Origin of the sequence: Avibacterium paragallinarum, assembly GCF_011765605.1 — a bacterium.
Classification (GTDB): domain Bacteria; phylum Pseudomonadota; class Gammaproteobacteria; order Enterobacterales; family Pasteurellaceae; genus Avibacterium; species Avibacterium paragallinarum.
This window is the reverse complement of record NZ_CP050316.1, coordinates 57,672-111,876: the sequence shown is the minus strand read 5'-3', so window position 1 is coordinate 111,876 and position 54,205 is coordinate 57,672. Positions and strand designations below refer to the sequence as shown.

Here is a 54,205-nt window from a genome sequence, read left to right as displayed (position 1 = left end):
GGTGCAAGAAATCGAAAACGACCAACGCCCAAGGCATTATAGCGATGATGATTTAAGACGGATTAAGCGGATTTTTGAGCGGAAAGCGAAGTGGTTAGTAAAGCGAGGTAAGCAATGGAATTAGTTTTTAACGATATTAAAAAAGTCTGCACACAATGGGGGTACTGGGCAACGCCTAGATTAGGCACGGAATATCCTTGCCTTTCGGTGAGCATTCCCACGCCGATTGATGAGAGCAAAAGACGAGTTGATCCCATTAGTGAGTCGTTAGCTGAGGAAATCGAGCGTTGCGTGCTAGTGATGCGTAAAGCAACACCTGAGCTTTACGATTTATTTATGGCAACTTATGCTTACCGTTTGCCGCTTTATAATGAGTACGATCGCAATCGTGCGTTAGTGAGAATGGGGATTTTGGAAAGGTTTGGGATTAAGAAAACACGTTATTTTGAGCAGATGAAAATCGCTGAAACTGCATTGAAATTGATGTTGAGTAAAAACAAATGCCTTTTCTTAGCGTGATGTATAAAAAATGCTTGTTTTGTTCGAACTAAAAGTGTATAGTCTTATCTATAGTGCGGTTTCGCACGTTTAAAACGCACGAATGAATTTTAACAGCCCTAGAATACAATCTAGGGCTTTTTTGTGGGTTTATTTTTCACTATAAATTGCTCTGCATTTGGTCAATCCTAAAAGGAGATAACTATGTCATTTGAATTGCGTAAACAGCTTGCAGATTTAAAGGCAGAATGTAATGCGTTATTTGAACAACGTTTGAGTGTGTTGCGAGATAAAAAAGAAAACGCAATTTCGTTAATGGTAGATGAAGCAGTTTCTTTTTTACAAGAGCAAGGTTTTACCGTAATAAATAATATTCCAAGCACGATTGAAGCTAACTATAAAGGCTCAATGAATATACGTATTCAATTTTCTGATCCAGCAGATAGCTTTATTGGTGCAGATATTACTATTGATGTCGATTACTTAAATCAATCCTATGGCTTTAGTGTTAATTTAAAACGAGCATATTTTAATGCGATTCAAACGGGTGATTTATCCGCGGAGATTATGCAGTATCAAGCGATGATAAAACGTTTAGCCGAGTTAGGGTGGACAGATATTGATGGCTCATTTGAAATTGTGTTGATTAAGCAAGATTTAAACAAACTCACGTTTTCATCAATGGAAGAGGTGTTGGCGTTTGTGTTAGAGATGTAACAAAATAGAGTGAGCAAACTTTTAACAGCCCTGATCGGAAACGGTCGGGGCTTTTTATTTGAAACTTAGAAGCTCAATATTGGAGGAATGATGAAAGCTGAAAGCGGTTTTATTCAACCTTTTACTTTTTTAGGTATAGAGCTTTGGATAGATGAAAACGATAGATTAATGCTTTCCGTTCCTAACTCTTGCCAGAAAAAGGAACTAGAAGAGGTTTTATTACCTATTCGTAATCAGTCAGGTGAATTAATAGCAAATCTTGTGTTTAAGAAACAGATTTCTGCAAGGACTCAAACGCTATTTTCAGCAGAGGGATTGCTTGATCCGCATTCTCAAATCCAAGATCTACCAATTTCGTTATTACCCGCTCTAGGGCTTTTCCGCTCAACCCTTTTAAAATGTTGAGTAGTGATGATTTTTCCTCTTTAGGAAGAGAAGATGATTCTATTTTGGTTGATAAAATAGATTTAATTGTATCCTCATGGAATTTTATTGTAATAGTGCCAAGAATTGCAGAAAGTCCGCCATCGTCAAGTAAAAAATCCGCACCTTTGTTTGTTAATCTTGCACTATAAAAATTTTCAATAGATGTTCCACCTAGTGCATATTTTATAGAAAAACCGTCAACAAGTTGGTGTTCTTGTAAATAAAATAAGTTGGCGACAATATAATCATAAGGGTATTCATTAAAACCAGTATATTCTCTTTTATTTTTAATGTAATGAACTAAGTTTTCTCCATTTGGATGAGGATATGTTTCAGCAAGTTTTAATAATATTTCCTTTTGTATAGTTCTATCGAGTTTCATTTTAAACCTCTGCTATTTTATTGTGTGGAAACTTTATCTTAGCAGAACTTATAGCCCACTGTAACAGGTGGGCTTTTTATTGCCTCAAAAAGGAGGCGGAGTGATGAAAATGCCAAACAACGATCCGAATATATGGCTTATTTTAGGGGCATATATTCATCAAAATTACAATGCCATTGTGGGTTTCACGATGGCGTTTTTTATGTCTTTGCTACGCGCTGCCTTTTTGCGTCAGAAAACGAGTTTTCGCCAGCGGATATTGGATGGGGCAATTTGTGGTGCTTTAACCTTATCAAGTATGTCGCTGTTAAATCATCTTGGTTTTTCAGAGGGGCTAGCTACCTTTATCGGGGGAATGCTCGGGTTTATTGGTGCGGAGAAAATCCGTGAATATTTAATGCTGGTGTTAAAAAAACGGGTAGAAAAAGATGTTTAAATTTAGCCAACGTAGTGAAAAGCATTTACAAGGTGTTCACGGTGATTTGGTTAAGGTCGTGCGAAAAGCCCTTGAATATAGCACCGTTGATTTTGCGGTGATTGAAGGGGTAAGAACAAAAGCACGCCAAGCCCAACTCTTTAAGCAAGGGGCAACTAAAACAATGAATAGCCGTCATTTAACCGGTCACGCGGTGGATTTAGCCCCGCTGGTTGAAGGAAAAATCCCTTGGTCAGAACGGGATAAATTTAAGGAAATTGCGAAGGCAATGTTTCGAGCGGCCAAAGAATTAAATGTCACCATTCGCTGGGGTGGAGATTGGAACGGTAATGGGAAAAGTGAAGATGAACGTTTTTATGATGGCCCGCATTTTGAATTACATCGTGCCGTTTATCCGTAAATATTCCTCGCTGTTGTGGTTATGCGTGATTTTGGGCTTGTGTGGTTGGGTTTGGTATCAGTCGCAGAGGATAAGTAGCTTGAGAGCCAAAAATCAAATGCAAGCTCAAACCATACAGCAACTGAACCATAATCTCGCAGAAAGAACAAAACAGCTCGAAGATGAACGAAAAACGACACAAAAACAGACCGCACTTGAACAAGTACAGCGAGAAAAAGCCGATGAAGATATTCGCGTTATTTATAAAAGGATTAAAGGGCAGGATTGTAGCCGCGAGCCTTTGCCTGATGATGTTATTAAGCGGTTGCAGCACAAAAATTAAAACAGAGTATCACCTACCACCGAGCATTTATTTAATCCCTTGTCAGCAAACCGCATTTAACGGCTCAACGTATGGTGATGCGATTATTTATTTGCGAGTGGTGCAGAAAGAACGTGAGATTTGTGCGGGGCGGTTAAGTGGGGTGATTGAGTGGAGTAAATCAAATGGGAATGCTTTATAAGTCGAAAAAGAAATTGATTGAGGAAGGCTTCACGCATTATGGATGGCTTTGGGGTATTCCTGTTTATGTCAAAGATATTGATAGTGAAGCCCCCATTATTGGGGCGGCTAATTTTATTCCTGAATGGGTTTTAACTGTCGCAGATCAAATCGGCTTTTTTATTGAGGGACTGCTGAATATCCACAACCCTGAATATGTGCCAATGTTTAAAATTCGTATTACTGGAGAAATTAAATAAGGATTAACCTATGCCAAAGAAAGACGGGGTTAAGTCCACGTCTAAAGGGCGTGGGTTGACACCAAAACAAGAAAAATTCTGTCAGCTCTATATTGAGCTTGGGAATGCAAGTGAAGCGTATCGGCAGAGTTATGATTGTTCTAAAATGAAATCAAGTGCAATCAACTCAAATGCAAAAAAATTATTAAAGGACACTCCGATCGCACTCCGTATTGAAGCATTACAAGATAAACATAAACAACGCCATAATTTAACGGTTGATGGGATTATTAATGATCTGCAAGAATATCTCGCTATATGTACAGGTAAGAAGCCATTAACCATTACTACTGTAATTAAAAACGCCCAAGAGGGAACAACGCAAGCGGTAGATGACCGATGTTTTGTGTTTGAACCAACTGGGGCTAATAAGGCGTTTGAATTACTTGGCAAGCATTTAGGAATGTTCAGCCAAAAAGTAGATTTAACCTCAAGCGATGGCTCTATGGCATTAGGCTCATTAAGGGATTTATTTTCAGATGACGCAGAAGCTGATTAGTAAATTTTTGCCTTTTATTGAGCCTCATCGCTACAAAGTGGCTTATGGTGGGCGTGGTAGTGGTAAGTCTTGGACGATAGCGAGGCTGTTAATTGAAATTGCCCGCCGATCATCAAGCCGTTTTTTGTGTGCAAGGGAATTACAGAACTCGATTAGTGATTCGGTGATTCAGTTACTTGCCGACACAATCGAACGCTATGGCTATCAATCTGAATTTGATGTGCAGAAAAACAAAATCTACAACCTTAAAACGGGGGCGATTTTCCTGTTTTACGGCATCAAAAATAACCCAACTAAAATTAAATCCCTTGAGGGGATCGATATTTGCTGGGTGGAAGAAGCCGAAAATGTGTCAAAAGAGAGTTGGGAAATTTTAATCCCAACTATTCGGAAAGAATATTCTGAAATTTGGGTTTCCTTTAACCCGAAAAATATTCTTGATGATACTTATCAACGCTTTGTTGTTTCGCCGCCAAGCGATATTGTCCTGATTAAAGTTAATTTCACAGATAATCCCTTTTTCCCCGAAACCTTGCGATTAGAAATGGAAGATTGCAAGGCGAAAGATTATGAGCTTTATCGGCATATTTGGGAGGGGGAACCCGTTGCAGATAGCGATAAAGTGATCATTAAGCCCGTGTGGATTGAGGCTGCCATTGATGCACATAAACAATTAGGCTTTGAACCGTTGGGTAAAAAAGTGACTGGCTTTGATGTGGCTGATGAGGGAGAAGACGCTAACGCAAATTGTTTGGTTTACGGTGCGGTGGTAATGGATTGCTTTTCTTGGAAAGGGGGCGATGTGATAAGCAGTGCAGATCGTACTGCTGATGAAGCCATTAAATTTGCCGCAGATGAAATTATTTTTGACTCAATTGGTGTTGGGGCAGGTGTTAAAGCACATTATAACCGCACTTTACAACAAGGTAAATTACAAGCGATAGGCTTTAATGCCAGTGGTGCGGTGGAATATCCAGAACGAGAATATAGCTTAGGTAAAAAAAATAAAGATATGTTTGCCAATCTCAAAGCTCAGTCTTGGTGGGCGGTAAGAGATCGTTTTTATAAAACCTATCGAGCAATTAAGTTCGGTGATCACTATCCATCAGAAGAATTAATTAGCCTATCAAGTGAGATAAGTGAATTGGATTATTTGGTCGCTGAGCTTTCTCGACCTCGCGTGGATTATGACAATAACGGTCGTGTGAAAGTGGAGAGTAAAAAAGAAATGAAAAAACGAGGCATTCCTTCACCTAATCTTGCAGATAGCTTGGTTATGGCGGTGAGTGGTTTAGCTCGGAATAACATAGCAATTTGGGACGCACTATGACAACAAGTATAAATGATAGTTTAACCTCAATGTCAATGGCGTTGGGGCGACGACAAGAGCAGGCAACTTATCAGCCCTCTGTAAAATTAACAGATAATCAAAAAGAGCTTGATACGCTATGGGCGGAAAATTGGATTGCCCAAAAAGTCTGCTTAAAAAGAGCGGAGCATATGACGCGTAAATGGCGGGAGATTAAATCGAATGATTTAGCTGCCAAACAGCTTAATGGCTTTTACGATCTAGAACGTCGCTTAAAATTGCAAGAAATCACAAAAGAGGCTTGTATTACAACAAGCCTTTACGGTGGGTGCGGTGTACTCATTTTAACGAATGCGAGCGTGCAATCTCCATTAAACTCAAATCAAGTCATTGAACGTTTATTAGTGATTAAGCCAAATTTAATACAAGGAAAAGGCAATAAAAACACAGATATCCTTTCTGCTAATTTTGGCAAATATAATTACTATATCCTCAACGGTCAAATTGAGGTGCATCATTCCCGTTTATATTTAATGCAGGGAGCGTATCGCAGTGAAAGTGATAATTCGTTGTTTGGTTTTTCTGATTTAGAGGGTATTTACCCTACGCTTAAACGCTTTGATATGCTCAGTATTAATATTGGTGAGTTGGTCACTGAGAGCAAGACGGATATTTTTAAAATATCCGGGCTTAACGTTAAGCTTGCGTCAGGTGGGGCGGAAAGCATCACTGAAGCAATGAGCCATATACAAAATATTAAATCGATTACAAACTGCTTATTGATTGACGGTGAAAGTGAGTATGAACAAAAAGAGCTAACCTTTACGGGATTAAAAGAGTTATTAGTGGAGTTTCGCAATGCCGTAGCGGGTGCCGCTGATATGCCTGTGACGATATTATTCGGACAATCCGTAAGCGGTTTAGCCAGTGGTGATGAAGATATTCAAAACTTCCACGAAAGCATTCACGCATTGCAAGAAAGCCGACTACGACCATTATTTGAACGGCTTGACCCATTATTAGCCCAAATGGTGATAGGGTTTCAGCCGAAAGATTGGTGGTTTGAGTTTCCGAGCCTTCAAGAAATCAGTTTTGAGCAAAAAATGAATGCCTTAACAAGCTTTGCCAATGCAATGAATATCTTTATTCAAAATGGCGTATTGAGTGAAGTGCAGGTGGCGAATGAACTCAATGAAAATGGGTTATTTGCCAATATCTCAGCAGAAGATATTGCGTTACTTGAGGAGCAACAAGATGTTGATGAATTTACCCGAGCTTCTTCGCAACAACAAGCTGATCAAACTGAAGCGATACAAGCCGATCAAGAACAGTAGGCGGGCAGAAATCTGGTATAAGCGGGAATTGTTACTGTTCGTGAAGCAGTTGCGAGATGAAATTGAAAGTGCGGTGGAAAATAACCGCACTTTTTTTTCGTCGCAATTTCACGATGCTGCTAATGATGATCGCACTGCATTACTCGACAAGCTCAATCGCTTAGGGGAAAAAAAGATTGATGAAATGGCAAGCCGTATCGCAGGTGGCTTTACTCAACGAGCGAAAGCTCAGCACGATAACGATTTTAGCCAACGCCTACAGCAAGCCACAGGGCTTGATTTAAAAAGCTATATTCAAAGCAACCCTACAGTGAACGATAAGGTAAACCAGCTTGCTCAAGCCAATGTACAACTGATTAAATCCATTCATAACCAATATTTGGATAAAGTGCAAACTGTAGTACATCAATCCGTATTAAATGGCAAATTAAACCGTGATCTACTTAAATCACTCAAAGAGATTGGCAATATCACCGAAAAAAGAGCCAAACTGATCGCAAGAGATCAATCAAGCAAATTTAACGGAGCGATTGACCAAGCACAGCAGGAGGCGTTAGGGATTACCCACTATATCTGGTCAACCTCCGGTGATGAGCGAGTGCGAGAAAGCCACGCGGAAAACGAGGGGAAAATTTTTAGCTGGGCGAGTCCACCACCGACAGGACATCCGACGCACGAGGTAAACTGCCGTTGTGTTGCTTTACCTTATTTCGGCAAAGATAGCGAAAAACTTGTGGTAGGACTCACACAACAGTTTGAAGAAGATCGGTTATTAAAAGGCTTAATCGGAGCAACCGCATTTAATTTTGTTGCTGAGCATTTGACTAAAATCGTGCCGAATATTGCGGCGTATCGCTTATCCCGTAGTGAGGCAATGTCAGTCATAGCTTATACGGGGGCAATCCACCGACCATTAAATAAAGCGTTAAGGACAGGAACAGCCAGTGCCGAGCAGTTAGTATTAGCAAAAACCTTAGATAACGCACTGAAGAAGATACCCGTACATAATAAAACCACGTATCGCAATATTGAATTGTCGAAGAAAGAGCTTAAAGCCTTTCTAGCCCGCTACCAACAAGGGGCGATTGTGGAGGAATATCAATTTACAAGCACGTCTAAAACAGAGCAAAATATAGGCTTTTCGGGAAATGTGAAATTTATCATTCACGGCAAAACAGGGCGAGATATTGAACAAATCTCTTTATATCCTCACGAAAGAGAGGTATTATTCCAAACTAAGAAAAGGTTTTATGTGAGAAACGTGCAACAGAAAGGTTGGTTTAAGAAAACTTATCTCGTTGAACTTATTGAGGAATAAATATGAGATTAACGTTAGAACAGCAAAAAGAGTTGGCTAAATTTGAAGGTTATTCCGATTTTGATGCTTGGCTAGAAATGGACAAGAAAAGGGCAGAAAAAACAGAGCGTGAACTTGCCGAAGCAGAAGCCTATAAACCCACAAAAGCGGAGATAGCCCGTAAGATTAATGATTTACGGACTAATCCTTTTGCCATTGAATATTATCGCCGTATTTCGATGAATGATGATTTGACTGTGGAGCAAGTTATCAAACGCTTAGAAAAAACCAAAACAAGCGATTAGGAAAAATTAAACCAAAACAGGCCGCACTTTTTAGTGCGGTTTTTTTATGCCTAAAAAAGGAGTGGCTATGCGATTTAATGATAAAGCACAGACCGCACGCACCTTTACTAAAGACGGTTATTTAGTCGTGCCGGCTACCTTGTCTAAGGTGGGGATTTTTGATTATTTAGATAGTGAGTTGAATGTAGGTAATCAAAAAGCGGTGAAAAAGGTTGCCCGAACGGAAGGCTCGTTATTCGGGAATGAAACCATAAAAAGTTTTGAGGGCGTGCCTATTACGGTGGGCCACCCTAAGGAAAATGTAAATGCGAAAAACTGGAAAGCCCTTTCTGTTGGGGTAGTTCGCAATGTCGTGCGTGATCAAGATACGCTAAAAGGGGAGGCGTGGATTTATGATGAGGAAACCATTCGCCTTATTCAAGATCACGGCATTCAAGAGCTTTCTTGTGGGTATGACTGTAAATTGACGCAAACTCAAGTCAATGGGGCTGATTATGAGATGTCGCCGATGATCGGCAACCACGTGGCGATTGTGGCTAGAGGTCGCTGCGGGGGAACGGTTAAGCTAGCCGATGAGGAGAATGCGATGAGCAAAAAAGTGAAACTTCTTGACTCTATCTTAGGCGTTTTTGGTATCAGCCTTTCTGATGAGCAGAAAAAGCAAATTGAAGAAGAGGATGATGAGCAAACCAGTGAAATGCCTAAGAAAAAAAGCGGAGAGAATCAACCTGAAAAACCCGCAGAACAGTCTGCTAAAAAAGAAAAAAACGCCGCTTCTGATGAGGAAAAAGAAAAGGAGAAACGAAACGTGAAAGATGAAGCACTAGTAAAAGAGAATGCGGAATTGAAAGCTAAAATTCAAAAACTTGAAGATGAGGCTAAGGCGAGTGTAACTGCTCAGAAACGTTCCGCTGTGTTGGCTGATGCAAAAATGATTTCCGCTGATTTGAGTTTTGCTGATAGTGATACGGTTAGACAAATTCAAGAAAAAGTGATTGTTCATAGTGGTATTGCTCCCGCTGAAACCTTAACCGCCCTTTCTGATGAGGCGATTGAGGGGATGTATCAAGCGGCAAAAAATATCAGTAAGAAATTGCAAGATCACCAGTTAGGCTCGGCATTTTTAAACGATAGCAAGCCTCAATCGGTGGGCATTGATTTTAATAAACTCTATGGAGGACAACAATAATGGCATATGCAAATAGCACTACTCGTACATTTGCGGGGGAAGTGGGTAAAGGCGGATTAGCCAGTGCGAAAACCACTTCAGAACAATTTAAAGGCAAAAGTCCTATTCAGGCGGGCTTGTTTGTTGCCATTGACGCGACAGGAGGCGTTAAGCCATTAAGTGCGCTAACAGATGTGATTGCGGGGGTGATTGTGCGATCGCTAATTAAAGATGATTTTCAGCCCAATGATTTGGTCGATGTGATGCATATTACGCAAGGGGACAGTGTTTGGGTTACCGTTGGTAAGGGCGTTAGCGTTGTGCGTGGCGATAAGGTCTATGTAAGAGCGGTGAAAAATGGCGATAAAGAGGTTGGCACGATTGATAAAGCTGAAGATAGCGGTAAAACCATTGCCACCGATTTTGTGGTCATCAATGCCACGGAACATTTAGCAGAAATTACACGTTTATAGGAGTAAATTAAAATGGCATTATCTTATTTAACTAGTGCATTAACGCAAGTGCGTGGGCAAATGACACAAACGAAATACCCTGAAATTGTGTTTCCTCAATTTGTTCACGTCGATCAAAATGGTGGCGTGGGGATAACGGAAAAAATCCACTTTGGTGCAGATATTTCAGGGGATTTAGATAGTGGTTTAGTTGGCGATAACACCACGACCTTTGATCAAGTTTCTGTCACCTTTAATCACGCACGTACGCCGATTGTAGATTGGATCAAAACCGTGCAATATAATCAGATTGAGCTAGAGCGTGCTAAATTGTTTAATGTGGCGGTAGATACGCAAAAAATTATGGCATTAAACAAAAATGCTCAACAAACCTTGCAGAAAGTGGCGTTTTTGGGACACGGGCGTGATACTCGCTTAAAAGGGCTGTTAAATGCTTCTGGTGTGGAGGTTTATTCACCGACAGTTAAAAAAGCGGTGAAAACGATGAGCTTTGAGGAGGCGGTTACCTTCTTCAAAGAGATTTTCTTGCGTGGAATGGAAAAAACACACCGTATTGATACGCCGAATGTCTTTGCCATTGACGGTATGGACTTGGCTCATCTTGCGTTACTTACCCGTGATAAAACCGATATTACCGCTCTTGAATATTTGACAAAAAATTTAAGTGCGGCTGCGGGGAAAACGGTATCAATTAAAGCGTTACCGTCTAATTTTGGTACACAAGTGACGACGGGTAAAACACGGGCGATTGCTTATATTAACGATCCAAATTATGTGGTGTTTGATGTGCCGATGTCGCCGAGTGTATTAGGGGCGAAAGAAAAAGGCTTGGTCACTTATGAAACAGGATTACGTATGGCTTTTGGTGGCGTAACCTTCCTCGAGCCTGATTCTGCATTATACATTGACTATTAGGAGGCAAAATGCCAACCATTGAAGCCTTTAAGGGGCGTTATCCTGAATTTGAGCGAGCCGATGATAATACCATCGGCTTTTTTATTGAGGATGCAAAACAAGAGATTGACGAAAGGCAATGGCGTCATCTGTATTGTCGCGGTGTGTTGGCATTAACGGCTCATTTTATCGCAATGCGTAAAAGGGTGAGTGAAAATGCGGGAGGACCAATTGCGTTATTGGCTAGTGAAAGTGTGGGCGAATTATCGGCAAGTTATGCTATACCGCCTAACGGCGGTGAGGCTTACCATTTAACCGCTTATGGACAGGAGTATCTTCGATTACGCAATCTTGTTGGCATAGGGGTGATGGTGGTATGAGTGTGGAATGGAATGGGGAAAATGCGATCCAAGAACTGGCAACAAAACTGGAACAGTTAGCTAAACGTGATATTGCTGTGGGTATTCCCGCTGAGGATAACGCGGTGTTGGAAGAGGGGTTTAATCTTGCGACTTTAGCGGCTGTTTTAGAGTTTGGTTCAGCGGATAAACGCATTCCAGCACGTCCTTTTTTAACGCAAACGCTGAAAGAAAATACCGCAAAATACACCGCACTTTATCGTGAGGGCATTAACAACGGAGAGGACGCACACCATTTGTTAAGTAAAATCGCTCAAATTGCCCAAGCTGATGTTCAGAAAAACATTGAACAGGGTGATTGGGCGAAAAATGCACCTTCAACGATAAAACGCAAGAAATCAAGTAAACCCTTAATTGATACGGGGCGTTTAGGGCAATCAATTAAAGGAGTGGTGAGATGATTAACCAATCAGGGCGATTTCGCTCAAGTCTTTTTCGTAAAACGGTAACCGTTTTTATTGCTAACGAAGATGAAACGGATTTCACAGAAGAAATGAGGGTGGCGATTGTTATTCCCGCAAGTGCTAACGATCTTCAACGACTTCCTGAGGGGGAGCGTTATTTACCCACATTGAAAATTTTTACGCAAGAACCGCTTAAATGCGGGGATTTAGTGCTATTTCGTCATTTCAAATACCGTATTACAAGTGCGACAGACTGGGGGGACTATGGTTACTACCACTATTTCGCAACTCGACTTAGTGCAACTACGCAAGGCCATTCAACAGGCTTTACAATTACCTGAACACAGTGTGATAAGTGGTTATCTACCAAAAGGTCAGCGTTACCCCTGTGCTTTTGTTACGGTTGATTTACTCTCAACGGAGGAAATCGGGCAGAGCAGGCGAGCATTTAATGGTAAGACTGAGCGGATCACCACGAGCTGTTTATCAACAATTAGCCTTTCAGCCTATGGGACAGGGGCGATCACGCTTGTCAATAAATTACGCAGTGTACTGCAAAGCTCAGCAATGATTGACGTATTCAACGCAATGCACTGTGCGATCATTGATTATTCTGCTGTACGCAATCTTACGGCAACGCTCGGTGGCGGCTATGAAGAACGCGGGCAGATGGATCTCACCTTATCTCATCAAATTATTATCGAAACACCACTTGAAGCAATCGCACAAGTTGATGTCGCAACCAATCAGCAATTAACCAAAAATATAAGGAGATAAGCTATGGCATTATCGATTTCGAATATTGTCAATGTACAACTTAATACCGTGCCAAAATCTGCTTCACGTAAAGATTTTGGCGTAGTGGTATTATTTACCCCGAGGCGGGGAATGTGTTTACAGATATGAAAACCCGCTATCTATACGTTAATAGCCAACGTGAGGTGGAGCTTGCCTTTGGGACGGAAAGCGAAACGGCAAAAGCGGCATTGCCTTTTTTTGCCCAAAGCCCACGAGCAAAACAATTAATTATTGGACGCTGGCAGAAAAACGCAAAAACCATTGAGGCGACCAAAAATGAATTGCGGGGTGCCACCCTTAACCATACGCTAGAAGCCTTTAAGAAAATTACCAACGGCTGTTTTGCCTTTACGCAAGGCAGTACGATTCAAAAAGTAACGGGGTTAAATTTTAGTGAATGTGCGGATTTTGCCGCGATTGCGAGCAAAATTCAGGAAAAACTCACCGCACTTAAAATTCAAGTGAGCTACGATCAAACGGGTAACCGTTTTATTTTTAGTGCGAAAACGGCAGGTGAGGATAAGACAACGTTACTTCATTATGTTTTTGCCGATAGTAGCGATGGCGATTATATCGGAGCAATGCTTAAGCTGGAAAACGGACAAGCTAGTCAGATTATCGGTAAAAATCAGATAAGTTTCAATGCGGAAACGATCGGTGAAGCCTTATTTAATTTTGCGGAGGTCAATAATAATTTCTATGGTTTCTTATTCGCCGCACAATTAACCGATGAACAGGTAGAAACCGCAGCAAAATACGCACAAGCCAATACAAAATTATTTGGGGCAAATGTGATCCGCTCTGAACAGTTAGAATTTACTACAGGCAATATTTATAAAAAATTATTTGATGCCGGCTTAGATCATACGCTGGCGATTTACGATAAAGATGATATGTACGCCGCGTCTTCCGCAATGGCTCGCCTCCTTGCGATGAATTTTGCCGCGAATAATTCAACCATCACACTCAAATTTAAACAGCAGCCCACCATTACCGCAGATGATGTCACCTTAACTGAAGCGAATAAAGCGAAACGATTAGGGATCAACTTTTATACCTATTATGACGATGTAGCAATGTTAGCTGAGGGAACCGTTATTGGCGGTAAATTTGCGGATGAAATTGTGATCTTAGATTGGTTTACTGATGCCGTACAAAAAGAAGTGTTTGCACGGTTATATAAATCCCCAACCAAAATTCCACTTACCGATAAAGGGCAGGCAATTTTAATTTCAGCGGTGGAAAAAGTTTGCCAAGAGGGGATTAATAACGGGGCGTTTGCACCCGGTCAATGGACTGGCGACAGCTTTGGAAATCTCAATACGAACGATTATCTCGAAAAAGGCTATTATGTTTGGGCCGCTCCAATGGATACGCTTTCTGATAGCGATCGAGAGCAACGCAAAGCTACGCCAATTCAAACGGCGGTGAAGCTAGCGGGGGCAATCCATCAATCTGATGTCATTATTAACTATAACCGATAAGGAGGCTTTATGGCGGTTTTTGATCCAAAACAAGTGATTGTTTTGTTAGACGGCAGAGAAATTAGTGATTGGGCAGACGGTGCTGATGTGATTAGTGCGGTGCAAAATCAAGATGCGGGGAGCTGGACAATTGGAGCAAATGGCACAGGGGTTTTTGTGGCAAATCCTGATGCGTCAGGCAAACTTACCCTAAAAATTAAGCAACATTCTGAGGACAATGCGTATTTAAGTAAATTATTTAACCAACAAAAATCCGCGATTAAAACCTTTAGCCCGATGACCCTATCTATTCGAGATTTACTTAATGATGATGTGGTGACCGCAACGAAAGGCTATTTCACCACCCCAACCGGTTTTACGCGTGGGGCGGGGCATAACGCTCAAACTTGGGTGATTGAATTTGAAAAAATGACGCTTAATCTTGAGAAAGGAGTATAACAATGCAAGAGTTTGTTTTTCAATTAGATGAGGTTGAATACCGAATGACACCGGCTAATGCAATGGGGGCGTGGTCGGCACTTAAAAACGCATTGAAATTAGCACAAGGTATTCAGCTTGGCGAAGATACCACAAAAATCGGTGAATCGGTATTAGGGGCATTATTAGCTCATTTAGGTTCACCTGAGATCAAGGCAATTGAAGAGATTGTACTTAATCATACCGTTGCCAATCTACACGGTCAGCAATATCGTTTATCTCATCAGCTCGATAAACATTTTAATCAATATCGAGGGCATTTATTCCCCGTTTTGATAAACGGGACGAGATATCAATTTGCGGATTTTTTTATCGGTGGGGGTGGATTGCTGAAAGATATGCTACCCTCAATCAATCCACTAAACGACATCAAACCTGCCAATCCTTAGTTGATTGGTTTATTTTTACCCCGATTGTGAAAAACCTTTGCACCCTAAACGATTTAAGAACGGTCTATAGCTTAGGCGATTTGCTCGATTTTCATTCGGTGGTCGTAGAAATGTTGGAGGCTGAGCAAAATGCTACTGAGTGAGTTATTAGTGAAAATTGCCGTAGAGGCTGATACAGGAAAACTAAAAAAATTTGATAGTACACTCAAAGCCGTTGGGAAAGCCGCAGGGGTTGTCGGGGCGGCAATCGGGGCAATGGCAGTGGGGATCGGCGTTTTTTTAGATAAAAATTTGACCGCACTTGATGAAATCGCTCAGCTTTCACGTGTGACGGGAGAATCAGCGAAACAAATTCAACTACTCGGCAAAGTCGCTGAAGTCAATGGCTCATCCGCAGAGGCAGCTCAAGCCTCCATTGCGGGGCTTTCTCGCACGATCGGTGAAGCAGCAAATGGTGTCGGCTTAGGTGCGAAAGCCTTCGAGCATTATGGATTGAGTGCGAAAAAAGCCAATGGCGATGTGAAAACCGCTTCTGAAATGATGGAAGAGATTCGCCAAAAAATGAAAGGGTTGAGCGAACAACAGCAAATTGCGATGTTAGCTAAACTCGGTATTGATGCCTCAATGATTCAGACACTGCGATTAAGCAATGAGCAAATGGAAGCAGCATTGCAAAATGCGGAAGCTCTTTCGTTAGGTACGGCTGAAAATGCGGATGAGGCAGCCGCGTTTAAAGATGCTATGACGGAGTTCTGGCAAATCATTAAAGGGGTGAGTGAGTTTGTTTCGCTTCGTCTATCCCCCGTCGTGCGAGAGCTTATTGCGATATTTAAGCAATGGTTTATTACCAACAATCAGCTCATTAAAGGCACCTTGACGAAATTTGTCGATAAACTGAGTAAAGTCATTCGCTTTATAAGCGGCTTTATCAACGCGTTAGATCGGGTTATTTCGGCAACTATCGGCTGGAAAAATGTCATTTATCTTGTCGGGGCGGCCGTCGCCTGGTTAAATCGGAAATTGCTCATTACCTTAGCAACAAACCCAATGCTACTCGCCGTTACCGCAATTTGTGCCGCTTTAGTGGGGTTGATCGCCTTAATCGACGATCTTATTGTGTATATGCAAGGTGGCGAAAGCTATTTTGGCAAAGCCTGGGAGCCTGTGATTAAGGTTATCGCAAAAATTCAACAAAAACTTGAGGAGCTACAGCCGATATTTGCACTGATGAAGGCTTGGGTGGAAGAAAGCATTCATTATGTTATTGAGCTATTTTCAGGGCTTTGGGATTATCTGAGTGGGCTTTGGGATTTCCTACAAGGGATATTTAGCGGTGATGGCGATCTGATTGCACAAGGCTTTACTAAAATGATAAGCGGGGCGATCAAGGTGGCTAAAAATTTCTTTAACCTTATGGTTCATTTAGTCAAAGCGAGTATAACAATGCTCGGATCGGTACTATCGGGCTTATGGCAGATTATCACCTCGCCGTTTCGCCTCGCGTTCAAATGGGTAAAAGCGAAATGGAATCAATTTACCCAATGGTTTAGTATGTCTTCCCTCTCAGAGATTTTTAACACTGTGATTGAGATTATCACCTTTCCGTTTAAAGCCGGATTTACGTTCGTCAAAACCCTTTGGGATCTGTTTACCGGCAAAGAAATTAGCGTAGAAAATGTGAAAGAGAATTTTGCTCAAGTCACTGATTTTATCAAAAAGCCTTTTGAGGCGGCGTTTAATTGGGTAACGGAAAAATACGATACTTACATTAAGCCGATTGTTGAAGGGGTAAAGGGATTTTTCTCTTCTGACAAAGAAGGCGGAGGGTGGTTCAGTGGCTGGTTTGGCGGTGATAAGGCGGAGAAAAACGATCTCAATCCGACCGCACTTCCTGCCGCAGGGGCGGTTGCGAATAACGCGGATAACAGCGTAAAAAATAGCAACAACAAGGTAACGACGAACATTACCTTGCAAAGCTCAGGAAACCCTCAACAAGACGCAAAATTGATCGCTAATGAAGTCAATCGCACAATTCAAAATGGACAATCTAGCTTCGCAATGTGAAGTTAGAAATCAAGTTGTTCAGGGTTGATCCCTAATGCGTTAGCGATTTTATTTCTTGTTGTAGGACGTAAATATTTTGCCTTTTCGTGTTGAGAATAAGCGGCTTGAGTGATTCCTAATCTTTTCGCAATCTCTATTTGAGTTAAACCGAGATATTCACGCCAAGCACGTAAGGCTGAATAATTTCTATCCAAAGCGAGATCGACAACCTCACTAGGTATGGCATCAGATAAATCAATATCTCTTTGGCTAAGTTTTTGCTGTGCAATATATTGAGGGTAAGGGATAACGACAAAGGCGGGTACGCCACTATGGTCATTGATGATTTGTATATTAGTATGTGTTGTCATCGCGTTTTTTCACCTCTTCGATAGAAACGATTTGAATATCATTATTTGAACCAAAATTAAAAAATACTCTATATCGCCCTACTCTAAGTCGGTAATCATATTGATGATTTACTAATGCCTTTACGTTACTGCAGTTCGGGAAATTGACTAGCGTTTTACATTTTTCACGAATGATTGATTGATCCGCAATTTTCCTTAATTGTTTAACGGCTTTAGGGCGATAAATGAGTTTATTCATGATAATGATAGGGTTAGTTATGTAATATAAGTATTATATTAGTTATTTATAAAAAAAGGCAATAATTATGTTAGATTTTGTGCAAATTTCTAACCGTGCGATCGGTAATATAAAATTGGATGCGACAACAGAAGAGAGCCATCAATCGGAATTATCCATTACGGAAAATCCGATTGAGTCTGGAGCAAGCATTGCGGATCACAGCGTATTGCAACCTAAACAAATCACGATTGTAGGGGTAATGGTCGATCACGATCAGCAAAGTTTAGGATTGTCTGAATTGGGGCTTCCTCACATTCGGGGAGCAACAGATTTTCTTAACCAATTGCCTTTACCTGTTCCTTTTGCTATGCAAACCGCACAAACTTTGAGTAAAGCAACGCGACTACTTAGTCAAGGGTTAGGAATGGCTGCTCAGGCTCAGCAAGTTTTCGGGCAAGTCAGAGCCTTAGCCCCTTTTTTACCGGATTTTGGGTTAGGTAATCTGCTTGATAGTTCACCGAATAGCAGCAGAGTAAAAAAATGCTATGCGGATTTAATCGCCTGTCAAAAGTCAGGTGAAACCATTGATATTCAAACGGGCTTACACCTTTACCAAAATATGCTATTACAATCAGTTAGCGTAAAACAAACGGCGGACGGTTCGGCTAAATTTACCCTGACTGCCCGCGAGATTTTTATTGTCGAAACAAAATCAATAAAGGGAGTAATGGGGAATAAAAAAAGTGGGCGGGCAAGTGTGCAATCTGCGAGTAAAGTCAATCAAGGAATCACTCAACCTAAAGCGGCTGAAAAGATAAAATCTTGGCTGAATAATTTGCGGAGTTAAACGATGTGGTATCAACTTCCAATTACAAACGCCCCTTATCAAGAGCAAGTATTTGATTTTAACGGGGTGAAAATTAAACTGACATTACGTTATAACAGTATTGGGCAATGCTGGGTGATGGACGTAAGCGAGCCGATCAACCAACGCACAATCTGTGAAGGGATGGCACTCGCTATTGGTGTGCCATTATTGCACCGCACATCACAACCCTATCAGTTTTGGCTAATGGAGTTAAGCAAAACACATTTAGATCCAACTACTGTTGAGGATTTAGCCAATCGTTGTCAGCTATTTATCAGATTATAAATCAATTCCCTGATGTGAACGCAGATAGGGCGTACACACAAATAAAATCAGCGATTGAGCGTATATCTGAACGTTGGGTAAAGACGGAAGATGAAAGGCACGTTACTAAATTTAGATGGGTGTCGTCTCAAACGTATTTCAAGAAAGAGGGGCGATTTAAAATAGCCTTAACTAATGAAATTATGCCTTATTTAACGCAGTTGAAAGGGCAATTTACGCAATATCAGTTAAATCATATCTCTGGCTTTTCCAGTGTTCACGCAATTCGCTTGTATGAGTTATTTACGCAGTATAAGCGATTGGGTGATCGCTATATTTCAGTGGAAGATTTGAAAAAGTGGTTACAGTTGGAAGATAAATATGAACGCTATAACAATCTTAATCAGTGGGTTTTACTTCCTGCTTTGTCTGAGATTAACGAAAAATCAGATCTCTTTGCTAAGTATGAGCCAATAAAAAAAGGGCGAAAAATTGTTGGCATTGAATTTAGCATTACATACGAAAAAACCGTAAAAAAACGCCCAAAATTCCCACATAAAAACAAGTACGGCAAGTTTGTGAAGTTAGATCGTATCGATCCTAAAATGAGTTCAGCTAAATACGGCAATTACGCAAGAGATTGCCTGAAAATCCTTGAAGATTTCTATTCAAATATTGAAGACGTACCGAATGAAGATTTGCTTTACTACTGGATTTTTTTTGCGGTAAACCAAAGCCACAAATCAAAATTAGGCAGTAAAAACACCTTCGCTGATGAGCTTAGACAGCGTGGCTATAAGATTGCTGGTTGTGAACTGGTTAAACTTGAAAAGTAAGGTGATCGGGCATACAATGGAATTAGGTCGGGGGCAGGTTGCAACCCTACCCCCTTCCTAGCCGTTAGGCTAATCTATTTAACAAGTAAACTAGCAAATTAAGCATTGCGAGTGCTTTTAAGCTAGCCGTAACAGCTAGTAAAACTAGCGTTACTATCAGGAATAATTCTGATACTTTCACATAAATCACCTCCTTAGCACTACAAGGCTAAGCGGCTAGGCTCACACTATTAGCGGTAGTGCGAGCCGCCGCCGCCATAGTGCGAGAATGATTTTAGCATAAAACCGCCTAAAAGGGCGGTTTTTGTTTTATGTAAACCCTTGTCGAGCGGGCAACTTGTTGCACGTTTGACAAGGGTTGAACAACCGAAGCCGTAGGCGTAGGGCGTTAGCTACAAGCTAAGTCAGCGACCAATACATACTGCCGTAATTTCTTCTCGGTTATGTCCCAGCTCACTGCTTACCTGCAATCTACTCTCCAAATTACGCTGTTTTTCTCCATCAGAGAGTTTTCTAGAGGTTTTTCCACCGTTCTTAGGGGAAGAGTTTCGTATCGTCTCTGTGCGTATGCGTGGCGCAAACCGTGATTTTTTAACTCCCCCACTTTTGCGGTTTGGTATTCGTAAGTTCGCATTTGTTGTTCATAATTTTTATGAGTGGGTATCAATGATTTTGTGCCACGTTGCCGGCAAAAAGTGTGTATTTCATCGAGCAAATTCCGTTGAGATTGTGATGTAACGGGGATTGTTCGTTCTCTACCACCTTTACACCAACTTCCTTTCAAGCAAATTTTAGTTCCTCGAACAGCAAATTTAGGCTGAAATTTAATCGCCTCCTCTCGTCTTAGTCCAAATTCTTGTTGAAGTAGAAGAGAGTATCTCACAAAATCATCCGTTAATGCGTCTAAACACGCCATAGAGAGGTTTTTGTTATCTACGTACTTTCGATTTTCAATGGTATAGCTCGAATTAGAGCGTTCTACGATACGAGGGTTTCCGATCCGTTCAGCAAGCCATCGTAAATGGCTCATTCTGTTTTTGATTGTACCGGTTGAGAGGTTGGGGTCAGATCAAAAACAATTCAAGTAAGAATGCTTGATGAATATGTGACTTGTTTATTTTTTGACAAGGAGGGAGAAACTATAGTAATTTGACGTTATGGAGTTAGTTAAAAAATTAAGGATATGTATGAAAAAGAAAACATTACTTTTATTTATATTAAATCCAATACTATGTTATTCAAGTGAATATAATTTTATTACCTTAAATGATGAATTTGATAGCTATGGAAAATTTACATTATTGACATCATCCTCATTCTATTTAAGAAATAGTCATGAGTTTTTGAGAAGAAATATATTTGACATAGAAAGTTATAATAACTCTTACGGAAGTGAGAAGTATCAAGTTTTATCATTTGAACAAGGGGTTAGGTATGGTTTAACAAATAAGATTAACATACTTGGAAATATTAGTGGTTCATATAGTAAATACTCATTTTTATCTAGTGAAGAAATAGGTAAGGAAAAATCATTTAATAAATTAAGGTTTGACACAATAAATATTGGATTATCCACTAAATTAAATGATTCTGAATCAGGCTGGAATAAATCTATATATTTTTCAGTAGACGCCATAAGCAAGAGAGCAAATTTATTCAAAAACTTTTATTTTGACTATATAATAGACAAAACAATAGATCCTATAGTTTTATCTTTAAAAACAGGTGTAAAATATTTCTCAAAAATAAAAAGCAGTAATCTTGATTTTAAACCATCAAATGAAATAAGTATAAAGCCTAGAGTGGATTTTTTAGTTAACCAAAAAATATCCTTAAGTTTATCTACAGAGATTCAATTAAGAAGCAGTGAAAAATATAATGGAAAAGTAACAAATGTATCTGGAATAGAAAACTTCTTATCAATGGGGATTTCGTATAATTTAGATTTGAAAAATCGTTTATATTTTGAAACTTCTTTTAATACGACGGGGAACTCAGGTGCTACAATTTACCTTAACCTTGAGAAGGATTTGTGATATAATACTCCTATTATGTATATCAGATTCTCTTCTAGCCAAAGAAATAAGCTCATACAATGAGCTTAAAAATTTTAATGTTATTAGGCAAACAAAAACCAATTCATGTGGAGCAGCGGCTCTTGCTACGATGCTTAAATATAAATTCCATCTTAGCGAAATTAATGAAGATGTCATTTTATCCAAGATGAAAAATAAAAATGAAGAAGCCTCCTTTTTTGAACTTGCAAAAATTTCAAAAACATTCAACATCAACGCTATTGGAATATCCTTAACATTAAAGGAGTTATTGAATATAAAGCAACCAGTAATTGCGTATGTAAATAACAATTTGAACAACGATCATTTTGTCATCATTAATGGTATTATTAACAAAGAATTATTAATATCAGATCCAGCGATTGGTAATTATTCATTAAGAGCATCAGATTTTGAAAAAATATGGATGTTAAGGGATGGTGAAAAAGGAGATATTTTATACTTATATAGTGAAAAAAAAGATTACTTAGAGTTTATTGATAATATTGAAAAAAAACATAGAATCTTCCTAAGGAATTAAATATGTATATATATGAAATATATAGAAAAAATAAAAATAAATTTTTTCTTGATTATTTATTTCCAATAAAATTTAATAACCCAATATCAATCTTTTTTGGTGAGAATGGAATAGGTAAATCGACTATAATGGAATCTCTAGCCGTACACCTTGGATGCCCAGCAGAAGGAGGTTCAAAAAATTTTAATTTTTCAACTGAAAATACACACATCCAAGTACCTGATATCGTGGTAAAAAAAGGAACTAGATTTCCTAAGGATGTATTTTTCTATAGAGCAGAAACTTTCTATACCTTTATGAGCGAGATGAAAAGGTTAGATACCCCAGAATCAGGAGGGGAGAAGATAAAATATTACTATGGGGGAGTTGAATTGCATAAGTTATCTCATGGCGAATCAATGAATGCACTATATACAAATAGATTTCATAAAAATGGTCTGTACATATTAGATGAACCCGAGGCATCCTTATCTCTCAACAATCAGCTTAAATTTATTGAAAAAATCGTAACCCTAAGTAGAGATGGGGCTCAATTCATCATTGCAACCCATTCACCTATTATCATGCAAACCCCTAGTTCAGAGTTACTAGAAGTAACAAAAAACGGCGTAAAAATAGTTAACTTTAGAGATACAAACGTGTACTATATGTATCGTAAAATTATGCAAGATAATTCTCACACCTATCTAAGCAGTATACTAAATCTATGAATAATCAATTAAGAGGAGTAACAGTAATGAAGAAATTTTTTATTTTATTAATAGCAATTATTTTTTCATCAGCTTCGTTAGCGAGTAGCAGTGAACTACAATCCTTATTCAAGTCATCTCAAAATAACAGTGCTACTGTGTTATCTCAGAAAGAGATGTCTGAGGTTAAAGGTGGGGCTAGATCACCCGTGTATACCTGCTCAGTGTGCGGAGCGAAACATGGAGGGGTATATTCTCCTAATGTATGCTATAACTGCTACAATAAAGGATTTAGAATAAACGGTATTAGACGTCCATAAATTTTATGGGAGTAATTGGTCCCCATGAAGGAAAAGAGCTAGATTTAATGTTAAGAGGTTTAAAAAATTTAGCTCTTTTTTATACTGATTATAATATTCCAGATGGGTTTATTCCATATCTGGAGAGTGGTTTTTTTAAAGTAAAAAAAATTAGAATAAATATTTCTAATAAAAATTTTTTTTATTACTATATAATATATAAACAAAAGCATAAAAGAAAAGCAAAAAAACTATCGCTGTTACTAGAAAAGAGTAAAAACTGCTTTAATTCAAATTATGAAAGAAAAATAGGAAAGCTATTAGGTTATAGTAAAGATGATATTGAATTTTATATAGAAACTTGTATATATAACACTATTAATTTAATACCTTGAAGAAGTGATACCTGTAGCGAAAGAGCTTTACTCCATAAAATAAAAATCCCCGTGATTATTAGCGTTTATCGGTAATAATCACGGGGATTAAGCAAAGGAACGAAGCGACTGCGGTAGCTTGCCTTGCTATCGTCCAAGATAAACAGCTGTAATTTCTTCTCGATTATGTCCCAGCTCACTGCTTACCTGCAACCTACTCTCCAAATTACGCTGTTTTTCTCCATCAGAGAGTTTTCTAGAGGTTTTTCCACCGTTCTTAGGGGAAGATAAGCCTGAAAGAGTTTCGTATCGTCTCTGTGCGTATGCGTGGCGCAAACCGTGATTTTTTAACTCCCCCACTTTTGCAGTTTGGTATTCGTAAGTTCGCATTTGTTGTTCATAATTTTTATGAGTGGGTATCAATGATTTTGTGCCACGTTGCCGGCAAAAAGTGTGTATTTCATCGAGCAAATCTCGTTGAGATTGTGATGTGATGGGGATTGTTCGTTCTCTGCCGCCTTTGCACCAACTTCCTTTCAGACAGATTTCAGTGTTTCGATCAGCGAATTTAGGTTGAAATTTAATCGCCTCTTCCCGCCTTAGCCCAAATTCTTGTTGAAGCAGAAGAGAGTATCTCACAAAATCATCCGTTAATGCGTCTAAACGCTCCATAGAGAGGTTTTTAGCTTTATTGGTATGTTATCTACGTACTTTCGATTTTTAATGGCATAGCTCGAATTAGAGCGTTCTACGATACGAGGGTTTCCGATCCGTTCAGCGAGCCATCGTAAATGGCTCATTCTGTTTTTTATTGTACCGATTGAGAGATTGGGATCAGATTTCCATTTCTCGACTAAAAATCTGATGTGTTTACCTTTTAACTGTTTAACGTCTCGGATGCCATATCCTGCGTCAGAAATTGCTTGCATTGCTGATTTAAGCGATTTATGACGTTCAGCAGCCGTACCAAAGCTCCCGTCTTTGTTGTGTTTACACAAGACGGAAACCGAATAGACCAGATCGCGCATAGTGCTCTCCGATAAATGTTGTTAAGTGTTAGTTTGATACCGATTAGAGCGTAGGTAACCGATAAAATGCGCTGAAATACAGCGTAACAAGACAGGGCGTATCTTATCTTGTGTAGTTTTGAATGTTACAAGCATGTTTAAGTCATTTTTATTGAGGCAAAGTATGAAACAGTTCGGACGGCAATGGAAACTTGATTTAATCAGCGACAGTGAGATCCTCTCAATCACCCAACTGCGAGTGGCTTTTTCTATCGATAAGACCATAAGCGAAAAACCTAACCCAGCCCAGATTCAAATATGGAATCTAAACCGTAATCATATCAATCAATTGTTAAGCCAACAGTTTAAAAAGGTGAGGTTATCGGTGGGGTATCAGCGAATTAGTCAGATTTATCAAGGGGATATTACTAAGGCAAAAATCAAGCGTGAAGGACTTGATTTTATTTTAGAGCTTGAATGTGCAGATGGGCATCAAGCCTACACGCAAGGGCGTTCAAATATCACGTTAAATTCAGGGGCAACGGATGAACAAATCCTCGCGGAAGTGCAAAAAAATATGCCCGCACTTGAGGCGGGGACGCAAGATGTCGTCAATAAACGTCAATTACCCCGTGCAAGAGTATTAAATGGTGATAGCCGAGAGATCCTTAATCGTATCGCTAAAAATAATAAAGCAAACTGGTCAATTCAAGATGGCAAGTTGCTTTTTCTTCCTTATGACAAGGTGCTTAATGATGAGGCGGTATTATTAAACCAAGCAACGGGGATGATAGGTACGCCAGAACAAACCGATGATGGTTTGGAGCTGACTTGTTTACTTAATCCCGCATTGCAAATTGGCGGACTTGTCAAGGTGCAGTCTATTATCGAATATTTCAATGGTGAGTACAAAATTGTCAAACTCTCGCATAATGGCGACGGTCTAGGTGGGGATTGGCTAAGCAAAATGACCGTAGTTGGCGGCAAGTTTAATAAAGTGAAAGGGGAAAGTAAAAAATGACTGATTTCCAATATCAAACCGCAACACCTGAAAGTGCGACAGATATTCAAATTCAAAACACCTTACGACAATTACATACGGCATTGCCCGCCAAAGTTATACATTTTCATCCGACCAAGCAAACGGTGAGCCTTGCGGTGCAAATTAAGCAGGTGTTAGTTGATGGGAAAAGTATTGCTATTCCTCCTTTAATGGACGTACCGATCTGCTATCCACGCGGGGGAGGCTTTGCCATAACATTTCCGTTGCGTGCAGGTGATGAAGGGATCGCTATTTTTAGTGAACGTTGTATTGATGGCTGGTGGCAATCAGGTAACGCCAGCGAGCCGTTAGATCACCGTTTTCACGATCTCTCTGACGCGATGTTTATTCCAGGTATTTGTTCGCAACCGCAATGTGTTAAAAATTTTTTTGCGGCAGGGTTATCGCTTCAAACATTGAGTGGTAACACCTTTATCCGTATGGTAGAGGGAAGCATTACCATTAAGGGCGATATTACGCACAATGGTAATACACAGCAGATAGGCAACACCACAACAACAGGAACGCTGACGGGACAAACTGATGTGATTGCAGGCGGGGTATCAGGCAAATCTCACACCCATAGCGGCGATAGTGGGGGAACAACAGGACAGCCAAAATGATAAAAGTACGACGATTAGATCACAATCACGACTGGACCTTTGGACAAGGCAGAGCCAATTATGCCGATCATTCTGAGGGCATAGCACAAAATGTGCAATGCCGTCTTTGGTCATTCGCAAATGATTGGTTTTTAGACTTAGATCACGGCTTGCCTTGGATTGAGAAAATGGGGCGGGCGGTAGATCTGAGTGAGCTAGAAATGCAAGTGAAAAAACAAGTGCTTGAAACCGAAGGGGTAAAACAAATTACTCATTATCAATCGCGTTTTGACCCCAATACGAGAAAACTTACTCTCTCAATTAATTATTTAGATATCTACGGTCTAGAACATCGCGTGAGTTATTAAGGCTAAATAAAAATGTAAAGCATCGCGATACACGAAAATAAGGATAATCTATGGCAAAAATAACAGAAAACGGCATCACCATTGAGCGGTTAGATACCTTAGTGGAACGGCTAGAAAATGGTTTCCGTACTATTTACGGACAAAATATTAATCTCGCTCCCGATACACCAGATGGGCAAATGATAGGCATATTGGCTCAAATGCGAATGGATATCGAAGAACTCGCAGAAATGATTTATAAACAGCTCGATCCTGATGTTGCCAGTGGGGCGTGGCTAGATCAGCGTGTCGCCTACGCTGGGCTTATTCGGCGAACTGCCAGTTACAGCTATTTACGCTCAGTGATTTTAACCGGCGATCCCTACACAACACTTTATGCGGGGTTAGTTGTTTCAGATCCACAAAAAGGGCGATGGGTTCTCGTGCAAGATACGCAACTTAATCAAGAAGGATCTGCCCGTGCAGATTTCCGCAGTGAATTATTAGGGGCGTTTAGTGTTGCACAAAGTGAAACGCTAACGATTGAAACCGTAACCTTAGGTCTCGCCACTGCCACAACAAGTGAAACAAGCCAGCTAGGCACAGAAGAGGAAACCGATGCCGAACTACGCCACCGCTTTTTTCTAAGCCGAGCAAGAAACGCGATAAATTCCGTATTGGCAATAGAAGCGAAAATCAGCGAACTCAATGATGTGAAACAGGTTGTGGTGCTAGAGAATAATACCGCTTCCATAGACAAGAAAGGCGTTAATCCACACAGTATTAACGTCATTGTTGATGGCGGACTTGATCGCGATATTGCCAAGGTGATTTATCACAATAAAGGAGCGGGGGTAGGGTTGCAAGGCAACACAGCGGTTGAGTTTGAAAGGCAAACGGTTTATTTCGATCGTGCAGTGCCGGTAGATATTGAAATTGCTATCACGGCGGTACGCTACGAGGACTTCACTGAAATAGATAAAGAGGGGATTAAAAAGGTACTATCTGCATTAACCTTTGCTATCGGGCAATCCATCTCGCTATCAAGGCTTTATTCACCGATTAACACTATCGGCGGGTTCTGGGTAAAATCCCTCAAAATCGCTCGTAAAGGGCAAACAAAACAGGCAGAAAACATCCCTATTCAGCCACGAGAAATTGCCCGCATTTTATCCTCAGACATCACTATTGAGGTGGAATAATGCACTATCACAAATTACTCATCTGGCAATATCGCCATAAACCTAAAGCCCTTGCCACCATCAAGCTTTTTGAACAAGAGATTGCTCAAGGATTTGTCGATTTATCACGCTTGCCTGAGGTGCTGGACATTGAAACGGCAACGGGAGCTAATCTTGACTTGGTTGGTAAACACGTAGGGCAACCTCGCGTGATTAATGGCTACCAGTTGCGTAAGTTTTTTGGCTTTCGTGGTTCGCCTTTGGCAATGCCGTTTAAACGAAGATGGCAAGGGGGCGGACAGTGGTACCGCAAGCGTGACCCGTTAAGAGACGCGGTGAGGCTTAGCGATGACGATTACCGCTTTTTAATTAAATGCCGAATTTTAAGAAATTATCAAACTGGCACGGTAGCGAACCTTATCGACGCGTGCCAGTTTGTTTTTGGGGTGAAATGTCAGGTTATGGATAACTATGATATGAGCGTATCCATTGATATTCCACGACATAAAATGACGGATTTTAAGAAGTTTGCCATTGAGCATTTAGACATCCTCCCAAGACAAGCGGGCGTAAAATTTCACTATCAATTAACGGAGTAAAGCAATGAGCATTGCCAATAAACCTGACGAACAGATCTTCGCAAGCCAAGCTAAACGAAATGAGATCGATAACTTTCCTGATATGTTAAGAGGATGGGGGATCACTTTTGAACAAACAGAAGGTATTCCGCCTATGGAATGGTTTAACTTCCTGTTCAAACGCATTGACGAAAATCTACTTTACCATTTACAACGAGGCTTGCCTGAATGGTCAGCAACCTTAGATTACCCGAAAGGAGCATATGTACAACATCAAGGCAAAACCTATCGAGCCTTAATGCAAAACAAAAATAGCCCACCTAATACCGCTGATACAGATAAATGGAAACGCTGGGCAATCGATCTGGATGAAATTAACGAATTTATTCGTACCAATCAAAAATCCAGTGCCACCGACAGTGAAAGTGAAGACACCGTAGCCACAAGTAAGGCAGTGTATGACCTTAACGGCATCAAGCTAGATAAGGTTGGTGGCGAGGCATTTTTGAAGACCATCGACTACACCAAGGCTAATGGCTATACCTACAGCGGCTTTTACCGCCCTAATGGCGATAGACTTAATAATCTCCCGCTCAATGGGTTGATGATGCACATTACCCACCCACACTACAGCACCAATGCTCACGCAAGGGGGATTTGCTTTGCTTATGGTAGCTCAACGGGCAATATTGCTTGGGATATATTTACGACAGCCTTTGATGCCAATGGCAATCACCTTGGTCAAAAGCGCATTATGACCGAGCTTGGTGGGACATTTACGGGTAATATTGCCGCACCAGATATAACCGCAACAGGTCTTATTAATATTGCTAACAATCGTTGGGGGCGCATCCGTGCCACCCTACCCGATGGTGGCTATTGGCAGTGGGACGTCAATCCTGCCTCAGCAACCGACCCAAGATTTAATTATGTCTATCGCTCTGCAAGTGGCGAGCAACGCTGTTTAGCATTTCCGCAGCTTACTAAAAATGAGGTTGTAGCGTATCGGGGTTGGGTCGACGAGAAAATCCAAAGCATCATTCCTGTCGGCGCGGTCGTGGCATTTCCAAGTGCGGTGCAAAATCCGCACGGATTTTTGCGATGCGATGGCTCAACTTTTGGTAGTAGCACTTACCCCGATTTATACCGCGCGTTAGGCAATAACAACAAACTGCCTGATTTACGCCGCTCTGATGTGGGAATGACGGCGTATTTTCCCACAGATAACATTCCGGCGGGCTGGATTGCCTTTGATGACATTGAAGAGCAGGTGAGTGAACAGGCTTATCCCGAACTGTATCGCCACCTTGTGGCGAAATATGGCAGCCTTTCCGCCGTGCCGAAAGCGAAAGACCGCTTTATTCGTAACGCGGGGGCATTGCTTGCGGTGGGTGAGGTGCAACAAGACGCCCTTCAAGACCACTTTCACTATATTCCTACCGAAGCAGGGGGCGATTATCAAGCCGAGAAAGATATCACTGTCGTTATTCGCGATAGTGATACCACCGATGTGGATCCGGGTGCGTTTAAGCCCGCACAAAAAGGCAGGGTGCAGGCGAACAACACGGCGGTCGCCGATGGGGCAAGGGCAAAAACCTACCTTGCTTCTACGAAGGATACGACAGAGAAAGATACGCGAACTTCGGAAGAAACGCGCCCGAAATCCCTTGTTCTCAAACTCTGCATTAAAGCACAAAACACGCTCGATGGGGTGCAGTTTTGGATTAAGGCGTTTGGAGAGATTGCTAATGCAGGGCAACTTGATGCAAGTAGATTGGCACAAGATATTCAAGAAGTGAAGGCAAAAAAAGCGGACGTGTTACATACGCATAGGGTGAGTGAAATAACGGATTTTGAACGAAGCGTAGAGCAATACCTTAACAATCTTTTTAGCCAACAGTTTACAGAAAATGGCTGGAGCAAATTGCCCAATGGATTAATTATTCAATGGGGTAAGTTTAGAGCAGGGTGGGAAGCAACCACACAACGGCGAGTAACATTTCCAATAACCTTTCCTAATCAAGTATTTTTTATTGGACTCACAGAGTTTACTAAGATGTGGAGCTACACAAGTACCGTACAAAGCCGTGGACAGATGGATAATAGTGGTTTTGAGGTAGTCAGCCAGCGAAATGACACGATGTTTTTAGCAATAGGTTATTAAGGGGGAACAATGTATTTTTTTAACAGACTCACACAAGGTTTTTTCCTAGCGGGGATACATGTTATCCCCGAGGGTTCAGTAGAAATTAGCGAAGAAACCTACCGCACTTTACTTATCGGGCAAAGTGAGGGAAAACAGATTATCCCCGATGAGCGGGGCTATCCCGTTTTGATTGAGCCCCAGCCAAGCCCTTATCACAGATTGCAAGGGGGAAAATGGGTGATGGATGAGGCAAGACAAGGGGAGCGGCTCAGCGAACAGCGAAATCAAGTGCGGTCAAAAATTAATGCCAAAAGAAATAACTGTGTTGATGGGGGTGTGTATGTGCCAGAAATCGGCAAATGGGTGGATACAGATGAAAAAGGGCGTGCCACCTTGGTAGAAATCAAAGCGGATTTTGACTTAAACGGCAAAACGGAGGAAAACGGCGAGCCACGTATTTTCACCCTGATTTGTGCGGATAACACGGCACAACCGTTAGATTTTGACAAATTTAAAGCGGTGTGGAACGCGGCGAAAACGCTCAAAGAAAAAATGTTTGAAAACGCCTATATGCACAAAATTTTGTTAGAACAAGCGGAAAATCCGCTTGAGTATGATTGGTCAATCGGCTGGTCGCAAACCTATGAGGAATACCAAAATGAGCAAGAAAAATCCATTTAAAACGTGGGGCTATCACGTTTTGATTGCCCTCGACCAACTTTGCAACGCCTTAACGGGCGGTGGGGCAGATGAAACCTTTTCCAGCCGTTGTTACCGCCGAGCCGTGTTAGAGAGCAAACCCAAAGCCCGCTGGCGGTTTTGGTTTCGGCTGGTGAATGGGCTGTTTTTCGACAAAGACCATTGCAAAACCGCCTATGAAAGCGAGGTGAAACGGCGGCAATATCCGGAGGATTTTACCGCTCATCACTGAAACCTAAGCTGGGAATAAAACGAGGGCGATGGCTCTCGTTTTTTTGTTTAAGTAATGTTAAATATAACGAGAAAAGAATGTTGTGTGGAGAAAGGGTTTTAGTTTGACGTAAATTTGACGAAATAGATATAAAAAGGTGGGAAATATTGATAATTGTTTTGTGTCAATTTTGTGCCAGTGATACTTGTTATATAACTAAAAACAACGGCGTACTACAGCAATAAAAAATCAAACAAGAGATGTAAGGCATTGTTTTATAAATTATTTTATAATAATAGACAAATATGGCATTCAAGAGGTCGTCGGTTCGATCCCGATTATCTCCACCAATTTCATAATTCATAGTAGTTCATACTAATTCAAAACAGTTTAAGAAGCCTTGTAAATCAAGGCTTTTTTAATATCTGATCATTTATTATCGTTCATTTTCTTCATATTGATTAATGATTTTAGTGCCTAATTTAATAATGCTTGAATTGTCAAACTAACAACAACGCTTTATCAAAATAAACTTCATAGGGGGTTTTCTAGTTAGCTTCCGAAAATGGCGTAACATCTTTTCGGAAAATACTCCCTCAGTAAACCATTTGAATTTTCATTTGTTCCTTTTTGCCAGGACTGATGGAGGAATAGAAACATAGACTCTTAAAAAATAACCATTTTGTCTGCCATATCAGATTTTTAGTAGCAATATGCCACAGTGTCTAAAATCACGCACTAGAAAATAGTCCACTTTATAGCGTTTTCGATATGTTAATATCATTCTAGGCTGCAAAACTCTAGTAAATAAATGATGTTAAATTCCCTATACCGTTTTATTTTCTATGCCTCAAAATCAATATTTTCTCAAATAAATTCACTATAAATAATTGGTTACTAATTCTTGCTCTTTATTTAACAATAGATAATTCTCTAGCTTTCAACACAAAAATGCTGAATCAATTTCTGCAATAATTGATGAGAGGGTTGGATAAATTCGGCACTTAGGTATTCATCGGGCTGGTGGGCTTGTTCGATTGAGCCAGGGCCGAGTACCAAGGTTGGACAAAGCTGTTGAATGAATGGGGCTTCGGTGCAGTAATTGACTGCTTCACATTTTTCACCCAACAATTTTTCCACCACTTGCACCACTTGGGCGGAATGTTCGCATTCATAGCCGGGGGTGGGTTCGTGTAGATTGCGAATGGAAATCAGATCGCCCCATTTTTCAAACATCGGACGCAATTTTTCTTGTAGCATTTCGTTGAGATCCTCTAATCGCATTTGCGGTAGAGGGCGAATATCAAAATGCAGTTCGCAACAGGCACAAATACGGTTTACCGCATCACCGCCGTGGATTGCGCCAAAATTCATTGTGGGATAAGGAATGGCAAAGGCAGAATGATGATATTTTTCCTTTAACTCATTACGCATTTCCATTAAATAGCCTGTGGCTTCGTGCATTAATTCAATGGGATTCACGCCACGATCAGGATCGCTCGAATGCCCCGTTTTTCCCATAATTCGCACCGCTTGTCCGATATGTCCCTTATGCGCACGCACGGGTTTTAAGGAAGTTGGCTCGCCAATAATGGCACAATCTGGGCGAATATGGCTGTGCTGGCTGAATACTCTTGCCCCGAGCAAGGTGGTTTCTTCATCGGCGGTGGCGAGTATTCGCAACGGCTTGTTGAGTTTGCTGAGATCAAGGTTGTGCAAGGTTTCCAGTACGAAAGCAAAAAAACCTTTCATATCTGCCGTGCCTAAACCGTAAAATTTGCCGTCTTTTTCTGTGAGTTTGAAAGGATCGAATGTCCAACGCCCTTCATCAAAGGGGACGGTGTCGGTATGCCCCGCCAGCAACAAACCGCCCTCACCTTCGCCATAAGTGGCTAATAAATTGAATTTTTTTCGGCTTCCTTCAACAGGCATAATGTTGATGTTAAAGCCAAGATCCGCCAGCCAAGTGGCAAGCAGATCAATCAGGGTTTTGTTGGTTTGATCATATTCTGCTTCAACACTACTAATGGTAGGTAAGGCGATGAGCTGGGAATACATTTCCATAAAGTGCGGTCGTTTTTTCATTCATTTTTCCTTATGCAGTGAAATTTAAGTTGCCTTGTGATTAATTATGCACAATAATAGCATAATTAATCAAATTATTCGGTTTATTTTGTTCAGTATAAGGCACATTTAGCTATGCAAAAAGCAATTATTATTGGGGCGAGCGGTTACACGGGGGCGGAATTGGCTCGCATTCTTCACTTGCACCCGCACTTTCAGCTTAACGGCTTGTATGTTTCGGCTCAGAGCCAAGATGCTCATAAGGCGATTTCTGCGATTTATCCCCAACTGAAGCAGGTTGTGGATTTACCCTTGCAACCTTTGGGGGAAGATTTAACTTCGCTGGCACAAGAAAATGATCTGGTTTTCTTTGCCACTGCTCACGAGGTAAGCCACGATCTCGCCCCGATTTTTTTGCAAAATGATTGCAAAGTGTTTGATTTATCAGGGGCTTTTCGTGTTAATTGCCCTGAGTTTTATCCGCAATATTACGGCTTTGAACATCGCTACCCTGAGTTATTAAAGCAAGCGGTATATGGCTTGGCAGAATGGAACGCTGCCGCCATTGCACAAACCGATTTAGTCGCCGTGGCAGGCTGTTACCCTACCGTGTCGCAACTGAGCTTAAAGCCGTTAATTGAAAATCATTTGTTGGATCTCAATCAGTTACCGATCATCAATGCAGTGAGTGGCGTGAGCGGTGCGGGGCGTAAAGCCTCCCTAACCAACAGTTTTTGCGAGGTGAGCCTGAATGCTTACGGCGTGTTTAATCACCGTCATCAGCCCGAAATCGCCACCCATTTAGGCACAGAGGTGATTTTCACCCCACACCTTGGCAATTTTAAACGGGGAATTTTAGCCACCATTACCGCCAAACTGAAAGACGGCGTGAGCGAGCAACAAATCCGCGAGGCATATCAGCAATATTATGCTAACAAGCCCCTTGTGCGTGTTTATGAGCAAGGCTTGCCGAGCATTAAAGCGGTGGAGTTCACCCCTTATTGCGACATTGGTTTTGCGGTTAAAAATGGCTATATTATTATTGTGGGTGCGGAAGATAATTTGCTCAAAGGCGCGGCGGCACAGGCGGTGCAATGTGCAAATATTCGTTATGGCTTCGCAGAGAGTTTAGGATTAATTTAAAGGAATAACGCGAAATGAAAACAATGAAACCCTTAGTCATTAAATTAGGCGGCGTGCTGTTGGATACCCCGCAGGCAATGGAAAATTTATTTACCGCCCTTGCGGAGTATCAGCAACATTTTGCTCGCCCGCTGTTGATCGTACACGGTGGTGGCTGTGTGGTTGATGAATTAATGCAACGCCTTGATTTACCAGTGAAAAAGAAAAATGGCTTGCGGGTTACCCCTGAAAATCAAATTGACATCATAGTTGCTGCCCTTGCGGGGATCGCCAATAAAACCTTAGTGGCACAAGCGGCGAAGTTTAACCTAAACCCTGTCGGGCTTTGCCTTGCGGACGGTAAGCTCACCAAAGCCCATCAATTTGATGTAGAGCTGGGGCACGTCGCCAATGTTGTGCCAAACAAACCTGAGTTACTGCACCATTTGCTCAGCGAGGCATTTTTGCCGATTATCAGCTCTATCGCAGTGGACGAGCAAGGTCGCTTAATGAATGTGAATGCGGATCAAGCAGCCACTGCCATCGCCGCTTTAATTCAAGGGGATTTGGTAATGCTCTCTGATGTGGACGGCGTGCTAGACGAAAACAAACAGCGATTGGAACAGCTCAACAGCGAGCAAATCAGCCAGCTTATTCAGCAAGGTGTCATCACAGACGGAATGATTGTTAAAGTCAATGCTGCCCTAGATGCAGCTAAAATACTCAATACGGGCGTGGATATTGCCAACTGGAAATACCCAGAAAAATTGACCGCACTTTTTGCTGGTGAGATAATCGGCACAAGAATTTTACCTTGATAATAAACCCTTGTAGAATGGCAGCCATTCTACATTTTTAACCATAAAAGCAAAAATAAGGAAAAACTATGGCACTTTGGGGTGGACGCTTCACACAAGCCGCAGATAAACGGTTTAAAGATTTTAATGATTCATTACGTTTTGACTATCGCCTTGCTGAGCAAGATATTGAAGGCTCGATCGGCTGGTCAAAAGCCTTGGTGAGCGTCGGCGTATTAACAAAAGCAGAGCAACAACAATTAGAACAAGCCTTGAATGAATTGCTGATCGAAGTGCGGTCAAATTTAACAGGGATTTTACAAGATGACGCGGAAGATATTCACAGCTGGGTAGAAAGTAAGCTCATCAATAAAGTAGGCAATCTTGGTAAAAAACTGCACACGGGGCGAAGCCGTAACGACCAAGTGGCACTCGACATCAAAATGTGGTGCAAACAGCGTGTAACGGAATTGCAATATTCCATTCGTGCGTTGCAACGCAAACTCGTTGAAACAGCGGAAAACAACCAACACGCCGTAATGCCGGGCTACACCCACTTGCAACGTGCCCAGCCCATCACTTTTGCCCATTGGTGTATGGCTTATGTGGAAATGCTCGATCGCGATTATTCACGTCTTAGCGATGCCTATCAACGAATGAACACTTGCCCACTCGGTAGCGGTGCGTTAGCGGGAACGGCTTATGCAATTGATCGCGAAGCCCTCGCCCAAGATCTCGGCTTTGCCAGTGCTACCCGTAACAGTTTAGACAGCGTATCCGATCGCGATCACATTATCGAATTGCTCTCCACCGCCTCGTTGAGTATGGCTCACCTTTCCCGCTTTGCGGAAGATATGATCATTTTCAATAGTGGCGAAGCGGATTTTGTCGAGCTTTCCGATCGCGTAACCTCGGGTTCATCATTAATGCCTCAGAAGAAAAACCCTGATGCGTGCGAATTAATCCGCGGTAAAGCGGGGCGTGTGGTGGGGGCATTAACAGGAATGTTGATGACCGTCAAAGGCTTGCCACTCGCCTACAATAAAGATATGCAAGAAGATAAAGAAGGGATCTTCGATGCGTTGGACACTTGGCAAGACTGCTTAGATATGGCGACTTTCGTGTTAGATGATATTAAAGTGAATGTGGATCGCACCCGTGAAGCGGCATTGAAAGGCTATTCCAATGCCACCGAACTTGCGGATTACTTAGTTGCCAAAGGCGTGCCATTCCGTGATTCACACCATATCGTTGGTGAAACCGTGGTATATGCCATCAGCGTGCATAAAGGGTTAGAAGATCTCAGCCTAGAAGAATTCCGCCAATTTAGCGACGTTGTAGGCGACGATATTTACGCCATTCTCTCCCTCCAATCCTGCCTCGACAAACGCTGTGCCAAAGGCGGCGTATCCCCACAACGGGTCGCCGAAGCCATTGCTGAAGCGAAAGTGCGGTTGAGATCATAAAATTATTTTAGCTTGTAATAATCTTTTAAATAATATATCAATAAGAACCTTGCTATATCAGTAAGGTTTCTTATTTTTCCCCAAACCACACGCGTTCGGCTTTTATGTCAATAATATTGTCGTCTTTTCCGCGTGCAAGTAGGGTGGCGAATACGAAGCCTAAGGAGCTGATGCAGAAGGCGGATAGGGTAAATAATACGAGGCTTCCCATTACGGCAAAGTTAATGGCGGCTAATAAAAAGTTTTGTAAAAAGGTGATGAAATTGTGCAACATAAATTTGTCCTCTTTAAAATGTTAGGGGTTAAAAGCTCGCGGGCTGGTTTTCATTTCATACGCAGTTCGCCTTGCCGTACTTTTTGTACGTTTTCGGCTTAATGCGGTTGAACGTGAAATGCCTTTTGCGATACGTTTTTCATTGCCCTCATCATACAAAAGAAAAATTAGCACAAAATTAGTATATCGCTAAACTTCTTTCACTTTTTTACAGTGTTACTTCGCTAAGCTCACTCGCACCCATAGCCCCGTTGGGAAGTGGCGGCTGTCGCGTAGCTCAATTTTTCCGCCATAGTTTTGGACAATTTGCTGGGCGATGGCAAGCCCTAATCCTGATCCCATTTGGTCTGAGCCAAGTATGCGATAGAACGGGTCGAACACGCGTTGGCGTTCCGCTGTAGGTATGCCGTTGCCGTTGTCTTCCACGTTCAAAATTAAATGCTCTGCCCTGTCTTCCGCCCAGAGGTCAATGCGGCTGCCCGTTGGCGTGTAGCGAATGGCGTTATCCACTAGGATTTTGATTAAAAGATAAAGTTCCGTTTCGTTGCCTTGAAAGAAAATCGGTTGGGGCGACTCCACGCCTAAATCTTGTTGTTTTTGTTCGGCGAGGGGGTATAAATCGGCGATCACTTGGCTAAATACTGATTGAATGGCACATAAAGTGCGGTGCGTTTTTTCGCCGTTTTGCATTCGAGCTAAGGAAAGTAATTGCTCCAAAAGATGGCGACTGCGTTGAATGCTTTGGTTGAGCTGTGCTACTTGCTGGACGGTTTCCGTCGGTAGCGGGTGCTGAGTGAGGCGTTCCGCCTGTAAGGAAATCACTGTCATCGGGCTACGCAATTCGTGCGAGGCATCGGCGATAAAGCGTTTTTGCTGTTGAATGAAGCGATCCGTGCGTGCTAAAAATTGGTTGATCGCCAACACGAAGCCCGTAATTTCATTGGGTAAATGGTTTGTCGGTAAGGGGGTGAGATCTTGCTGAGAACGTTGTAGCACTTTTTGCGAAAGCCGTTCGATGGGTTGCATTGTTTGGCGTGTGATCACATAAATCAGCACGGCGATAAGGGGCAAAATCAGCATAAAGGGAAGAAAATTCGCCAGTGCGGCGTGAATGGCTAAATCTTCGCGGTATTCATTTTCTTGTAGCACCACGATAACGCCTTGCGGCACGGTGCGAAGATAGCCGCGATACAACTTGCCCGCGTTTTTTAGGTCATAATGAAAGGAATTTTTTTTGTTATTCAATACTGCATAATGCCCTTTTTTTCGTGCGAAGGTGTAAAAATCATTTTGTGGATTTTCGGGCAATTTGAGCTGATCCGTAGGTTTATCCTTTGCAATAAAGTAAACCGCGATGCCGTTTTCATTGTATTTTTCTTCGTGTACAAAGTGCGGTGAGATGTAGCTCGAAATTTGTTTGAGCATTTCATCTTGCAGTTTATGAGTTTGGTAATAGGTATCGTAAAACGCCCAACCGCTGCCTAAAATCGCAACAATGACAACGGTCAAAATCAAGCTGAAACTGAGCCTTGCTTTTATGGAACGCATTATACCGCCTCCGTTTTCGCCATTAGCCAGCCCACGCCTCGCACATTTTTTATTCGCTCTTTGCCGAGTTTTTTCCGCAAGCTGTGAATAAGAAAATCAATGGCATTGCTCTCCACCTCTTCGCCCCACGCATAGATTTTGTCTTCTAGCTCTGCTCTGGAATGGATAATCCCCGCCCGCGTCATTAGCACTTGGAGCAAGGCAAATTCTTTGTTGCTCAGCGGAATGGCTTCGCCGTTCACTTCCACTTGGTAGGTAGTGGGGTCAAGGCTCATATCGCCGTTGATTACTTTCGGCGAGCTTTGTCCGTAATGGCGGCGTAAAATGGCACGAATGCGGGCTTGTAACTCGTTCATATCAAAGGGTTTTATCAAATAATCGTCTGCCCCGCCGTCTAGCCCCGCTAAACGGCTGTCTATGTCATCACGGGCGGTAACGATTAACACGGGCGTGGTGTTTTTCTGTTGGCGTAAGCGTTGCAATAACTGCAAGCCGTCTTGCCCTGGTAGCCCGAGATCCAACAAGACGAGATCATAAGTTTGCGTGATTAATGCCTGCTCGGCAGTGTTTCCGTTGTTCACCCAATCCACCGCATAATGGCTTTCTTTGAGGCTCTCCACCATTGCCTGTGCGATCATTTTGTCATCTTCCACTAATAAAATTCGCATTTTGCCTCCAAAAAACTAATAAAAAAACAACCGCACTTTATCAATGCGGTTGCTGAAGTCAAATTTCATTCGGTGTTAGAAACGCTCGCCCGTGTTGGCATCAAGGCGAAGTTTTTCGATTTTGCCATTCACGATCATTTTAATCTGATATTGCGGGCGATCTTTTTTCACCTTAAATTCAATCTCCTTGATTTTTCCGCCCGTTTGCTGTTGGGCGATGTCCATTGCTTGGGTGAGTGAAATTTTCACCTCTTGCTGCAAACGCTGGCGTTTTTCAGCCTGTTCCGCTTTTTGCTCAGATTTTGATCCCAACACGTCCCCCGTTTTGGCATCAATTTTAAATTCCTGCGTTTCGCTCTCTTTCAGCAATTTCACTTCATAGTAGAGATTGTCTTTCTTGTGCTTGAGTTCCACCTCGATCACTTTGCCGTCGAATTTGGATTTTGCCTGATCCATCGCTTGTTGTGCGGTGATGCTGGCTTGATCAAATATTGCGGTGTCTTTCAAGCTGTCCGCATAAGCCGTTCCCAATGCCCCGAAGGTTACTGCACCGATTAAGGCGGTGGCTAAAAGTGTTTTGCGTAAGTTTTTCATTGTATACTCCTTTGTTAATCATTAAAATTCATCGTAGGTTGCTGTTCACTTCCTTAACGACGGGAGCATTATAAAAAGCCAAAATTAGCACAAAATTAGCAAACACATTTTTTTCAAAAAAATTGCACCGCTCGCGGAAGCCTTTAATTCACTTCCTTAATGCGTAGCTCTCGCGGCACTTCAAACACGGTGTTTTCTTCGCAGCCTTGTAGCTCTTCCACTTGGGTTACGCCTAATTCTTTTAAGCGATTAACCACCGATTGCACCAGCACTTCAGGGGCAGATGCTCCTGCGGTAATGCCGATCGTAGAAACATTGTTCAGCCAAGCTTCTTCAATGTCATTAGCATCATCGATCAATTTCGCGGTAACGCCCATTCGGGTAGCCAGCTCTGCCAAGCGGTTTGAGTTTGAGGAATTTTTCGATCCCACAACGATCACCAAATCCGCTTGCTCTGCCAGCTCCCGCACCGCTTGCTGGCGGTTGGTGGTGGCATAGCAAATATCATTTTTACGCGGCCCCTGAATGGCGGGATATTTCGCTTTTAATGCTGCGATTACCTCGCTAGTGTCATCAATAGACAGGGTGGTTTGCGTCATAAAGGTGATGTCGTCCTCTTTGCTCAACGCCAGTTTGGCGATGTCTTCCACATCTTCCACCAAATAGATCCCACCCTCCGCGTTATCATATTGCCCCATTGTGCCTTCCACTTCGGGATGGCCTTCGTGTCCAATTAGCACGGCTTTTGTGCCTTTGCGACTGGCTCGTGCCACTTGCATATGCACTTTGGTAACCAACGGACAGGTGGCATCAAACACTTTTAGCTCGCGTTTTTTCGCTTCTTGACGCACCGCTTGGGAAACGCCGTGGGCGGAAAAAATCACAATCGCCCCATCTGGCACTTCGTCTAATTCTTCTACGAACACCGCACCACGCTCACGCAAACCATTGACCACAAAGCGATTATGCACCACTTCGTGGCGAACATAGATCGGTGCACCGTGAATTTCTAAAGCTAATTCCACAATGCTAATGGCACGATCTACGCCCGCACAGAAACCACGCGGGTTGGCTAAAATAATTTTCACTTGGCTTTCTCCGTTTTCTTCTCGCCATTTTTTATTGCATCAATGGCAAGCAATGCCGCCCCAATACAAATGGCAATATCTGCCACGTTAAACACGGGATAATGCCATTGTTGCCAATAAAAATCGAAAAAATCCACTACAAAGCCGTGGTAAGCCCGATCTGCCATATTAGCTAACGCACCGCCAATAATTAGAGCATAGGCACTATTTTGTAAGCGTTGGCTTGCTTTATTTTTGGCTAAAAATACGCAAAGCATTGCGGAAATGCCGATAGCAAGCAAAATGAAAAAGGTTTTTTGCCAGCCTGAATGATCCGCTAAAAAGCTAAAGGCTGCCCCATAGTTGCGGACATAGGTGAGGTTAAAAATGGGCAAAATTTGCACGCTGTCATACAGGGCAAAATGGCTCACAACGGCATATTTACTCAATAAATCGATGCCAAAAACCACCGCACTTAGCCAAAGGAACGCTAGTCCTGATTTTTTTAACATTGGGTATCCTGTTTTATTCAGCGATGTTTTTATCGCTACAATTCGCTATTTATTAATACGGGCAGACACACAGGTTCGCCCCGACAAATAGCTACACAAAAAGCGTGCGAAAAAAGCACCGCACTTTGTTATTTTGCAGACAAAGTGCGGTCAGATTTTTTGACGTTTTTTACGCGAAATGTCTGACTTCTCCCTCGCCGTCCACGTTTTCTACACAACGAGAACAAAGCGTTGGGTGGGCGGCGTTTTGTCCGATGGTGTCGGAATAATGCCAGCAACGCGGGCATTTTTCATTAGCAGAACGCACCACTTTCACTTTAAAGCCGTCCACTTCACCATCCTCAACATCAGCTTCGGCAAGTGGTTTCACTTCGGCTTTTGAGGTAATCAGCACAAAGCGTAATTCATCGCCTAATTGAGATAAAATCTTCGCGTATTCTTCGTTTGCGTAAAGGGTAACTTCCGCTTCCAATGCCGCACCTATCACTTTATCCGCACGGGCTTGCTCTAATACGCGATTGACTTCATCTCGCAGTTTTAGCACTTGTTGCCAGTAAGCGTCATTCATTGTTTCATCCGCGTTCAATGGGAATAATCCCTTGTAGAACTCTTCGGTAAACACAAATTCCGCACGCTCACCAGGGATATATTGCCAAATTTCATCAGCGGTAAAGGATAAAATTGGAGCAATCCAACGCACGAGGGCTTCGGCAATATGCCACAATGCAGTTTGACAGCTACGGCGTGCGAGGCTGTCCGCTTTGGTGGTGTATTGGCGATCTTTGATAATATCTAAATAGAACGATCCCATTTCGATTGAACAGAATTTCATCAAACGCTGAACCACCGCGTGGAATTGATAATTATCATAGGCTTCTTGGATTTCTTTTTGTGCGTTTAAAGCACAATCCACCGCCCAGCGATCGAGTACGATCATTTCTTCTGGCTTGACCAAATCCCGTTTCGGATCAAAGCCGTTAAGGTTTGCCAATAAGAAACGGGCGGTATTACGAATACGGCGATAGCTGTCTGCCGCACGTTTGAGGATTTCATCAGAAACCGACATTTCCCCTGTGTAATCGGTGGAAGCCACCCATAAACGTAAAATATCGCCGCCAAATTTGTCCATTACCTCTTGCGGTGTAACAATGTTGCCGATGGATTTCGACATTTTACGCCCTTGTCCGTCCACTGTGAAACCGTGGGTAAGTACTTGTTTATACGGGGCTTTATTGTCTGTTGCGGTGGAAAGCATTAAGGACGACATAAACCAACCGCGATGTTGATCCGAGCCTTCCAAATACATATCTGGCTCTTTGCCGTTAAACTCAGGGCGAACTTTCACGACAGAATTATAGGTTGACCCTGAATCGAACCACACATCAAGGGTGTCTGGTACTTTTTTGTAATCTTTCGCTTCTTCGCCAAGCAATTCTGCAGGATCGAGATCCCACCACGCTTGAATGCCCGCTTGCTCCACGCGTTTTGCCACTTCTTCGATTAATTCCAACGAACGCGGGTGTAGCTCTTCTGTGTCTTTATGAATAAACAGGGCGATCGGCACATTCCAAGTACGCTGACGGGAAATACACCAGTCTGGGCGGTTTTCTACCATTTTTTCAATGCGTGCTTGACCCCAATCTGGAATCCAACGCACTTTTTTAATTTCCTCTAACGCCTGCTTGCGTAAGCCGTTAGTTTCCATTCCGATAAACCATTGTGGTGTGGCACGGAAAATAATTGGCGTTTTGTGTCGCCAGCAATGCGGGTAGCTGTGGCGAATTTTTTGTACTTTTAACAGATTGCCTTTTTCAATGAGTTTTTCAATTACTAAGTCGTTACTTTCAAAGACTTTTTTGCCCGCGAAGAATGGTGTGTTGTCATTAAAGACACCTGCGTCAGTAATTAAATTCGCCATTTCTAAGCCGTATTTTTGTCCGACAATATAGTCGTCCTGACCGTGATCGGGAGCGGTATGCACTAAGCCCGTACCGCCGTCAGTAGTAACGTGATCGCCCAAAATCACAGGCACGCTATACTCATAGAATGGGTGGTTAAAGCGGAGCAATTCTAAATCCGCCCCTTTGGCTGAGCCTAGTACTTTCACATTTTCTTCACCAAGGGCTTTTTGCACGCTTTCCACCAAATCTTTGGCTAAAATCAAGCGTTTATCGCCAAATTGGAGCAGTTGATAATCTAAATCCGCATTCACCGCAATGGCACGGTTTGATGGCAACGTCCAAGGGGTGGTTGTCCAAATTACAGCAAAAATTTCACCACTCCCCGTTTCTGTTAAATTGAATTGATTTAACACCGCACTTTCATCAACGGCAGGGAATGCCACATAGATTGACGGCGAGGTTTTGTCTTCGTATTCCACTTCCGCTTCAGACAGCGAAGAAGCACAATCCAAGCACCAATGCACGGGCTTATAGCCTTTGTATAAATGGTTGTTTTCCACCACTTTGGCAAGGGTGCGAATGATATTCGCTTCGGTGTCATAATTCATTGTTAAATAAGGATTATCCCAATCCCCTAACACGCCCAAGCGGATAAAATCTTTCTTCTGCCCTTCCACTTGTTCATAGGCATATTTGCGACATTCTTCGCGGAATTGTGCGGCAGAAATTTTATCGCCCGCTTTACCTACCAAGCCTTCCACTTTTAATTCGATCGGCAAACCGTGGCAGTCCCAGCCCGGGATATAAGGGCTGTCAAAGCCCGCTGCGGTTTTAGATTTAATAATAATGTCTTTTAAAATTTTATTTACAGCGTGTCCAATGTGAATTGAGCCGTTGGCGTAAGGAGGACCATCGTGCAGAATAAAGGATTTTTTCCCCTGTGCTGCTTGTCTGATTTTGTCGTAAAGTTTTTTCTCATACCAATTTTTTAGCATTGCTGGCTCGCGTTTTGCCAGATCGCCACGCATTGGGAAACCTGTCGCTGGCAGGTTTAGCGTGTTTTTGTAATCTACAGTTTCATTCAACATTTGTTTTTTCCACGTTGTATAAAAATAAAATTTTGCATTTAATGCACAATGATTCCCGCATTATACGCATAAATAGCCTAATGTTAAAGAATGGGGGCTGGGAATTGTTATTCAATCCCTGATTAAAGTGCGGTGCTTTTTTGGAAACTTTTTTACCGCACTTTAAGCCATTGAACTCGTTCTTTTGGCTTGGCTAAAATAATCCTTTGCCACTTCCACATCTTTGGCAATTTGCTCTTTTAACGAGTCAAAAGAAGGGAATTTCACCTCATCACGGATTTTATCGCAGAGTTCCACTTGCAAGGGTTGCCCATAAATATCTTGTTTAAAATCAAACAGATGAACTTCGAGCAGTTGCTTCACACCATTAATGGTCGGGCGACGACCGATATTTGCCACGCCCTTATATTCCGCACCATTTGGCAATTTCACTTTCACCGCATAAACCCCTTTGACGGGATTGACTTGGCGTTGCAAACGAATGTTCGCGGTAGGAAAGCCGATGGTTCGCCCTAATTTATTGCCTTGCACCACGCGCCCATAAATGCAATAAGGCTTGCCTAATAATTGCTGGGCAAGGGCTAAATCGTCTTCCGCCAAGGCTTGACGAATTGCCGTGCTACTAATACGTTGCTCATTCAGCTGAAAACTGCAATTATCTTCCACTGTAAAGCCATATTTTTCGCCCGCTTGTTGCAATAAGGCAAAATCCCCTTGCCTCCCTGCACCGAAGCGAAAATCATCGCCGATACTCAAAAATTTCACCTTGAGCCGCTGTACCAAGTATTCTTGAATAAACTGCTCGGCGGAAAGGGAAGCAAAAGCCCGATTAAATTTGATACGAACCACATAATCCACGCCCAAATCCGCTAATGCACTTAATTTGTCCCGCAATCGCATTAGTCGTGGCGGTGCTTTATCCCCCATAAAATATTCGCTCGGCTGAGGCTCAAACAACATCACCACCATTGGCAAAGACAACGCCGTGGCTTTTTCGCGTAAATGGCGTAGCACAGCCTGATGCCCCAAATGCACACCGTCAAAATTACCAATGGTTAAAGCACAGCCCTGCTGCAACGCTTGGGGTAAATGGTTCAATCCTCGAATTAATTGCATTATTTAATTCCGTTATCAAAAATCATCGCATTATTATAATAAAATAACAAAATCACACCGCACTTTAATTTTCTACCGACTTATTTACCGATACAAAATGAGCTGAAGATGCTGCCGAGTAAATCATCGGAGGTAAACTGCCCAGTGATTTCGCTGAGGTGATTTTGCACCATTCGCAATTCTTCGGCGAGCAATTCGCCCGCGTGAAATTCAGTGAGCTGAATTAGCCCTGCTTGCAAATGTAAATCCGCTTGTTCTAGTGCTTCCAAATGGCGGCGGCGGGCTAAGAAGCCCCCTTCGGCACTGGTGTTATAACCCATTGCTTGCTTCAAATGTTCACGCAGTAAGTCCACGCCCACTTGGGTTTTCGCTGAAAGGCTAATGGTGGTTTGCCCATTTTGTTCGCGGAGAGTTTCTGCCTCGCCACTCAAATCCGCTTTGTTTCGCACAAGAGTTAAAGGGATATTATCGGGCAATTTTGCCAAAAATTCTGACCGCACTTGCGCGAGATTTTCTTCGCTATCAGTGCTGTCCAACATCAGGATAATGCGATCTGCTTGCTCAATTTCGTCCCACGCACGGCGAATCCCAATGCGTTCTACTTCATCGGTGGCATCACGCAAGCCTGCGGTATCAATGATATGCAACGGCATTCCGTCAATATGAATATGTTCCCGCAACACATCACGGGTTGTGCCTGCGATATCGGTAACAATGGCAGCTTCACGCCCTGCCAGTGCATTAAGTAGGCTAGATTTTCCCGCATTTGGGCGACCCGCGATCACTACTTTCATTCCCTCACGCAAAATCGTTCCTTGCTTGGCTTCCGCTCGCACGCTGTCAAGTTGAGCAATAATTTCACGCAATTTGGCTTCGATTTTGCCGTCGGCTAAGAAATCAATTTCTTCATCAGGAAAATCGATCGCCGCTTCCACATAGGTTCGCAGATAAATGACGGAATCCACCAACTGGTTGATTTTGTTGGAAAATTCCCCCTGCAAGGATTTTAAGGCTGAGCGTGCTGCTTGCTCAGAAGTGGCATCAATGAGATCGGCGATCGCCTCTGCTTGTGCAAGATCGAGTTTGTCGTTCAAAAATGCCTGCTCGGAAAATTCCCCTGGACGTGCTAAGCGAACGCCTTTCACTTGCAAAATGCGTTTGAGGAGAAGATCTAAAATGATCTGCCCACCGTGTCCTTGCAATTCAAGCACATCTTCGCCCGTGAAAGAGTTTGGGGCTTTGAAGAATAACGCAATTCCCTGATCTAACACCGTGCCATCGCTATCTTTGAAAGGCAAATAATTTGCCAAACGCGGTTTGAGAGGCTTGCCTAGCACCTCTTCAGCCACCTGATTGGCTAAAGGCCCTGACACCCTTAAAATCCCCACGCCCCCACGTCCGATCGGCGTGGCTTGGGCGACAATGGTTTCTTTTGTCATAAAAAATGTTTCCTAAAAACACCGCACTTTAAAATGCTTAGATTTTGTTAAGTTGATTTTAAATTTTTCTCAATGAGTTTTTAAATTTCTTCAATGACTGATTCGCCTGTTTCTTGCTCGCCGTCTAGCCATTGCCACTGTTCATTTAAACACAATTTGCCTGAAGGCAAGGAGGAAATTTTACTAACGCATTTGCCTAGGCGGTTTTCAAATTGCTGATTAAGATGTTGATAAGTAAAGCTAATTTCATTATCAGAAATAAATTTGCCAATCAGAAAACCTTTTTTAATTTCACCGCCTGCGTACTCAGCCCAAATCATCGTGCCTTGTTGAAAATAATGAAAACGCGTTTGGTTACTCACTTCCCCACTTTCGCTATTTACAACGGCGGCGAAGATTTTTTGGTTGAGGTTATACTCCATTACCATTCCTTACAAAGACAAATTTACTTTATTATATATTATTAAGTATTTATCTTTACTCATTTTTCTAGTAAAAATTGAAAATCCTCATAGCCTAAAGCGATATTCGAAAACACAATGAAAGATATAAAGTAAAAAAGGCGATCCATCGATCGCCTTTTCAGTAAAGTTTGTAATTATTTATTGCAACTTTCACAAGCAGCAGTAAACATCCACACTAATTTTTCTTGCTCTTTGATGTAGTCGCTCATTTGTGAAGCTGTACCTTCATCATCAGCATCGGCAGCTAAGGCGAGGATTTCGCGTTGTTGTTCCAACAAGGTTTTGAAACCACTTAACGTACCGCTTAAGCATTCTTGTGCTTCGCTTACACTAACGTGTTCTTTAATTAAAGATTTGGTTAAATATTCGCTGAACGCATTGCTTGGCGTATAGCCTAAAGTCAAAATACGCTCTGCGATTTCGTCCACTTTCACCACTAAATCATCATAAATTTCTTCAAATTTTGCGTGTAATTCAAAGAAGTTTACCCCTTTAATGTTCCAGTGATAACCACGCACGTTCATATAAAATACTTGATAAGTCGCAAGTAAGTTATTGAGTTCTTGTGCTAATTTTTCTGAAGTTGCTTTGTCTAAGCCGATATTTGTTGCCATAGTATGTTCTCCTCTGTTTTGTTGGAAATATAATAGGGATTAATCCCTTACAAATAAAATGGATATAAATGATAGATTTGATAGCTTAAAACTATTCATCACTCACCCATCGATAGCCTTAAGTTTTCAGCCAGTTAGCAATTAATGCCTTGCCCTGTTCTGAAATATAGGATTCTGGGTGAAATTGTACGCCAAAAATCGGCAAATGGCGATGCTGCATTGCCATAATCACATCGTCTTCGCAAGTGGCGGTAATCTCCAATTGAGGCGGAAAATGCTGCTGCGAGACCGCCCACGAATGATAAAGCCCAATTTGAAATTGGGTGGGCAAGCCGAAAAATAAGGCAGAATTTGACCGCACTTTGATTTGCTTTGCCTGCCCGTGTCGTACCTGCGGCAAATTATACAAGGTTGCGCCAAAAAACTGGCACAGGGTTTGATGCCCAAGGCAAACACCCAAAATGGATTTGCTATGCTGATAGCGCTCCAACATCGCAAACAGCTGTGGATAAGCACTTGGCACATCAGGGCCGGGGGAAATCAAAATATGGCTGAAATTATCCACTTCATCAAGGTTTAGCTGTTCCACATTCACCACAGAAAACGGCACGTCAAATTGACGAATTAAATCCACCAAATTATAGGTAAAAGAATCGTGATTATTGATAATTAATAAATTTGTGTTCATCTCAGGGATTCACTACAATGACCAAAATGTTTGTTATCTTACTTGATTAGCCCTTTTTATGCTATTGAATGACTTGATTTCACAAGCCAACCAACTAGGAAACCAGCGAACGCCCTTTTTCTTTTTGATTGATTTTGAACAGCAAAAGCCCATCATTTGCCCTCTTGAACAATGTGCAGAGCAAGGCATTTGGTTTGAATTTGCCAGCCAAAATAATCTTGCAACGGCACAAAAAGCCCCCCCAAAACAGCCCTTTAAGCTAGAAAAATTTCCCATTGATTTCGCCACTTATCAGCAAGGTTTTGAGATTGTGCAGCAGGCGTTACAGCAAGGAAATTCCTATTTGCTTAATCTGACTTATGCCACGCCGATTGCGATAAATTACGATCTAAATACACTTTTTTCTGCCACGCAGGCGAAATATAAACTCTTGTTTAAAAACGAGTTTGTCTGCTTTTCCCCTGAACCTTTCGTGAAAATCTCGCATAACCAAATTTTCACTTACCCAATGAAAGGCACGATTAACGCCAACTTGCCTGATGCAGAAAATCAATTGCTCAATTGCGAAAAAGAACAACGGGAACATTACACCATTGTGGATTTAATGCGTAATGATCTGGCTATCGTAGGGCAAAATGTGCAAGTAAAACGCTTTCGTTATTTAGAAAAGATTTTTACCGAACGTGGCGCGATCTGGCAAACAAGTTCTGAAATTTGCGCCGATCTTAAGAAAAACTGGCAAGCCAACATCGGCACAATGCTTAGCCAACTTTTACCCGCTGGCTCAATCAGCGGTGCGCCGAAAGAAAAAACCGTTGCCACCATTCAACAAGCCGAACTAGCACCACGGGGCTATTACACTGGCGTGTTTGGTATTTTTAACGGCGAAAGCCTAGAAAGTGCGGTGGCCATTCGCTTTATTTCTCAGCAAAACGGAAACACTGCTTTCCACAGTGGCGGCGGCATCACTATTCAAAGCCAAGCAGCGCAAGAATATCAAGAATTGTTAGAGAAAATTTATGTTCCACTTAAATATCAGGAAGGTGAAAAATAATGAATTTTCCTCTGTTTGAAACCCTATGCATTGAAAAGGGACAAGTGCAAAATCTTGCCCAACACCAACAGCGTTATGAAACTAGTCTGCGTGAATTTTATGCCGGGCAACCTTATGAAATTTTTTCCCTAGCAAAAATTCTGCGAAAAAACACCGCACTTTGGGCGAACAACCAAAGCTCGCTTATCCGCTGCCGTATCGACTACAACGCCACGCAATATCACCTGCAATGTTTTCCCTATCAGCGTAAAACCTACCAACGCTTTCAACCCGTAATTTGCGATGACATTGACTACCACCTCAAATACAGTGACCGTGCTATTTTCAATGAATTGCTGAAACAAAAAGGCGACTGCGATGAGATTATGATTATCAAAAATGGTAAGGTAACGGATTGTTCCATTGGTAATCTGGTGTTACGCCAAGGCTCACAATGGTTCACCCCCGACAGCCCATTGTTAATCGGCACCCAACGCACCGCATTGCTACAACAAAATAAAATTAAAGTGCGGTCAATTTTTCTCACGGATTTAGCTGACTATGAGGAAATTAGACTGATTAATGCATTGAATCCGTTGTGAGTTTTTAACCGCTCTTTTGATGATTTGTGTAGGGACTAGGCTGTGTGCCTGCCCGAATAGAGTGGTTGTGTTAAATGTTGGGCGGACACATCGGTCCGCCCCTTGTATATTAAAATTAATATAAAATAGCAACAAAACCCCGTTATCTGCATCTCGCATCCGCCCCAGGCAACAAACCGAGTTGTAGCAATGAGAGCAAATAACATTTCACCAAAAAACCGAACAGTTGCCAGACTTAAACCCGAATGCAAGGCAGGTTAATGATGAATGAACAAACTTATTGTGGTATTGATGTTGCTAAACGTCATTTCGTCATTGGGCTTTCTACCCAAAAACGAACAAAAACCGAAACCAACAACCCGAAAGGGATTGCACATACCATTGAGTATTTACGTCGTTTCAGTGTGGACTTAATTGTCCTTGAAAGCACCGGTGGGCTTGAACTTCCATTAGCTAAAGCACTCCACCGCACAGGCTTTCGTGTGGTGATTGCTAACCCGCGACAAACCAATCAGTTTGCGATGTCGCAGTCACTAGCAAAAACCGACAATAAAGATGCCAAAATGTTGGCTTTTTACGCCCAAATGCTCGCAATGCGTGATAATGTAGCACAACAGCTACACACTAAAGCTCCTTGAATCTGTTGTTGTTCAATGGAAAAGGTGCTAGGATCGGTTCAATATTCGTTCAAGTCTATTAGAGAGAAGCCAAATGTTTAAAGAAAAAGGTTATGATGAATTTTTAGCGGAAAAAATCCGCCGTGGCGATGAGGATTTTAAAGCGGGGCGTGTTTTAACGCTAGAAGAATCCAGACGACAAACACTTGCATTGCTTGAACGCAAGGCGCGTGAATTCGAAGAAATGGAAAATCATTCCTATGTATAAGGTTATTGTTAGCCAAGAAGCACAAAATAACATCAATCATATTGTAGAAAATGTAGCTGAATTTACCTATTCTTTCATCAGTGGTATGAAACTCTACCAAGATATTCACGCCAAAATTGATATGATTGCCTTTATGCCCCAAGCTATCGGTCGAATGCGCAATGATGGAACGCGCGAAGCCTTTTGCCGTGGTTATCGTATTGTTTATGATATTTTAGACGATGAAGTGCATATCAAAACCATTATTCATAGTCGCAGGCTTTATCCACGTCCTTAATAAGCACTTTATACCAATAGATTTTCCTTTCAGTTTTCGGCAAGATTGCATAGAATAAAACCATCTTTTCATTCAATAAAAGGAAATAAAATGACAACAATTATTCATACAGAAAAAGCACCTGCGGCGATTGGGCCTTATGTGCAAGCGGTGGATTTAGGCAATTTAGTGCTAACTTCTGGGCAAATTCCGGTTAATCCTGCAACAGGTGAAGTGCCTGTGGATATTGTAGCTCAAGCGCGCCAATCTTTAGAAAATGTTAAAGCCATTATTGAACAAGCGGGTTTAACTGTGGCTGATATTGTGAAAACGACGGTTTTTGTTAAAGACTTAAATGATTTTGCTACAGTAAATGCAGAATATGAACGTTTCTTTAAAGAAAATAATCACCCTAACTTTCCTGCTCGCTCTTGTGTTGAAGTGGCTCGATTGCCAAAAGATGTGGGCTTAGAGATTGAAGCGATTGCCGTAAGAAAATAATCCCTCCCAAATAAGGGCGAATGCCATCGCCCTTTTTTCGTTTTTATTCTTTTTTATTTTACGCCAAGGCATATTTGATCAAGCCGAAGGCAATAAACCACATAATAATCCCGGTTGAGCAATCCAACAAACGCCAAGTGATTGGTTTTTGGAAAAAGGGGATCAGCAATCTTGAGCCATAACCCACACTGAAAAACCACAACCCTGACGCGGAAATCGTGCCGAGCAGAAACGCGGTTTTATGCTCAATACTTAACGTGCCAGCAATACCGCCTACGATAACAATGGTATCCAAATAAACGTGCGGATTAAGAAAAGTGAGCGCGAGGGCGATCGCCACCGTTCTTTTAAGGGATAAGCTTGCCCCTTGTTCTAAGGCGAGCGCGGTGTTATTGCGATAGGCGGAGAGGAAAGCTCTTGCCCCATAAACCAGCAAAAATAGCCCACCCACTAAAGCCAACGCAACGCTAGCGATTTTTTCTTGGCTGATGAAATGCCCTAAGCCAAACACGCCAAGGGAAAACAATAAGCAATCACAGAGAAAAAATAACACACAAAGCACGAAAACGTGCTGTTTGAGCAAGCCTTGTTTAAGTAAAAATGTGTTTTGTGCACCAATGGTGGCGATAAGCCCAAAGCACATTAAAAAGCCTTGTAGATAAAATTCCATTGCTTTCCCCTAGTTATTCCCTAATGATTCAAAACGGCGATTATAAAAGCCACAGGTGAAAATAATCAATCACAAAGGGCAAATTCCCTTAAACTTTGCCTTATTAAGTAGTACACTATCCGCCATCGTTTTTTGTGATTTTTGAGGGATAAAATGAAACCATTTTTAATTGCCCCATCGATTTTATCAGCGGATTTGGCGTGCTTAGGCGAAGATGTGGAAAACGTGCTAAAGTGCGGTGCAGATTTAATTCATTTTGATGTAATGGATAACCATTATGTGCCAAATTTAACCTTTGGCCCTGCAGTATGCAAAGCCCTGCGTGATTACGGCATCACCGCCCCCATTGATGTGCATTTAATGGTGAAACCGGTGGATCGTTTAATCCCTGATTTTGCCAAAGCAGGGGCGAATTACATCACTTTCCACCCTGAAGCCACAGAGCATATCGATCGCTCATTGCAACTTATTCGTGATAATGGCTGCAAAGCAGGCTTGGTGTTTAATCCCGCTACGCCATTGAGCTATTTGGATTATGTGATGGATAAAGTGGATATGATCTTGCTGATGTCAGTAAATCCGGGGTTTGGCGGTCAGTCTTTTATTCCTGCGACGTTGGAAAAATTAAAACAAGCTCGCCAACGCATTGATGAAAGTGGTTTGGATATTCGTTTAGAAGTTGATGGTGGGGTTAAAGTGAATAATATTGCGGAAATTGCACGCGCAGGGGCGGATACCTTTGTGGCTGGCTCGGCAATTTTCGATCAACCCGATTATCAAAAAGTGATTGACGAAATGCGTCAAGAATTAAGTAAGGTAAGCAAATAATGACATCACAATTTAAACTGATTGGTTTCGATTTAGACGGCACGCTAGTAAACAGCCTGCCTGACTTAGCCCTTTCGGTGAATTCTGCGTTAAGTGAAGTAGATTTGCCGCCAGCGCCTGAAGAATTAGTGCTAACTTGGATCGGCAATGGCGCGGGCGTATTGATTGGACGCGCATTGGAATGGGCAACCGCACAAACTGGCAAAACATTAAGTGCGGTGGAAATTGAGCAAGTAAAAACGCGCTTTAATTTTTATTATGGCGAAAACCTGTGTAATCTCAGCCATTTATATCCTAATGTGAAAGAAACGCTCACCGCGTTAAAAGAACGTGGCTTTATTTTAGCTGTGGTAACCAATAAGCCAACACAACACGTTCTCCCTGTGCTAAAAGCCTTTGGCATTGATCATTTATTTAGCGAAACCTTAGGGGGGCAATCCTTACCACAAATCAAACCACACCCCGCTCCGCTTTATTATTTATGCGGTAAATTTGGCTTATATCCAAAACAAATTTTATTTGTGGGTGATTCAAGAAATGACATTATTGCCGCCACTTCTGCTGGTTGCCCTGTGGTGGGATTAACCTACGGCTACAATTACAATATTCCTATTGCAGAAGCGCACCCTGATTGGGTTTTTGATGATTTCGCGCAAATTCTGCAAATTGTTTAATATGAATTAAAAAGGATATAACAATGACCAAACCTATCGTATTTAGTGGCGTTCAGCCTTCTGGTGAATTGAC

69 protein-coding genes and 3 pseudogenes (2 of these 72 only partly in view) are annotated in these 54,205 nt (G+C 42.0%); 52 read left to right on the top strand and 20 right to left on the bottom strand.

Translation table 11 applies throughout. The features are described 5' to 3' along the window. From HBL79_RS00610 to HBL79_RS00600, 3 genes are all read left to right on the top strand, one after another. Window positions 1-124, top strand: the final stretch of a protein-coding gene (locus HBL79_RS00610) for a recombination protein NinG (RefSeq protein WP_035689442.1). 482 nt of this gene lie to the left of the window's left edge; the window shows 124 of its 606 coding nt (coding positions 483-606); its start codon lies off the left edge, out of view; the stop codon is at window positions 122-124. Continuing rightward, on the top strand, window positions 115-519 hold the full coding sequence (locus tag HBL79_RS00605; RefSeq protein WP_035689440.1) for a hypothetical protein: 405 nt from the start codon (window positions 115-117) through the stop codon (window positions 517-519). The genes HBL79_RS00610 and HBL79_RS00605 overlap by 10 nt, the downstream gene beginning before the upstream one ends. Before the next feature lie 183 nt (window positions 520-702). Next, window positions 703-1,215 (top strand): hypothetical protein, encoded by a 513-nt coding sequence (locus HBL79_RS00600; RefSeq protein WP_017807600.1) that lies wholly within the window; start codon window positions 703-705, stop codon window positions 1,213-1,215. Window positions 1,216-1,480: 265 nt separating this feature from the next. On the opposite strand, the gene HBL79_RS00595 is transcribed toward HBL79_RS00600, so the two are convergent. After that, window positions 1,481-2,023, bottom strand: coding sequence for a hypothetical protein (locus HBL79_RS00595; protein WP_046097541.1), 543 nt, complete (start codon window positions 2,021-2,023; stop codon window positions 1,481-1,483). 103 nt (window positions 2,024-2,126) lie between these two features. Here HBL79_RS00595 and HBL79_RS00590 point away from each other — a divergent pair, with 103 nt between their 5' ends. From HBL79_RS00590 to HBL79_RS00490, 22 genes are all read left to right on the top strand, one after another. After that, window positions 2,127-2,459 carry a phage holin, lambda family gene (locus HBL79_RS00590; RefSeq protein ID WP_017807585.1) on the top strand — a complete coding sequence of 111 codons (333 nt, stop codon included), beginning with the start codon at window positions 2,127-2,129 and terminating at the stop codon, window positions 2,457-2,459. Then, window positions 2,452-2,859 (top strand): M15 family metallopeptidase, encoded by a 408-nt coding sequence (locus tag HBL79_RS00585; RefSeq protein ID WP_017807118.1) that lies wholly within the window; start codon window positions 2,452-2,454, stop codon window positions 2,857-2,859. The genes HBL79_RS00590 and HBL79_RS00585 overlap by 8 nt, the downstream gene beginning before the upstream one ends. Continuing rightward, window positions 2,816-3,181, top strand: coding sequence for a DUF2570 family protein (locus HBL79_RS00580; protein ID WP_228523718.1), 366 nt, complete (start codon window positions 2,816-2,818; stop codon window positions 3,179-3,181). Before HBL79_RS00585 ends, HBL79_RS00580 begins: the two co-directional genes overlap by 44 nt. Then, complete coding sequence (lysC, locus tag HBL79_RS00575) at window positions 3,147-3,362, top strand: Rz1-like lysis system protein LysC (RefSeq protein ID WP_046097555.1); 216 nt, start codon at window positions 3,147-3,149, stop codon at window positions 3,360-3,362. The genes HBL79_RS00580 and lysC overlap by 35 nt, the downstream gene beginning before the upstream one ends. Then, on the top strand, window positions 3,346-3,600 hold the full coding sequence (locus HBL79_RS00570; protein WP_021723600.1) for a hypothetical protein: 255 nt from the start codon (window positions 3,346-3,348) through the stop codon (window positions 3,598-3,600). Before lysC ends, HBL79_RS00570 begins: the two co-directional genes overlap by 17 nt. Window positions 3,601-3,610: 10 nt before the next feature. Further along, complete coding sequence (locus HBL79_RS00565) at window positions 3,611-4,138, top strand: terminase small subunit (protein ID WP_017806476.1); 528 nt, start codon at window positions 3,611-3,613, stop codon at window positions 4,136-4,138. Next, on the top strand, window positions 4,119-5,468 hold the full coding sequence (locus HBL79_RS00560; protein WP_046097264.1) for a PBSX family phage terminase large subunit: 1,350 nt from the start codon (window positions 4,119-4,121) through the stop codon (window positions 5,466-5,468). Before HBL79_RS00565 ends, HBL79_RS00560 begins: the two co-directional genes overlap by 20 nt. After that, window positions 5,465-6,781, top strand: coding sequence for an anti-CBASS protein Acb1 family protein (locus HBL79_RS00555; RefSeq protein ID WP_046097263.1), 1,317 nt, complete (start codon window positions 5,465-5,467; stop codon window positions 6,779-6,781). Before HBL79_RS00560 ends, HBL79_RS00555 begins: the two co-directional genes overlap by 4 nt. Continuing rightward, a complete protein-coding gene (locus HBL79_RS00550) occupies window positions 6,702-8,099 on the top strand; it encodes a phage minor head protein (RefSeq protein ID WP_051185301.1) in 1,398 nt (465 codons plus the stop codon). The genes HBL79_RS00555 and HBL79_RS00550 overlap by 80 nt, the downstream gene beginning before the upstream one ends. Before the next feature lie 2 nt (window positions 8,100-8,101). Beyond that, window positions 8,102-8,383, top strand: coding sequence for a hypothetical protein (locus HBL79_RS00545; RefSeq protein ID WP_017807110.1), 282 nt, complete (start codon window positions 8,102-8,104; stop codon window positions 8,381-8,383). Between the two features lie 67 nt (window positions 8,384-8,450). Continuing rightward, window positions 8,451-9,572 (top strand): DUF2213 domain-containing protein, encoded by a 1,122-nt coding sequence (locus HBL79_RS00540; protein ID WP_017807109.1) that lies wholly within the window; start codon window positions 8,451-8,453, stop codon window positions 9,570-9,572. Beyond that, window positions 9,572-10,024, top strand: a complete 453-nt coding sequence (locus tag HBL79_RS00535; protein ID WP_017807108.1) for a structural cement protein Gp24 — start codon at window positions 9,572-9,574, stop codon at window positions 10,022-10,024. The genes HBL79_RS00540 and HBL79_RS00535 overlap by 1 nt, the downstream gene beginning before the upstream one ends. Before the next feature lie 12 nt (window positions 10,025-10,036). Then, window positions 10,037-10,939: a major capsid family protein gene (locus tag HBL79_RS00530; RefSeq protein WP_035688838.1), complete on the top strand. Its 903-nt coding sequence runs from the start codon at window positions 10,037-10,039 to the stop codon at window positions 10,937-10,939. Between the two features lie 8 nt (window positions 10,940-10,947). After that, window positions 10,948-11,298, top strand: a complete 351-nt coding sequence (locus HBL79_RS00525) for a DUF4054 domain-containing protein (protein ID WP_017807106.1) — start codon at window positions 10,948-10,950, stop codon at window positions 11,296-11,298. Next, window positions 11,295-11,738, top strand: a complete 444-nt coding sequence (locus HBL79_RS00520) for a hypothetical protein (RefSeq protein ID WP_035688835.1) — start codon at window positions 11,295-11,297, stop codon at window positions 11,736-11,738. The genes HBL79_RS00525 and HBL79_RS00520 overlap by 4 nt, the downstream gene beginning before the upstream one ends. Further along, a complete protein-coding gene (locus tag HBL79_RS00515; RefSeq protein ID WP_017807104.1) occupies window positions 11,735-12,082 on the top strand; it encodes a hypothetical protein in 348 nt (115 codons plus the stop codon). Before HBL79_RS00520 ends, HBL79_RS00515 begins: the two co-directional genes overlap by 4 nt. Beyond that, window positions 12,006-12,518 (top strand): phage neck terminator protein, encoded by a 513-nt coding sequence (locus HBL79_RS00510; protein ID WP_051052690.1) that lies wholly within the window; start codon window positions 12,006-12,008, stop codon window positions 12,516-12,518. The genes HBL79_RS00515 and HBL79_RS00510 overlap by 77 nt, the downstream gene beginning before the upstream one ends. 3 nt (window positions 12,519-12,521) lie before the next feature. Beyond that, window positions 12,522-12,647, top strand: coding sequence for a DUF3383 domain-containing protein (locus HBL79_RS12395; protein ID WP_244300910.1), 126 nt, complete (start codon window positions 12,522-12,524; stop codon window positions 12,645-12,647). After that, entirely contained in the window at window positions 12,644-14,023 is a 1,380-nt protein-coding gene (locus HBL79_RS00505) for a DUF3383 domain-containing protein (protein ID WP_244300908.1), read from the top strand. Before HBL79_RS12395 ends, HBL79_RS00505 begins: the two co-directional genes overlap by 4 nt. A gap of 9 nt (window positions 14,024-14,032) precedes the next feature. Further along, on the top strand, window positions 14,033-14,461 hold the full coding sequence (locus HBL79_RS00500) for a phage structural protein (protein ID WP_017807101.1): 429 nt from the start codon (window positions 14,033-14,035) through the stop codon (window positions 14,459-14,461). Window positions 14,462-14,463: 2 nt separating this feature from the next. Next, window positions 14,464-14,889, top strand: coding sequence for a phage tail assembly chaperone (locus HBL79_RS00495; RefSeq protein ID WP_017807100.1), 426 nt, complete (start codon window positions 14,464-14,466; stop codon window positions 14,887-14,889). 129 nt (window positions 14,890-15,018) lie between these two features. After that, window positions 15,019-16,953 (top strand): phage tail protein, encoded by a 1,935-nt coding sequence (locus tag HBL79_RS00490; protein ID WP_051128129.1) that lies wholly within the window; start codon window positions 15,019-15,021, stop codon window positions 16,951-16,953. A gap of 2 nt (window positions 16,954-16,955) precedes the next feature. Here HBL79_RS00490 and HBL79_RS00485 read toward each other — a convergent pair whose 3' ends face one another. Together HBL79_RS00485 and HBL79_RS00480 are read right to left on the bottom strand one after the other, a co-directional pair. Further along, a complete protein-coding gene (locus HBL79_RS00485) occupies window positions 16,956-17,303 on the bottom strand; it encodes a helix-turn-helix domain-containing protein (RefSeq protein WP_035688832.1) in 348 nt (115 codons plus the stop codon). Continuing rightward, the gene (locus tag HBL79_RS00480; RefSeq protein ID WP_081637560.1) at window positions 17,287-17,541 is read right to left on the bottom strand and encodes a type II toxin-antitoxin system RelE family toxin; all 255 of its coding nucleotides are present in this window, start codon (window positions 17,539-17,541) and stop codon (window positions 17,287-17,289) included. The genes HBL79_RS00485 and HBL79_RS00480 overlap by 17 nt, the downstream gene beginning before the upstream one ends. A gap of 67 nt (window positions 17,542-17,608) precedes the next feature. Between HBL79_RS00480 and HBL79_RS00475 the strand changes: the two genes are divergently transcribed. The 3 genes from HBL79_RS00475 to HBL79_RS00465 are packed head-to-tail and all read left to right on the top strand — an operon-like array spanning window position 17,609 to window position 19,491. Next, window positions 17,609-18,370, top strand: a complete 762-nt coding sequence (locus HBL79_RS00475) for a phage baseplate protein (protein WP_035688830.1) — start codon at window positions 17,609-17,611, stop codon at window positions 18,368-18,370. Between the two features lie 3 nt (window positions 18,371-18,373). Further along, the gene (locus tag HBL79_RS00470; protein WP_035688827.1) at window positions 18,374-18,676 is read left to right on the top strand and encodes a phage baseplate plug family protein; all 303 of its coding nucleotides are present in this window, start codon (window positions 18,374-18,376) and stop codon (window positions 18,674-18,676) included. Next, window positions 18,652-19,491 carry a replication initiation protein gene (locus HBL79_RS00465; protein WP_082082221.1) on the top strand — a complete coding sequence of 280 codons (840 nt, stop codon included), beginning with the start codon at window positions 18,652-18,654 and terminating at the stop codon, window positions 19,489-19,491. Before HBL79_RS00470 ends, HBL79_RS00465 begins: the two co-directional genes overlap by 25 nt. A gap of 404 nt (window positions 19,492-19,895) precedes the next feature. On the opposite strand, the pseudogene HBL79_RS00460 reads toward HBL79_RS00465, so the two are convergent. Further along, a pseudogene (locus HBL79_RS00460) lies at window positions 19,896-20,560 on the bottom strand (integrase domain-containing protein); the annotation flags it as partial. A 118-nt stretch (window positions 20,561-20,678) separates the two neighbouring features. On the opposite strand from HBL79_RS00460, the gene HBL79_RS00455 reads away from it, so the two are divergent. The 4 genes from HBL79_RS00455 to HBL79_RS00440 all read left to right on the top strand — a co-directional run bounded on the left by HBL79_RS00455 (window position 20,679) and on the right by HBL79_RS00440 (window position 23,469). After that, on the top strand, window positions 20,679-21,527 hold the full coding sequence (locus HBL79_RS00455) for a hemin receptor (protein WP_103846642.1): 849 nt from the start codon (window positions 20,679-20,681) through the stop codon (window positions 21,525-21,527). Beyond that, window positions 21,490-22,086 carry a C39 family peptidase gene (locus HBL79_RS00450; protein WP_017806206.1) on the top strand — a complete coding sequence of 199 codons (597 nt, stop codon included), beginning with the start codon at window positions 21,490-21,492 and terminating at the stop codon, window positions 22,084-22,086. Before HBL79_RS00455 ends, HBL79_RS00450 begins: the two co-directional genes overlap by 38 nt. Before the next feature lie 2 nt (window positions 22,087-22,088). Continuing rightward, a complete protein-coding gene (locus HBL79_RS00445; protein WP_017806205.1) occupies window positions 22,089-22,796 on the top strand; it encodes an AAA family ATPase in 708 nt (235 codons plus the stop codon). 304 nt (window positions 22,797-23,100) lie between these two features. Continuing rightward, on the top strand, window positions 23,101-23,469 hold the full coding sequence (locus tag HBL79_RS00440; RefSeq protein ID WP_233570708.1) for a hemocin immunity protein: 369 nt from the start codon (window positions 23,101-23,103) through the stop codon (window positions 23,467-23,469). A 126-nt stretch (window positions 23,470-23,595) separates the two neighbouring features. Here HBL79_RS00440 and HBL79_RS12570 read toward each other — a convergent pair. Continuing rightward, window positions 23,596-24,476 (bottom strand): annotated as a pseudogene (locus tag HBL79_RS12570) (phage integrase N-terminal domain-containing protein). Window positions 24,477-24,639: 163 nt separating this feature from the next. On the opposite strand from HBL79_RS12570, the gene HBL79_RS00430 reads away from it, so the two are divergent. Genes HBL79_RS00430 through HBL79_RS12315 form a run of 8 tightly spaced genes read left to right on the top strand, consistent with a single transcriptional unit; the run spans window position 24,640 to window position 31,282 of the window. Beyond that, window positions 24,640-25,476, top strand: a complete 837-nt coding sequence (locus HBL79_RS00430) for a phage protein (RefSeq protein ID WP_035688821.1) — start codon at window positions 24,640-24,642, stop codon at window positions 25,474-25,476. Next, on the top strand, window positions 25,473-26,120 hold the full coding sequence (locus tag HBL79_RS00425; RefSeq protein WP_081637559.1) for a Gp138 family membrane-puncturing spike protein: 648 nt from the start codon (window positions 25,473-25,475) through the stop codon (window positions 26,118-26,120). The genes HBL79_RS00430 and HBL79_RS00425 overlap by 4 nt, the downstream gene beginning before the upstream one ends. Further along, on the top strand, window positions 26,117-26,467 hold the full coding sequence (locus tag HBL79_RS00420; RefSeq protein ID WP_081637558.1) for a contractile injection system sheath initiator: 351 nt from the start codon (window positions 26,117-26,119) through the stop codon (window positions 26,465-26,467). Before HBL79_RS00425 ends, HBL79_RS00420 begins: the two co-directional genes overlap by 4 nt. 50 nt (window positions 26,468-26,517) lie before the next feature. Continuing rightward, a complete protein-coding gene (locus HBL79_RS00415) occupies window positions 26,518-27,648 on the top strand; it encodes a baseplate J/gp47 family protein (RefSeq protein WP_035688818.1) in 1,131 nt (376 codons plus the stop codon). Continuing rightward, complete coding sequence (locus HBL79_RS00410) at window positions 27,648-28,226, top strand: DUF2612 domain-containing protein (protein WP_035688815.1); 579 nt, start codon at window positions 27,648-27,650, stop codon at window positions 28,224-28,226. Before HBL79_RS00415 ends, HBL79_RS00410 begins: the two co-directional genes overlap by 1 nt. Before the next feature lie 4 nt (window positions 28,227-28,230). Next, window positions 28,231-30,369 (top strand): tail fiber protein, encoded by a 2,139-nt coding sequence (locus HBL79_RS00405; protein ID WP_046097262.1) that lies wholly within the window; start codon window positions 28,231-28,233, stop codon window positions 30,367-30,369. 9 nt (window positions 30,370-30,378) lie between these two features. Then, on the top strand, window positions 30,379-31,032 hold the full coding sequence (locus HBL79_RS12320) for a DUF4376 domain-containing protein (RefSeq protein ID WP_035687934.1): 654 nt from the start codon (window positions 30,379-30,381) through the stop codon (window positions 31,030-31,032). Continuing rightward, a complete protein-coding gene (locus tag HBL79_RS12315) occupies window positions 31,010-31,282 on the top strand; it encodes a hypothetical protein (protein ID WP_035685195.1) in 273 nt (90 codons plus the stop codon). Before HBL79_RS12320 ends, HBL79_RS12315 begins: the two co-directional genes overlap by 23 nt. A gap of 912 nt (window positions 31,283-32,194) precedes the next feature. On the opposite strand, the gene argE is transcribed toward HBL79_RS12315, so the two are convergent. After that, on the bottom strand, window positions 32,195-33,346 hold the full coding sequence (gene argE / locus HBL79_RS00395) for an acetylornithine deacetylase (protein WP_035687937.1): 1,152 nt from the start codon (window positions 33,344-33,346) through the stop codon (window positions 32,195-32,197). Between the two features lie 114 nt (window positions 33,347-33,460). Between argE and argC the strand changes: the two genes are divergently transcribed. The 3 genes from argC (at window position 33,461) to argH (ending at window position 36,710) form a co-directional block, all read left to right on the top strand. After that, complete coding sequence (argC, locus tag HBL79_RS00390; RefSeq protein WP_021723631.1) at window positions 33,461-34,468, top strand: N-acetyl-gamma-glutamyl-phosphate reductase; 1,008 nt, start codon at window positions 33,461-33,463, stop codon at window positions 34,466-34,468. 23 nt (window positions 34,469-34,491) lie between these two features. Next, a complete protein-coding gene (gene argB / locus HBL79_RS00385) occupies window positions 34,492-35,265 on the top strand; it encodes an acetylglutamate kinase (protein ID WP_026138446.1) in 774 nt (257 codons plus the stop codon). Between the two features lie 68 nt (window positions 35,266-35,333). Next, the gene (gene argH / locus HBL79_RS00380) at window positions 35,334-36,710 is read left to right on the top strand and encodes an argininosuccinate lyase (protein WP_017805313.1); all 1,377 of its coding nucleotides are present in this window, start codon (window positions 35,334-35,336) and stop codon (window positions 36,708-36,710) included. Window positions 36,711-36,780: 70 nt separating this feature from the next. Here the strand turns inward: argH and HBL79_RS00375 are convergent, their stop codons facing one another. The 13 genes from HBL79_RS00375 to HBL79_RS00315 all read right to left on the bottom strand — a co-directional run bounded on the left by HBL79_RS00375 (window position 36,781) and on the right by HBL79_RS00315 (window position 48,683). Next, the gene (locus tag HBL79_RS00375; protein WP_035687940.1) at window positions 36,781-36,984 is read right to left on the bottom strand and encodes a hypothetical protein; all 204 of its coding nucleotides are present in this window, start codon (window positions 36,982-36,984) and stop codon (window positions 36,781-36,783) included. 21 nt (window positions 36,985-37,005) lie between these two features. Then, entirely contained in the window at window positions 37,006-37,158 is a 153-nt protein-coding gene (locus HBL79_RS00370; RefSeq protein ID WP_156127751.1) for a hypothetical protein, read from the bottom strand. Between the two features lie 42 nt (window positions 37,159-37,200). Then, window positions 37,201-38,532, bottom strand: a complete 1,332-nt coding sequence (locus tag HBL79_RS00365) for an ATP-binding protein (RefSeq protein WP_017805311.1) — start codon at window positions 38,530-38,532, stop codon at window positions 37,201-37,203. Continuing rightward, window positions 38,532-39,200 (bottom strand): response regulator, encoded by a 669-nt coding sequence (locus HBL79_RS00360; RefSeq protein ID WP_035687942.1) that lies wholly within the window; start codon window positions 39,198-39,200, stop codon window positions 38,532-38,534. Before HBL79_RS00360 ends, HBL79_RS00365 begins: the two co-directional genes overlap by 1 nt. 75 nt (window positions 39,201-39,275) lie before the next feature. After that, window positions 39,276-39,794, bottom strand: coding sequence for a PepSY domain-containing protein (locus HBL79_RS00355; RefSeq protein WP_035687945.1), 519 nt, complete (start codon window positions 39,792-39,794; stop codon window positions 39,276-39,278). A gap of 143 nt (window positions 39,795-39,937) precedes the next feature. After that, window positions 39,938-40,882: a 4-hydroxy-3-methylbut-2-enyl diphosphate reductase gene (gene ispH / locus HBL79_RS00350; RefSeq protein WP_035687950.1), complete on the bottom strand. Its 945-nt coding sequence runs from the start codon at window positions 40,880-40,882 to the stop codon at window positions 39,938-39,940. Next, on the bottom strand, window positions 40,879-41,373 hold the full coding sequence (lspA, locus tag HBL79_RS00345; RefSeq protein ID WP_017805307.1) for a signal peptidase II: 495 nt from the start codon (window positions 41,371-41,373) through the stop codon (window positions 40,879-40,881). The genes ispH and lspA overlap by 4 nt, the downstream gene beginning before the upstream one ends. Window positions 41,374-41,542: 169 nt before the next feature. Continuing rightward, complete coding sequence (gene ileS / locus HBL79_RS00340) at window positions 41,543-44,362, bottom strand: isoleucine--tRNA ligase (RefSeq protein WP_035687953.1); 2,820 nt, start codon at window positions 44,360-44,362, stop codon at window positions 41,543-41,545. A gap of 162 nt (window positions 44,363-44,524) precedes the next feature. Further along, complete coding sequence (gene ribF / locus HBL79_RS00335; RefSeq protein ID WP_017807295.1) at window positions 44,525-45,478, bottom strand: bifunctional riboflavin kinase/FAD synthetase; 954 nt, start codon at window positions 45,476-45,478, stop codon at window positions 44,525-44,527. Window positions 45,479-45,558: 80 nt separating this feature from the next. Beyond that, window positions 45,559-46,917, bottom strand: coding sequence for a tRNA uridine-5-carboxymethylaminomethyl(34) synthesis GTPase MnmE (gene mnmE / locus HBL79_RS00330; RefSeq protein WP_017807296.1), 1,359 nt, complete (start codon window positions 46,915-46,917; stop codon window positions 45,559-45,561). 80 nt (window positions 46,918-46,997) lie between these two features. Next, window positions 46,998-47,339 carry an avidin-fold protein gene (locus tag HBL79_RS00325; RefSeq protein ID WP_017807297.1) on the bottom strand — a complete coding sequence of 114 codons (342 nt, stop codon included), beginning with the start codon at window positions 47,337-47,339 and terminating at the stop codon, window positions 46,998-47,000. 176 nt (window positions 47,340-47,515) lie between these two features. Then, the gene (locus tag HBL79_RS00320) at window positions 47,516-47,995 is read right to left on the bottom strand and encodes a Dps family protein (protein ID WP_017807299.1); all 480 of its coding nucleotides are present in this window, start codon (window positions 47,993-47,995) and stop codon (window positions 47,516-47,518) included. Between the two features lie 118 nt (window positions 47,996-48,113). Next, window positions 48,114-48,683: an anthranilate synthase component II gene (locus HBL79_RS00315; protein WP_035687955.1), complete on the bottom strand. Its 570-nt coding sequence runs from the start codon at window positions 48,681-48,683 to the stop codon at window positions 48,114-48,116. A gap of 58 nt (window positions 48,684-48,741) precedes the next feature. On the opposite strand from HBL79_RS00315, the gene HBL79_RS00310 reads away from it, so the two are divergent. The 6 genes and pseudogenes from HBL79_RS00310 to HBL79_RS00285 all read left to right on the top strand — a co-directional run bounded on the left by HBL79_RS00310 (window position 48,742) and on the right by HBL79_RS00285 (window position 51,960). Continuing rightward, the gene (locus HBL79_RS00310) at window positions 48,742-49,737 is read left to right on the top strand and encodes an aminodeoxychorismate synthase component I (protein WP_017807301.1); all 996 of its coding nucleotides are present in this window, start codon (window positions 48,742-48,744) and stop codon (window positions 49,735-49,737) included. Beyond that, the gene (locus HBL79_RS00305) at window positions 49,737-50,318 is read left to right on the top strand and encodes an aminotransferase class IV family protein (protein ID WP_035687957.1); all 582 of its coding nucleotides are present in this window, start codon (window positions 49,737-49,739) and stop codon (window positions 50,316-50,318) included. Before HBL79_RS00310 ends, HBL79_RS00305 begins: the two co-directional genes overlap by 1 nt. Before the next feature lie 260 nt (window positions 50,319-50,578). After that, a pseudogene (locus HBL79_RS00300) lies at window positions 50,579-50,923 on the top strand (IS110 family transposase); the annotation flags it as partial. 106 nt (window positions 50,924-51,029) lie between these two features. Continuing rightward, a complete protein-coding gene (locus tag HBL79_RS00295; protein WP_167316901.1) occupies window positions 51,030-51,203 on the top strand; it encodes a hypothetical protein in 174 nt (57 codons plus the stop codon). Beyond that, the gene (locus HBL79_RS00290; protein WP_035687960.1) at window positions 51,196-51,480 is read left to right on the top strand and encodes a type II toxin-antitoxin system RelE/ParE family toxin; all 285 of its coding nucleotides are present in this window, start codon (window positions 51,196-51,198) and stop codon (window positions 51,478-51,480) included. The genes HBL79_RS00295 and HBL79_RS00290 overlap by 8 nt, the downstream gene beginning before the upstream one ends. Before the next feature lie 90 nt (window positions 51,481-51,570). After that, entirely contained in the window at window positions 51,571-51,960 is a 390-nt protein-coding gene (locus tag HBL79_RS00285) for a RidA family protein (RefSeq protein WP_035687963.1), read from the top strand. Between the two features lie 58 nt (window positions 51,961-52,018). On the opposite strand, the gene HBL79_RS00280 is transcribed toward HBL79_RS00285, so the two are convergent. Next, window positions 52,019-52,630: a LysE/ArgO family amino acid transporter gene (locus tag HBL79_RS00280; RefSeq protein ID WP_035687965.1), complete on the bottom strand. Its 612-nt coding sequence runs from the start codon at window positions 52,628-52,630 to the stop codon at window positions 52,019-52,021. 153 nt (window positions 52,631-52,783) lie between these two features. Between HBL79_RS00280 and rpe the strand changes: the two genes are divergently transcribed. The 3 genes in view from rpe to trpS are tightly spaced (at most 23 nt apart) and all read left to right on the top strand, a layout consistent with a single transcriptional unit that may run on beyond the window. After that, the gene (rpe, locus tag HBL79_RS00275) at window positions 52,784-53,458 is read left to right on the top strand and encodes a ribulose-phosphate 3-epimerase (RefSeq protein ID WP_035687967.1); all 675 of its coding nucleotides are present in this window, start codon (window positions 52,784-52,786) and stop codon (window positions 53,456-53,458) included. Next, window positions 53,458-54,132: a phosphoglycolate phosphatase gene (locus HBL79_RS00270; protein ID WP_046097261.1), complete on the top strand. Its 675-nt coding sequence runs from the start codon at window positions 53,458-53,460 to the stop codon at window positions 54,130-54,132. Before rpe ends, HBL79_RS00270 begins: the two co-directional genes overlap by 1 nt. Window positions 54,133-54,155: 23 nt before the next feature. Then, window positions 54,156-54,205, top strand: partial view of a tryptophan--tRNA ligase gene (trpS, locus tag HBL79_RS00265; RefSeq protein WP_035687974.1) — the start only. The gene runs 952 nt beyond the window's last position; 50 of the gene's 1,002 nt are visible here — the first part of the coding sequence; it begins with the start codon at window positions 54,156-54,158; its stop codon lies off the right edge, out of view.

Bases quoted from the DNA above. Each gene is read 5' to 3' on its own strand.
- HBL79_RS00290 (WP_035687960.1), top strand. From the start codon at position 51,196: ATGTATAAGGTTATTGTTAGCCAAGAAGCACAAAATAACATCAATCAT.
- HBL79_RS00365 (WP_017805311.1), bottom strand. From the start codon at position 38,532: ATGCGTTCCATAAAAGCAAGGCTCAGTTTCAGCTTGATTTTGACCGTT.
- argH (WP_017805313.1), top strand. From the start codon at position 35,334: ATGGCACTTTGGGGTGGACGCTTCACACAAGCCGCAGATAAACGGTTT.
- HBL79_RS00430 (WP_035688821.1), top strand. From the start codon at position 24,640: ATGAAACAGTTCGGACGGCAATGGAAACTTGATTTAATCAGCGACAGT.
- HBL79_RS00605 (WP_035689440.1), top strand. From the start codon at position 115: ATGGAATTAGTTTTTAACGATATTAAAAAAGTCTGCACACAATGGGGG.
- HBL79_RS00470 (WP_035688827.1), top strand. From the start codon at position 18,374: ATGTGGTATCAACTTCCAATTACAAACGCCCCTTATCAAGAGCAAGTA.
- HBL79_RS00455 (WP_103846642.1), top strand. From the start codon at position 20,679: ATGAAAAAGAAAACATTACTTTTATTTATATTAAATCCAATACTATGT.
- HBL79_RS00565 (WP_017806476.1), top strand. From the start codon at position 3,611: ATGCCAAAGAAAGACGGGGTTAAGTCCACGTCTAAAGGGCGTGGGTTG.
- argE (WP_035687937.1), bottom strand. From the start codon at position 33,346: ATGAAAAAACGACCGCACTTTATGGAAATGTATTCCCAGCTCATCGCC.
- HBL79_RS00375 (WP_035687940.1), bottom strand. From the start codon at position 36,984: ATGTTGCACAATTTCATCACCTTTTTACAAAACTTTTTATTAGCCGCC.
- HBL79_RS00295 (WP_167316901.1), top strand. From the start codon at position 51,030: ATGTTTAAAGAAAAAGGTTATGATGAATTTTTAGCGGAAAAAATCCGC.
- rpe (WP_035687967.1), top strand. From the start codon at position 52,784: ATGAAACCATTTTTAATTGCCCCATCGATTTTATCAGCGGATTTGGCG.
- HBL79_RS00420 (WP_081637558.1), top strand. From the start codon at position 26,117: ATGATAAAAGTACGACGATTAGATCACAATCACGACTGGACCTTTGGA.
- HBL79_RS00360 (WP_035687942.1), bottom strand. From the start codon at position 39,200: ATGCGAATTTTATTAGTGGAAGATGACAAAATGATCGCACAGGCAATG.
- HBL79_RS00280 (WP_035687965.1), bottom strand. From the start codon at position 52,630: ATGGAATTTTATCTACAAGGCTTTTTAATGTGCTTTGGGCTTATCGCC.
- HBL79_RS00595 (WP_046097541.1), bottom strand. From the start codon at position 2,023: ATGAAACTCGATAGAACTATACAAAAGGAAATATTATTAAAACTTGCT.
- HBL79_RS00495 (WP_017807100.1), top strand. From the start codon at position 14,464: ATGCAAGAGTTTGTTTTTCAATTAGATGAGGTTGAATACCGAATGACA.
- HBL79_RS00490 (WP_051128129.1), top strand. From the start codon at position 15,019: ATGCTACTGAGTGAGTTATTAGTGAAAATTGCCGTAGAGGCTGATACA.
- mnmE (WP_017807296.1), bottom strand. From the start codon at position 46,917: ATGACAAAAGAAACCATTGTCGCCCAAGCCACGCCGATCGGACGTGGG.
- HBL79_RS00475 (WP_035688830.1), top strand. From the start codon at position 17,609: ATGTTAGATTTTGTGCAAATTTCTAACCGTGCGATCGGTAATATAAAA.
- lysC (WP_046097555.1), top strand. From the start codon at position 3,147: ATGATGTTATTAAGCGGTTGCAGCACAAAAATTAAAACAGAGTATCAC.
- HBL79_RS00305 (WP_035687957.1), top strand. From the start codon at position 49,737: ATGAATTTTCCTCTGTTTGAAACCCTATGCATTGAAAAGGGACAAGTG.
- HBL79_RS00355 (WP_035687945.1), bottom strand. From the start codon at position 39,794: ATGAAAAACTTACGCAAAACACTTTTAGCCACCGCCTTAATCGGTGCA.
- HBL79_RS00415 (WP_035688818.1), top strand. From the start codon at position 26,518: ATGGCAAAAATAACAGAAAACGGCATCACCATTGAGCGGTTAGATACC.
- HBL79_RS00480 (WP_081637560.1), bottom strand. From the start codon at position 17,541: ATGAATAAACTCATTTATCGCCCTAAAGCCGTTAAACAATTAAGGAAA.
- HBL79_RS00520 (WP_035688835.1), top strand. From the start codon at position 11,295: ATGAGTGTGGAATGGAATGGGGAAAATGCGATCCAAGAACTGGCAACA.
- HBL79_RS00560 (WP_046097264.1), top strand. From the start codon at position 4,119: ATGACGCAGAAGCTGATTAGTAAATTTTTGCCTTTTATTGAGCCTCAT.
- HBL79_RS00525 (WP_017807106.1), top strand. From the start codon at position 10,948: ATGCCAACCATTGAAGCCTTTAAGGGGCGTTATCCTGAATTTGAGCGA.
- HBL79_RS00325 (WP_017807297.1), bottom strand. From the start codon at position 47,339: ATGGAGTATAACCTCAACCAAAAAATCTTCGCCGCCGTTGTAAATAGC.
- HBL79_RS00535 (WP_017807108.1), top strand. From the start codon at position 9,572: ATGGCATATGCAAATAGCACTACTCGTACATTTGCGGGGGAAGTGGGT.
- HBL79_RS00500 (WP_017807101.1), top strand. From the start codon at position 14,033: ATGGCGGTTTTTGATCCAAAACAAGTGATTGTTTTGTTAGACGGCAGA.
- HBL79_RS00545 (WP_017807110.1), top strand. From the start codon at position 8,102: ATGAGATTAACGTTAGAACAGCAAAAAGAGTTGGCTAAATTTGAAGGT.
- HBL79_RS00285 (WP_035687963.1), top strand. From the start codon at position 51,571: ATGACAACAATTATTCATACAGAAAAAGCACCTGCGGCGATTGGGCCT.
- argB (WP_026138446.1), top strand. From the start codon at position 34,492: ATGAAACCCTTAGTCATTAAATTAGGCGGCGTGCTGTTGGATACCCCG.
- HBL79_RS00405 (WP_046097262.1), top strand. From the start codon at position 28,231: ATGAGCATTGCCAATAAACCTGACGAACAGATCTTCGCAAGCCAAGCT.
- HBL79_RS00320 (WP_017807299.1), bottom strand. From the start codon at position 47,995: ATGGCAACAAATATCGGCTTAGACAAAGCAACTTCAGAAAAATTAGCA.
- HBL79_RS00585 (WP_017807118.1), top strand. From the start codon at position 2,452: ATGTTTAAATTTAGCCAACGTAGTGAAAAGCATTTACAAGGTGTTCAC.
- HBL79_RS00440 (WP_233570708.1), top strand. From the start codon at position 23,101: ATGGGAGTAATTGGTCCCCATGAAGGAAAAGAGCTAGATTTAATGTTA.
- HBL79_RS00550 (WP_051185301.1), top strand. From the start codon at position 6,702: ATGTTGATGAATTTACCCGAGCTTCTTCGCAACAACAAGCTGATCAAA.
- HBL79_RS00555 (WP_046097263.1), top strand. From the start codon at position 5,465: ATGACAACAAGTATAAATGATAGTTTAACCTCAATGTCAATGGCGTTG.
- HBL79_RS00590 (WP_017807585.1), top strand. From the start codon at position 2,127: ATGAAAATGCCAAACAACGATCCGAATATATGGCTTATTTTAGGGGCA.
- HBL79_RS00600 (WP_017807600.1), top strand. From the start codon at position 703: ATGTCATTTGAATTGCGTAAACAGCTTGCAGATTTAAAGGCAGAATGT.
- HBL79_RS12320 (WP_035687934.1), top strand. From the start codon at position 30,379: ATGTATTTTTTTAACAGACTCACACAAGGTTTTTTCCTAGCGGGGATA.
- HBL79_RS00570 (WP_021723600.1), top strand. From the start codon at position 3,346: ATGGGAATGCTTTATAAGTCGAAAAAGAAATTGATTGAGGAAGGCTTC.
- HBL79_RS00310 (WP_017807301.1), top strand. From the start codon at position 48,742: ATGCTATTGAATGACTTGATTTCACAAGCCAACCAACTAGGAAACCAG.
- HBL79_RS00510 (WP_051052690.1), top strand. From the start codon at position 12,006: ATGGTTACTACCACTATTTCGCAACTCGACTTAGTGCAACTACGCAAG.
- HBL79_RS00425 (WP_081637559.1), top strand. From the start codon at position 25,473: ATGACTGATTTCCAATATCAAACCGCAACACCTGAAAGTGCGACAGAT.
- HBL79_RS00580 (WP_228523718.1), top strand. From the start codon at position 2,816: ATGATGGCCCGCATTTTGAATTACATCGTGCCGTTTATCCGTAAATAT.
- HBL79_RS00530 (WP_035688838.1), top strand. From the start codon at position 10,037: ATGGCATTATCTTATTTAACTAGTGCATTAACGCAAGTGCGTGGGCAA.
- HBL79_RS12395 (WP_244300910.1), top strand. From the start codon at position 12,522: ATGGCATTATCGATTTCGAATATTGTCAATGTACAACTTAATACCGTG.
- HBL79_RS00445 (WP_017806205.1), top strand. From the start codon at position 22,089: ATGTATATATATGAAATATATAGAAAAAATAAAAATAAATTTTTTCTT.
- HBL79_RS00505 (WP_244300908.1), top strand. From the start codon at position 12,644: ATGAAAACCCGCTATCTATACGTTAATAGCCAACGTGAGGTGGAGCTT.
- HBL79_RS00410 (WP_035688815.1), top strand. From the start codon at position 27,648: ATGCACTATCACAAATTACTCATCTGGCAATATCGCCATAAACCTAAA.
- HBL79_RS00315 (WP_035687955.1), bottom strand. From the start codon at position 48,683: ATGAACACAAATTTATTAATTATCAATAATCACGATTCTTTTACCTAT.
- argC (WP_021723631.1), top strand. From the start codon at position 33,461: ATGCAAAAAGCAATTATTATTGGGGCGAGCGGTTACACGGGGGCGGAA.
- HBL79_RS00515 (WP_017807104.1), top strand. From the start codon at position 11,735: ATGATTAACCAATCAGGGCGATTTCGCTCAAGTCTTTTTCGTAAAACG.
- lspA (WP_017805307.1), bottom strand. From the start codon at position 41,373: ATGTTAAAAAAATCAGGACTAGCGTTCCTTTGGCTAAGTGCGGTGGTT.
- HBL79_RS00540 (WP_017807109.1), top strand. From the start codon at position 8,451: ATGCGATTTAATGATAAAGCACAGACCGCACGCACCTTTACTAAAGAC.
- ribF (WP_017807295.1), bottom strand. From the start codon at position 45,478: ATGCAATTAATTCGAGGATTGAACCATTTACCCCAAGCGTTGCAGCAG.
- HBL79_RS00485 (WP_035688832.1), bottom strand. From the start codon at position 17,303: ATGACAACACATACTAATATACAAATCATCAATGACCATAGTGGCGTA.
- HBL79_RS12315 (WP_035685195.1), top strand. From the start codon at position 31,010: ATGAGCAAGAAAAATCCATTTAAAACGTGGGGCTATCACGTTTTGATT.
- HBL79_RS00270 (WP_046097261.1), top strand. From the start codon at position 53,458: ATGACATCACAATTTAAACTGATTGGTTTCGATTTAGACGGCACGCTA.
- ileS (WP_035687953.1), bottom strand. From the start codon at position 44,362: ATGTTGAATGAAACTGTAGATTACAAAAACACGCTAAACCTGCCAGCG.